Source organism: Streptomyces sp. NPDC088252, assembly GCF_044740965.1.
Lineage (GTDB): Bacteria > Actinomycetota > Actinomycetes > Streptomycetales > Streptomycetaceae > Streptomyces.
This window is the reverse complement of the sequence record NZ_JBIURS010000042.1, coordinates 1-41106: the sequence shown is the minus strand read 5'-3', so window position 1 is coordinate 41106 and position 41106 is coordinate 1. Positions and strand designations below refer to the sequence as shown.

General features: G+C 69.7%; 56 protein-coding genes. 4 read left to right on the top strand and 52 right to left on the bottom strand.

All coding sequences use genetic code 11. The features are described from left to right. The first annotated feature begins 768 nt into the window (after positions 1-768). Positions 769-1005: a helix-turn-helix transcriptional regulator gene (locus ACIOHC_RS41380; RefSeq protein WP_365693595.1), complete on the top strand. Its 237-nt coding sequence runs from the start codon at positions 769-771 to the stop codon at positions 1003-1005. 46 nt (positions 1006-1051) lie between these two features. On the opposite strand, the gene ACIOHC_RS41375 is transcribed toward ACIOHC_RS41380, so the two are convergent. From ACIOHC_RS41375 to ACIOHC_RS41120, 52 genes are all read right to left on the bottom strand, one after another. Continuing rightward, positions 1052-1216: a hypothetical protein gene (locus ACIOHC_RS41375; RefSeq protein WP_365693599.1), complete on the bottom strand. Its 165-nt coding sequence runs from the start codon at positions 1214-1216 to the stop codon at positions 1052-1054. Positions 1217-1289: 73 nt separating this feature from the next. After that, entirely contained in the window at positions 1290-1697 is a 408-nt protein-coding gene (locus ACIOHC_RS41370; protein ID WP_365693601.1) for a hypothetical protein, read from the bottom strand. 123 nt (positions 1698-1820) lie between these two features. Then, the gene (locus tag ACIOHC_RS41365) at positions 1821-2000 is read right to left on the bottom strand and encodes a hypothetical protein (protein WP_351077127.1); all 180 of its coding nucleotides are present in this window, start codon (positions 1998-2000) and stop codon (positions 1821-1823) included. Next, the gene (locus ACIOHC_RS41360; RefSeq protein WP_365693603.1) at positions 1997-2149 is read right to left on the bottom strand and encodes a hypothetical protein; all 153 of its coding nucleotides are present in this window, start codon (positions 2147-2149) and stop codon (positions 1997-1999) included. Before ACIOHC_RS41360 ends, ACIOHC_RS41365 begins: the two co-directional genes overlap by 4 nt. A 296-nt stretch (positions 2150-2445) precedes the next feature. Then, positions 2446-3696: a helix-turn-helix domain-containing protein gene (locus ACIOHC_RS41355; RefSeq protein ID WP_365693670.1), complete on the bottom strand. Its 1251-nt coding sequence runs from the start codon at positions 3694-3696 to the stop codon at positions 2446-2448. A gap of 807 nt (positions 3697-4503) precedes the next feature. Then, positions 4504-4770: a hypothetical protein gene (locus tag ACIOHC_RS41350; RefSeq protein WP_365693605.1), complete on the bottom strand. Its 267-nt coding sequence runs from the start codon at positions 4768-4770 to the stop codon at positions 4504-4506. A gap of 27 nt (positions 4771-4797) precedes the next feature. Beyond that, the gene (locus tag ACIOHC_RS41345; RefSeq protein WP_365693607.1) at positions 4798-5061 is read right to left on the bottom strand and encodes a hypothetical protein; all 264 of its coding nucleotides are present in this window, start codon (positions 5059-5061) and stop codon (positions 4798-4800) included. 160 nt (positions 5062-5221) lie between these two features. Continuing rightward, complete coding sequence (locus tag ACIOHC_RS41340; RefSeq protein WP_365693609.1) at positions 5222-5458, bottom strand: hypothetical protein; 237 nt, start codon at positions 5456-5458, stop codon at positions 5222-5224. Positions 5459-5460: 2 nt separating this feature from the next. Further along, the gene (locus ACIOHC_RS41335; RefSeq protein ID WP_365693611.1) at positions 5461-6339 is read right to left on the bottom strand and encodes an N-acetylmuramoyl-L-alanine amidase; all 879 of its coding nucleotides are present in this window, start codon (positions 6337-6339) and stop codon (positions 5461-5463) included. 63 nt (positions 6340-6402) lie between these two features. Continuing rightward, positions 6403-8214 (bottom strand): glycerophosphodiester phosphodiesterase family protein, encoded by a 1812-nt coding sequence (locus tag ACIOHC_RS41330; RefSeq protein ID WP_365693613.1) that lies wholly within the window; start codon positions 8212-8214, stop codon positions 6403-6405. 13 nt (positions 8215-8227) lie between these two features. After that, entirely contained in the window at positions 8228-8839 is a 612-nt protein-coding gene (locus ACIOHC_RS41325; RefSeq protein WP_365693615.1) for a hypothetical protein, read from the bottom strand. Positions 8840-8847: 8 nt separating this feature from the next. Next, positions 8848-9774, bottom strand: a complete 927-nt coding sequence (locus ACIOHC_RS41320; RefSeq protein ID WP_365693617.1) for a hypothetical protein — start codon at positions 9772-9774, stop codon at positions 8848-8850. Continuing rightward, positions 9771-10922 carry a phage tail protein gene (locus ACIOHC_RS41315; protein WP_365693619.1) on the bottom strand — a complete coding sequence of 384 codons (1152 nt, stop codon included), beginning with the start codon at positions 10920-10922 and terminating at the stop codon, positions 9771-9773. The genes ACIOHC_RS41320 and ACIOHC_RS41315 overlap by 4 nt, the downstream gene beginning before the upstream one ends. Next, on the bottom strand, positions 10923-11816 hold the full coding sequence (locus tag ACIOHC_RS41310) for a hypothetical protein (RefSeq protein ID WP_365693621.1): 894 nt from the start codon (positions 11814-11816) through the stop codon (positions 10923-10925). Between the two features lie 3 nt (positions 11817-11819). Beyond that, positions 11820-16184 (bottom strand): phage tail tape measure protein, encoded by a 4365-nt coding sequence (locus tag ACIOHC_RS41305; protein ID WP_365693623.1) that lies wholly within the window; start codon positions 16182-16184, stop codon positions 11820-11822. A gap of 6 nt (positions 16185-16190) precedes the next feature. Continuing rightward, a complete protein-coding gene (locus ACIOHC_RS41300; RefSeq protein ID WP_365693624.1) occupies positions 16191-16541 on the bottom strand; it encodes a hypothetical protein in 351 nt (116 codons plus the stop codon). Between the two features lie 77 nt (positions 16542-16618). Beyond that, positions 16619-16942 carry a hypothetical protein gene (locus tag ACIOHC_RS41295; RefSeq protein WP_365693625.1) on the bottom strand — a complete coding sequence of 108 codons (324 nt, stop codon included), beginning with the start codon at positions 16940-16942 and terminating at the stop codon, positions 16619-16621. Positions 16943-17043: 101 nt separating this feature from the next. Next, positions 17044-17721 (bottom strand): phage tail protein, encoded by a 678-nt coding sequence (locus ACIOHC_RS41290; protein WP_365693626.1) that lies wholly within the window; start codon positions 17719-17721, stop codon positions 17044-17046. 60 nt (positions 17722-17781) lie between these two features. Continuing rightward, a complete protein-coding gene (locus ACIOHC_RS41285; protein WP_365693627.1) occupies positions 17782-18171 on the bottom strand; it encodes a hypothetical protein in 390 nt (129 codons plus the stop codon). Next, positions 18171-18482 (bottom strand): hypothetical protein, encoded by a 312-nt coding sequence (locus tag ACIOHC_RS41280; protein ID WP_365693628.1) that lies wholly within the window; start codon positions 18480-18482, stop codon positions 18171-18173. The genes ACIOHC_RS41285 and ACIOHC_RS41280 overlap by 1 nt, the downstream gene beginning before the upstream one ends. Beyond that, the gene (locus tag ACIOHC_RS41275) at positions 18482-18820 is read right to left on the bottom strand and encodes a hypothetical protein (RefSeq protein WP_365693629.1); all 339 of its coding nucleotides are present in this window, start codon (positions 18818-18820) and stop codon (positions 18482-18484) included. The genes ACIOHC_RS41280 and ACIOHC_RS41275 overlap by 1 nt, the downstream gene beginning before the upstream one ends. Beyond that, the gene (locus ACIOHC_RS41270) at positions 18820-19362 is read right to left on the bottom strand and encodes a mobile element protein (protein WP_365693630.1); all 543 of its coding nucleotides are present in this window, start codon (positions 19360-19362) and stop codon (positions 18820-18822) included. Before ACIOHC_RS41270 ends, ACIOHC_RS41275 begins: the two co-directional genes overlap by 1 nt. 1 nt (position 19363) lies before the next feature. Beyond that, positions 19364-20167 carry a hypothetical protein gene (locus ACIOHC_RS41265; protein ID WP_365693631.1) on the bottom strand — a complete coding sequence of 268 codons (804 nt, stop codon included), beginning with the start codon at positions 20165-20167 and terminating at the stop codon, positions 19364-19366. After that, positions 20164-20433, bottom strand: coding sequence for a hypothetical protein (locus tag ACIOHC_RS41260; protein WP_365693632.1), 270 nt, complete (start codon positions 20431-20433; stop codon positions 20164-20166). The genes ACIOHC_RS41265 and ACIOHC_RS41260 overlap by 4 nt, the downstream gene beginning before the upstream one ends. Further along, positions 20433-21710 (bottom strand): phage major capsid protein, encoded by a 1278-nt coding sequence (locus tag ACIOHC_RS41255; protein ID WP_365693634.1) that lies wholly within the window; start codon positions 21708-21710, stop codon positions 20433-20435. The genes ACIOHC_RS41260 and ACIOHC_RS41255 overlap by 1 nt, the downstream gene beginning before the upstream one ends. Beyond that, positions 21707-22513 carry an HK97 family phage prohead protease gene (locus tag ACIOHC_RS41250; RefSeq protein ID WP_365693636.1) on the bottom strand — a complete coding sequence of 269 codons (807 nt, stop codon included), beginning with the start codon at positions 22511-22513 and terminating at the stop codon, positions 21707-21709. The genes ACIOHC_RS41255 and ACIOHC_RS41250 overlap by 4 nt, the downstream gene beginning before the upstream one ends. Position 22514: 1 nt before the next feature. After that, positions 22515-23207: a hypothetical protein gene (locus tag ACIOHC_RS41245; protein ID WP_365693638.1), complete on the bottom strand. Its 693-nt coding sequence runs from the start codon at positions 23205-23207 to the stop codon at positions 22515-22517. After that, the gene (locus tag ACIOHC_RS41240; RefSeq protein WP_365693640.1) at positions 23204-24544 is read right to left on the bottom strand and encodes a phage portal protein; all 1341 of its coding nucleotides are present in this window, start codon (positions 24542-24544) and stop codon (positions 23204-23206) included. Before ACIOHC_RS41240 ends, ACIOHC_RS41245 begins: the two co-directional genes overlap by 4 nt. A gap of 13 nt (positions 24545-24557) precedes the next feature. Beyond that, positions 24558-26276, bottom strand: coding sequence for a terminase TerL endonuclease subunit (locus tag ACIOHC_RS41235; protein ID WP_365693642.1), 1719 nt, complete (start codon positions 26274-26276; stop codon positions 24558-24560). Positions 26277-26307: 31 nt separating this feature from the next. Continuing rightward, the gene (locus tag ACIOHC_RS41230; protein ID WP_365693644.1) at positions 26308-26790 is read right to left on the bottom strand and encodes a phage terminase small subunit P27 family; all 483 of its coding nucleotides are present in this window, start codon (positions 26788-26790) and stop codon (positions 26308-26310) included. Between the two features lie 135 nt (positions 26791-26925). Then, on the bottom strand, positions 26926-27156 hold the full coding sequence (locus ACIOHC_RS41225) for a hypothetical protein (protein WP_365693646.1): 231 nt from the start codon (positions 27154-27156) through the stop codon (positions 26926-26928). Positions 27157-27174: 18 nt separating this feature from the next. Continuing rightward, entirely contained in the window at positions 27175-27408 is a 234-nt protein-coding gene (locus tag ACIOHC_RS41220) for an HNH endonuclease (RefSeq protein WP_365693648.1), read from the bottom strand. Between the two features lie 280 nt (positions 27409-27688). Beyond that, complete coding sequence (locus ACIOHC_RS41215) at positions 27689-28078, bottom strand: hypothetical protein (RefSeq protein ID WP_365693650.1); 390 nt, start codon at positions 28076-28078, stop codon at positions 27689-27691. A gap of 42 nt (positions 28079-28120) precedes the next feature. Then, positions 28121-28399, bottom strand: coding sequence for a MerR family transcriptional regulator (locus ACIOHC_RS41210; protein WP_365693651.1), 279 nt, complete (start codon positions 28397-28399; stop codon positions 28121-28123). Positions 28400-28681: 282 nt separating this feature from the next. Continuing rightward, a complete protein-coding gene (locus ACIOHC_RS41205; RefSeq protein ID WP_365693653.1) occupies positions 28682-29407 on the bottom strand; it encodes a site-specific DNA-methyltransferase in 726 nt (241 codons plus the stop codon). A gap of 112 nt (positions 29408-29519) precedes the next feature. Beyond that, entirely contained in the window at positions 29520-30254 is a 735-nt protein-coding gene (locus tag ACIOHC_RS41200; RefSeq protein WP_365693655.1) for a hypothetical protein, read from the bottom strand. A 26-nt stretch (positions 30255-30280) separates the two neighbouring features. Continuing rightward, the gene (locus ACIOHC_RS41195; RefSeq protein WP_365693657.1) at positions 30281-30502 is read right to left on the bottom strand and encodes a hypothetical protein; all 222 of its coding nucleotides are present in this window, start codon (positions 30500-30502) and stop codon (positions 30281-30283) included. After that, entirely contained in the window at positions 30502-30720 is a 219-nt protein-coding gene (locus tag ACIOHC_RS41190) for a hypothetical protein (protein ID WP_365693659.1), read from the bottom strand. Before ACIOHC_RS41190 ends, ACIOHC_RS41195 begins: the two co-directional genes overlap by 1 nt. After that, positions 30720-31046 carry a helix-turn-helix domain-containing protein gene (locus tag ACIOHC_RS41185; RefSeq protein ID WP_365693660.1) on the bottom strand — a complete coding sequence of 109 codons (327 nt, stop codon included), beginning with the start codon at positions 31044-31046 and terminating at the stop codon, positions 30720-30722. Before ACIOHC_RS41185 ends, ACIOHC_RS41190 begins: the two co-directional genes overlap by 1 nt. After that, on the bottom strand, positions 31043-31357 hold the full coding sequence (locus tag ACIOHC_RS41180) for a hypothetical protein (protein WP_365693661.1): 315 nt from the start codon (positions 31355-31357) through the stop codon (positions 31043-31045). Before ACIOHC_RS41180 ends, ACIOHC_RS41185 begins: the two co-directional genes overlap by 4 nt. Then, positions 31354-32934, bottom strand: coding sequence for a hypothetical protein (locus ACIOHC_RS41175; RefSeq protein WP_365693662.1), 1581 nt, complete (start codon positions 32932-32934; stop codon positions 31354-31356). The genes ACIOHC_RS41180 and ACIOHC_RS41175 overlap by 4 nt, the downstream gene beginning before the upstream one ends. A gap of 32 nt (positions 32935-32966) precedes the next feature. After that, a complete protein-coding gene (locus ACIOHC_RS41170) occupies positions 32967-33686 on the bottom strand; it encodes a hypothetical protein (RefSeq protein WP_365693663.1) in 720 nt (239 codons plus the stop codon). After that, positions 33679-34146: a hypothetical protein gene (locus ACIOHC_RS41165; protein WP_365693664.1), complete on the bottom strand. Its 468-nt coding sequence runs from the start codon at positions 34144-34146 to the stop codon at positions 33679-33681. The genes ACIOHC_RS41170 and ACIOHC_RS41165 overlap by 8 nt, the downstream gene beginning before the upstream one ends. Before the next feature lie 207 nt (positions 34147-34353). Continuing rightward, entirely contained in the window at positions 34354-34623 is a 270-nt protein-coding gene (locus ACIOHC_RS41160; protein ID WP_365693665.1) for a hypothetical protein, read from the bottom strand. Continuing rightward, a complete protein-coding gene (locus tag ACIOHC_RS41155; protein WP_365693666.1) occupies positions 34616-34915 on the bottom strand; it encodes a hypothetical protein in 300 nt (99 codons plus the stop codon). Before ACIOHC_RS41155 ends, ACIOHC_RS41160 begins: the two co-directional genes overlap by 8 nt. Positions 34916-35002: 87 nt before the next feature. Next, positions 35003-35491 carry a hypothetical protein gene (locus ACIOHC_RS41150; protein ID WP_365693667.1) on the bottom strand — a complete coding sequence of 163 codons (489 nt, stop codon included), beginning with the start codon at positions 35489-35491 and terminating at the stop codon, positions 35003-35005. After that, positions 35488-35634, bottom strand: coding sequence for a hypothetical protein (locus ACIOHC_RS41145; RefSeq protein WP_365693668.1), 147 nt, complete (start codon positions 35632-35634; stop codon positions 35488-35490). The genes ACIOHC_RS41150 and ACIOHC_RS41145 overlap by 4 nt, the downstream gene beginning before the upstream one ends. Next, positions 35631-36065, bottom strand: coding sequence for a hypothetical protein (locus ACIOHC_RS41140; RefSeq protein WP_365693669.1), 435 nt, complete (start codon positions 36063-36065; stop codon positions 35631-35633). Before ACIOHC_RS41140 ends, ACIOHC_RS41145 begins: the two co-directional genes overlap by 4 nt. Continuing rightward, the gene (locus ACIOHC_RS41135) at positions 36062-36457 is read right to left on the bottom strand and encodes a LuxR C-terminal-related transcriptional regulator (RefSeq protein ID WP_365689423.1); all 396 of its coding nucleotides are present in this window, start codon (positions 36455-36457) and stop codon (positions 36062-36064) included. The genes ACIOHC_RS41140 and ACIOHC_RS41135 overlap by 4 nt, the downstream gene beginning before the upstream one ends. Next, the gene (locus tag ACIOHC_RS41130) at positions 36454-37092 is read right to left on the bottom strand and encodes a hypothetical protein (RefSeq protein WP_365689424.1); all 639 of its coding nucleotides are present in this window, start codon (positions 37090-37092) and stop codon (positions 36454-36456) included. The genes ACIOHC_RS41135 and ACIOHC_RS41130 overlap by 4 nt, the downstream gene beginning before the upstream one ends. Then, positions 37089-37424: a hypothetical protein gene (locus ACIOHC_RS41125; RefSeq protein ID WP_365689425.1), complete on the bottom strand. Its 336-nt coding sequence runs from the start codon at positions 37422-37424 to the stop codon at positions 37089-37091. Before ACIOHC_RS41125 ends, ACIOHC_RS41130 begins: the two co-directional genes overlap by 4 nt. 86 nt (positions 37425-37510) lie before the next feature. Next, positions 37511-37795: a DNA-binding protein gene (locus tag ACIOHC_RS41120; RefSeq protein ID WP_365689426.1), complete on the bottom strand. Its 285-nt coding sequence runs from the start codon at positions 37793-37795 to the stop codon at positions 37511-37513. A gap of 771 nt (positions 37796-38566) precedes the next feature. On the opposite strand from ACIOHC_RS41120, the gene ACIOHC_RS41115 reads away from it, so the two are divergent. The 3 genes from ACIOHC_RS41115 (at position 38567) to ACIOHC_RS41105 (ending at position 40999) form a co-directional block, all read left to right on the top strand. Beyond that, positions 38567-39007: a hypothetical protein gene (locus ACIOHC_RS41115; protein ID WP_365689427.1), complete on the top strand. Its 441-nt coding sequence runs from the start codon at positions 38567-38569 to the stop codon at positions 39005-39007. Between the two features lie 174 nt (positions 39008-39181). Continuing rightward, positions 39182-39358 (top strand): hypothetical protein, encoded by a 177-nt coding sequence (locus ACIOHC_RS41110; protein WP_365689428.1) that lies wholly within the window; start codon positions 39182-39184, stop codon positions 39356-39358. 39 nt (positions 39359-39397) lie between these two features. Beyond that, complete coding sequence (locus ACIOHC_RS41105; protein ID WP_365689429.1) at positions 39398-40999, top strand: LacI family DNA-binding transcriptional regulator; 1602 nt, start codon at positions 39398-39400, stop codon at positions 40997-40999. The last annotated feature ends 107 nt before the right edge of the window (positions 41000-41106 follow it).

The window sequence follows — 41106 nt, the reverse complement described above, 5'->3', positions numbered from 1 at the left end:
TACTTCATGAAGTCCCCGCCGGTCCAGTACTTCGACGACGAGGCCCGCGAGAACGTCGAGAAGTTCATCAGGGGCGACGTCGAGCGCTAAGAGTCACACCTCTGACCTGCACTGATGCCAAAGCTGTGCATCCATGCGAAGTCACAGCAAGGCGCCGCCCGCACTGGTTCAGTGCAGGCGGCGCCTTGGTTTGCGTTGGTATTCGATGGGCTGGGACGGGGTCGCGAGCTTGATCATCTCCCAGATTTCTCCCAGATTCCCCTCTCACTGAGGCGCCCTGCCAATCCGTCCTGGCACATACGGCCCCGCCGCATCAGCGGCTCGGAGCATCCGCTGCTCCTCCTCGCGCAGTACGCAGCTGCCGCACATCAGGAGTTCGACGGACGACCCATCACGGTCCGGGAGGATGGCGATCCTAGTGACGAACCGCTGGTCGTCATGACACCGAAAACAGCGGCCTGGACGCCAGACGTACGCTGCGAGGATGGTGACGGGCGACAGCTCTGCCGGCTCTTCCTCGGTGAGGTCGTTTGCCGCTCGGCGGGAGTGTGGCGTCTCAGGTAGCCACGGAGGCCGCGACGGGTCGGTTGCCCCATCGCGGGACGCTCGCCCGATCCAGTCGGGCCGGTCGTTCACAGCTGGCTCTTTCGGTCGAGATTCGGCCATGTGACCGAACCTCATTATCGAACCTTCATGCGAAGGCGCAAGATCCATATTTTTGCCTGGCCAGGCAATGACAATGGGTGACGATCGGGATTCCTTGGCGTAATGCCGATCAAGCCCCAACCAGACTGGGTGATCGCCCGGCGCCAGGCGGTCGGCGAGCGCATCCGGCACGCGCGTGTGAACGCCAATCTCACGCAAATGAGACTGGCTGAGCACGTCGGAGTGGAACACCGAACCATCCACCGGATCGAGCACGGAACCAGCGATCCGGGGCTCGGCCTGTTGATCATGGTCGCTGCCGCTGTGCAGGTTCCGCTCGCCGACCTCGTACAGGACTAAGCCCCGGCCGGCCGACGGGGGCGGTCGACCGGGGCGGTTTCGGGGACTACAGCGCGGGCTGTCCGCTGCCGGGGCAGGTCTCCGTGCCGGTGCCGTTGACCTGGTGCATGGTGGTCGGCTGTCCCGGCTCGGAGCCGACACCGGCGCCGCAGACGGGACAGGCGCCCGCACACTGGCCGGGGTCGAAGCGGTGGTTGGTCGTGTCGCACATATCAGTTCCTCCTTGATGGGGGTGGTGCTGATAGGTGGTGCACTCCGCCCCGGCCGACGGGCCGGGCGGAGGTCTAGGAGATCTTCCGGACGAACGCCTTGGCTGTGTTGTGGAAGATCACAGTGAGGCCGTAATTGCCGTCTTCGCCTTCGCGGGTCGACCAGCGGGTGATGCTCGCGATCTCAGGGCATTCGGCGTGCGCGATGACGGCGGCCAACCACGCTTCGGGGTGATCTCCGGGTTTCGGGGCCTCACCGGTGGGCGGCGGGGTGTCCTTCACGCCGACGTCGGCCTGGTCGTGCTTCTCGCCCTCCGCGAGTTGGCCGATGATCTGCCAGCGGGCCTCGCCGGAGCTGGTGACGATGGCAAGTCCGTAAGGGTGCGTGTTGTCACCGGCCTCGGTCAGAGTCTGGACGCGGGTGGTGCCGGGGGTGTTCTTGACCAGGTCGAGCACGTAATCCTGAAATCGCGCAGGTCGCATTTGTGATCATTCCTTCCATGGCGGCCGAGCCAGTCTAGGCGGGGCGCGGCCCGCGATTCCGGCGCACCAACGGAGCGGGCCCGCCCGCGGCTGGTCGGCGCGATCAGCAGCCGCGAGCGGGAGTCATGACTGGTGCGGTGCGGCCTCGGCGGGCCACGAGACGCAGGGGCGGTCCCATGACGGGCGGGTGAAACGGTCGTAGTGGTCGCCCGTGTGGCCGGGCTCTAGGGTGCAGCGCGCGTTGGTCTTGGGGTCCATGTCCCAGCAGTAGCAGGGGATGAGGTTGGTCGATTCGGTCTTCATCGGCGGCGGGTCTTCCGCCAGACCCGGCCGAGCCGGACAGCCGTGAGGCACAGGGCCCCGGCGCGACAGGTGGCGCACGCCGTGGTGTGGTCGATCCAAGTGCGGTACGCGGCGTCCGGCGAGGGCGGTCGCTTCGTCTGGGCGGTCATGTGCGGTCCTTCCAGCAGGAGCGGCAGCAGCGGGGGAACCAGCGCGCCGAGCAGCCGTGGGCGTCGACCGGACGCGACCCGAGGTCATGAGCCGCGCCGATGGCCAGAGGAGCGGCGCACCAGACGCAGTTCGCGCCGCGCTGCTGCGCGTCGGACAGTGTCACCGGGTCAGGCAGAGGTAACGCAGCAGCAGATGGGGGCATGGTCGGCTCCATGTCGGTGGCTGGTGACCACACCGTACGAGCGGGAAATGCAAACGAGGGGCAGGAATCCTGCCCCTCGCTCAAGGGTTCGGACTAAGCGGCCAGCAGACCCAGTTGGTCAGCCAGTGCCGCGGCTCGCTGCCGCCGCGCTGGGCTCCGGGCCTCGGTCTCCTCCAGCACGATCCGGCGTGCGTAGCCGTTGTACTTGATCGTTTCAGGGGCGGCTTCGTGCGCCTTCTCCAGCGTGGCGAGTGCGGTTTCCGCCTGGCCGTCGAGCTGGTACGCGCGCGCCTCCTCGATCCGGTGCCGAGCCAGCCGAGGCCGGGACGGAATCGCGAGCGCATCCGCCGCAATGACCTGGCGCACTGACTCCCCGCCGGCACGGAGCTCAACAGCAATGGTGACGGCATGCGCGCCCATGATGGCCTGCGAGAACGACGTCACCGGGTGGTAGTAGCCGGGGGTGAGCTTCTTGGATGTGGCCTTGGCCTTGTCCCACCATCCCAGGGCGTCCCCGGTCGCGCCGCGGCGCGCGGCCGTGTATCCGGCTTCGAACTGAAGGGCTCCAGCGATTGCCATCGTTCGGTCGTCGGCGCCGGGCAGGAACCTCTCCAGGTAGCCGAGCGCCTCCAGAGTCATGGCGTCCGCAGCGTCGAAGTGGCTCGGGCCGGTGTCGCGGTGCGCCTGCGCGGCCAGCCACGCGGCTACCCCGATCGCGTGCGGGTCCTCGGACTCCTGCGCGGCGACCAAGCCGCGCTCGGCCACTCGCCAGAGCAGGGCACTGTCGGGCTGGTAAGCCACGAAGAACTGGCTGAGGCTGTACACCTCGGAGAGTACGGCCTGAGCCGCACGCCGGTCCGCCGCTGAATCGGACTGCCGTACAGCCAGTTGGCCATCGCGGATCAGGCCGGGCAGCAGCTCGCCGATGACCTCGCGGTGGTTCGGTGCCTGGTGCCGGGCGTCCCAAGCCTTCGCGAGCCGGGCCGCCAGGTGCTCCGCCGACGGCGCCTCGCGGTCGCCGCTCAGGGTCAGGGCGTTGACCGCGTCCCGAACAGCCGGCAGTCGGGAATGCCCCGGACCGATGAACAGGTCAACGGGCGCGCTCTGGTCGCCGGTCAGGTCGGAGAGGTCCCGGACCCGCAGCAACTCGGCGATCCGCAGGACCACCGGGAGCTTCGGCATGCCGATCTCTCCTCGCTCCACCTGCTTCACCCACGAGGGGGACATACCCAGCAGCCCAGCCATGATCGGGCGGGACATGCCGCGCTTCGTGCGGAGGATCTGCATGCGTTGCCCGAATCCCAGCGGGTCGGCGTACGGGTCCGGGGTAGCATCAACAGGCATGGCCTTGCCCCTCTCTGAACAGCTCGTCACTGCCAGAGTATGGGCAAGGCCCTTTTTCGTGGGGTGCGTCACTTGATTCCGGACGCACGATGCCGCCCCCTGCACCGACCGTAGCCGGAACAGGGGGCGTGGTTCATGAGCGGCGGCGGTCTGGTGGGAGGCCAGCCATGGTAGGGCTCGGCGGCGGAGCAGGGTCTGGGCTGGATGGTGCGGTGCGGCGGCAGACCAGTGCATCCGGGTCGCCTGGTGGGGGCTGGAGGCTGTACCCGGCCGGGCATGTCTGACCGTCGCGACCAGCCGCGCCGTCCTTCCCGTCACGGCCATCCTTGCCTGCGGCGCCGGGCGGGCCGGCAGGTCCCGCGTCGCCCTTCGGTCCGGCCGGGCCGGGCACGGTGGAGTCAGTGCCGTCACGGCCGGCAGCACCCGACGGGCCAGGAGACGGCGTTGCCGCCGGGCCGGTCGGCCCGGCCGGGCCGCGGTCGCCCTTCACGCCCTGCGGTCCCGGCGGGCCAGGAATTGGTACCGGGACCTCAGCACGGGCCGGGAGGTCGTCGATTGCCTGAGACGGGTCAGGTGCGGCCGGCGTTTCTCCCTTGGCCCTGATCTGGGCTCGCAGCGTCCGTACATCGGTCGCGAGCGTTGTCACGGCGTCGCCGCGGCGGTCCGCCTCCGCGGCAAGATCGGTTGCGCGTGCCTCAGCTTGGTTGATCTGGAGGAAGGCCAGCGCCAGGCCGCCGCCGAGGAAGAGGAGCGCGGCAGCGATCCACAGCAAGTAGCGGCGCCTGTAGAAGAGACGCTCTGCCCGTGTCACGGCGTCCCTCCCAACTGGGTGACGAGCAGCCGAAGCCGCGCGCTCTCCGCCCGCTCCGCCGCCAAGTCACTGCGCAGCGTGGCCAGCTCGGAGCGCAGTTCTTTCCGTTCCTCCTGTAGCTGGTCGGTCAAGCTGTTGAAGCCTGTCAATGCTCCGCCCTCCCGGGTCGCCCTCGATGCGCCCCGGGATCCGTACATGGCCGCTGCCGCTGCTACCGGCGAGGCCAGCAGTGCACCCAGCGCGGTCAGCATGGCAGCGTCCACACGGTCCTCCAGTGCGCTCGTGGCAGCTCAGACGCCCTTGGCGAGCGAAGCCGAGTTCGTGACGTCCCGCCACCGAGCGAGCAGCCCCTTCAGCAGCGACCCGCCGGCGGCGATACCGGCGATCCCGGCGTTGTGCCACATGGACAGGTCGAACGGCTGGGTGAGGACGAGGCCGCCAACGAAGGCCTGGAGGCCCGTAGACAGGACCCGCTCGGCCAAGTCGCGGGCGTAAGTCTTGGCGCCCTTGATGACGGTCTGCGTCGCGGGCAGGGGGAACGGAGTCTCGCCCATGTCAGGCCTTCTTCTTCCAGTTCGGGCCCCGGAATGCCGCCGGGAGGTCGGGGGTTTTGTGAGCGAGCGCGGCAAGGTACCGCCTGATCGTCTTCTGCGCTCTTGGGTCAAGAAGTCGATGATTGAGGCTCGGGTGAACGCCAGCGTCGACCGACATGGATCAGTCCTCCTTGGGGGAATCGGTGTCGTGCCAGACGATGCGGGTGTAGCCGCCGTGCCCGTGGATTGCTTCGGCATCCTCGATGCGGTCCCAGTTGACCGTGGACGCCCGCTCACCCCGCCAGCGCAGTGTTGCGGTTCCGTCGGGCCAGAGAACGCCGTCGGCGACCCGGCCGGTGCCGGAAGCGCCAGTGACGTCGTGGTCACGCTGGAGGTGGAAAAGGCGGGGCTCGGCCATGGTCACTTCCCCTTGGTCAGGGCGGTCAGGGTCTTGTCGATGCGGCGGACCCGGGTCACCAGGTCGGCGAACACCGACCGCCCGGTCCAGTAGTGGCGGGGGCTCTTCGGGTCGTCGCTGTAGTCCGCGGCGTCCTTCGGTGCGTCGAAGCGGTCCGCGGACAGCAGCCGTTCGACGACCGCGTCCGCGACCTTCTTCACGTCGGCATCGGTCAGGGCCATGGGGTCCTCCTTGCTCGGGGTGGTGGAGCCGCCGGGTGACCAACTGGCGGGGTGGGTGAGGCGCTCGGCCACGTCGGCGCGCAGGGTGGCCATCGAAATCCCTCGGGGGTCGACCTTGTCGCTCGACCACTCCAGGTGGCCGATCACAGACTTCGCCGTCCAGCCGTGCGCCCGGCACAGGGCGGCCTGGACGCGGACGATCGCGTCGTACTGAGCGGCCGGCCACGGGTCCTTGCCGTCGCCGAGGTTCTCGCACTCCCAGCCGTAGAAGTGCCGGTTCCCGTCAGTCCCGTTCGCGTTGCCCTTGGTCGGCGGGGTGGGACGGGTGCCGTAGGACTCAGCGATGACCTGCGCGAGGACGGCCGGGTCACCGCCTCCAGCGTGGTTCGTGCGACCCCATCCGACCAGGTGCACCTGGCCGTCCTTCGCGATCATCCCGTGGCACAGCGGGCCCGGCAGGGACGCGTAGCCGTCGCGGACCATGGCGACAGTGGACGAGGTGCCCTTCGTGACTGTGTGGTGGACGATCGACCCGTTGAGCGGGCCCCACGGGCCTTTCTGATTGCGGTTGTGGGTGCGCCAGTTGCCGACTTCGACGACGCGCACGCCCTCGGCGCGCAGAGCCGCTAGTACAGCAGTAGCGGACAGAGGAGCGGCCATTCAGGCCTCCAGACATGCGAGGAGCCCCGGCCGTGGTGGCGCGGGGCTCGGAGTGGGACGGGGTCAGGGGGTACTGATGCTGACGATGTTGATCAGGCCGGTGGCGCTGGCGTTGTAGTTGCGGCCGACGAACACCGACCAGGGCACCCGGTACGTGCTGTCTGTGACCGTGGTGGTCAGCCCGGACACTTCGGGTATCGACACGGTGATCTGCGTCGCTGTGATGACGCACCGCAGGGTGTAGACGGTGTTCGCCGCCAAGTCCGCGCCTGCCGTGGTGTTCGCCAGCTGAGTGGACGTTCCGGCCGCCTTGTCGTCCCGGTAGATGCGCAAGCTGCGGTTGTTGCTGACCTGGACCGTGTAGCCGTTGTGGCGGATGTCCGAGCCGGACAGCACGGTGGCGTCGTCGTCGGCACCGAGGTGGAGCGACAGCAGCGACCAGCCAGCCGAACCGGCTGTCGGCACGCTGAACTTCACGTCGAACGTGCCGGTCGCGGGCGCGGGTGAGACTTCCCCGGCCAGGATGACTTGCGCGTCCGACGCGGCCGAGCTGGCCGGCGGCGGAAGCGGTATCCGGCCGGACGCGTCCAGGACCGGTCGGGCCGCGCCGGACGGCACGTAGCCGGGCCCCCACGTCCCCACCCCAAACGTCGAGGCGGTGCGCCTCGGGACGGCTCCGGAGACGTAGGCCGGGTAGTCGGCGATGATGCCGCGCATCCCCAGTGCGAGAGCGCGGTCGCGCTGGACCCGTCGGGCCAGGGTGTGCGCCCAGACGCCGAGCGGGTAGTTCTGTGCGATCGCCGCGGTGATCTGGGCGTCCGTGCCTGCGATGTCGAGGTCCAGGAGGTCCGCGCCACTGTTCTTGATCGTGGCCGGGTTGTCGGTGGCCATCTGTGCGGCGGACCGCCACAGATGGGCGAGGCATCCGTTGTTCTTGATCGTGGTCATGACGCTCGGCGTGTTGCTGTTGATCAGTACGCTGCGTTCCAGGCGCCGGGCCTTGATCATGGCGGCCAGCACCGGGACCGATGCTGCGTCCTTGGCTTCCACCGTGAGGACGTACCGGCCGCCGAACTCGTTCAGCAGGTCCTCGACGGTCGGCACGACCAGGTCGGGGTATCCGGCCGCGAACCAGGTCGACGGGTCCAGGCGGGCGGAGGCCAGTTGCGCGGCCGTGATTTGTGCGGCGGTGCCGGACTTGTTGGTGACGCGGTCGATCGTTGCGTCGTGCATTGAGACCAGGGTGCCGTCGGCCAGGAGGCGGGCGTCGATGTCGAGGACCTGGGAGTACGCCCGTGCCGTCCTGAGCGCGTCGATGGAGTTCTCGGGGCTTTCGCCTGCGCCGCCTCGGTGGGCGTCGTAGACGATCGCGGGCAGGGTGTCGACGGTGGCGGCCTCGCCGAGTCGGGACTGAACGGCGGTGATTGCCGCGGAGGCATCGGCGGAGGCGGCATCGGCTTTCGTGGACGCGGTGGTGGCAAGGGACGCAGCGTTGGCGGATGCGGTGAGTGCGGTGGCGGCCTGATCGGCGGCGGTCGCGGCCTGGGCGGCGGCGCCGGTCGCGGCCTGGAGCGCTTCGGTGGCTACCTCGCGACCGGAGACGTACCAGCGGACAGTTCGGCCGCCGGACGCGTTGTACTCGTATTCGATCTGCGGCCATTCGCACATCCACTGCCGGATCGCGCCCGGCGCGGTGGAGTTGGCGGGGTTGGAGCGGAGCTGCCCGATCGGGGTGGTGCCGTCCGCCTCGTACAGGGCGGTGATCAGCTCACCGGACCCGGCAATGCGGACGTTGAGCGGGTAGTCGGGGACGACGTCGCCGTGCGGGTCGGTGAGGACTTCAGCGGGGGTACCGCCGTAGGTGTACAGGGGCATGAGGTGTGCCTTCCTAGTCGAGCCAGTAGTAGCCGGACAGGTCCACCCACGGCACGCCGGTGCCGTCCTGGGAGTACCAGATGATGTCGCCGACCGTGCCGGAGCTGGTGGACGATGCGTTGCCGAGGCATTCGAGGCGGCCCAGGCCGACGACAGGATCGCCGGAGAGGCTGGACCCGCCCGCCCAGGAGCCGTACTTGGCGGGGCGGCAGTCGGCGGGGACGGACGCGATCTTGATGCCGGAGATGGGGAAGACGCCGCCGTCGACGCGGACCAGGCGCCCGCGGAGGTGGACTTGCTTGCCGATGATGCGGCACTCGGGCGCGAACTCACCGGACTGGTAACCCGATGCGGGGGTGACTGCGCGCCATGCCGGCAGCGGCTCGGCGATCGTTGCCCAGGTGTTGGCGGTGGCTGATGTCTTCAGCCACACCGATCCGTCGGCCGCCGACACGAGCGTGTGCAGCGGGGCGCCGGAGTACAGGCTGTCGCGCTGGGCTTTGTTGGTGACGTGCTGGACCAGGTGTGGGTCCACGGCTCCGGCGAGCGTGGCGAGCGCGGCCGGGCCGAGAGGGGCGTCGCCGCCGTCGGGCACGGGGAGTTGGGCGTATCCGATGGTCGCCATGTGGCTCCTTACGCAGAGAACTTGATGGTGAGCTGGCCGCCGCTGACGGCCATGTAGTCGGTGCTGCCGCGGGCGTAGATGGCCAGGCCCCGGGCTGTGCCGGTGGCCAGGGCGGTACACCAGGAAGCGGGCAGCGTGGCCGTTCCGCGGGCGCCGACGGACAGGCGCAGCAGCTCTTCCGGGCCGGTGCCGAGGTTGAGCTGTCCGGAGGGTTCGTTCTGGTAGCTGTGCAGGTAGAGATGCATGGGGCGCTTGGCGTTGGTGCCGGAGCCGCGTGCCCGGGTGAATGAGACGGACATCGAGGAGACGGTCTTGCCCGCGCAGGCGTTGGCGATCTTCGCGCCGTAGAACCAGGCGCCGCGGCGGTCGCCGCCGCCGGTCCAGTCGCCTTGCATGGGCCCGGATGCGTAGTCGTCGGGGCGGCCGTTGCGCCAGGACCCGGAACTGTTCGGGGTGACGGTGACGGGGCTCGGCGCGCGTCCGGGTGGTACTGGCGGGGACGGGTCGGTGACCGTAGTGAGCTGTACGTACAACTCCACCTTCCCGGCCGCGTTCTTCCGGGCGTAGACGGTGGTGCCTGCCTGCCAGCCGGTGCCCGTGGGGGCGGCGGTGCCCCAGGTGACCGCGCGCACGACCTGCATGTCGGCGGCGGTGTCGGCGGCGATCTCCCGGATCTCGTCCTCGGTGGCTTCCCCGGGGTCGTCGCCGAGCCGCCACACGACGACGGGGCGGGCGCCCTTGGTGACGGCCACCCAGTCCCCGGCCTGGCGGTTGCGGTAGCCCTCGGAGCACGGGATGTCGAGCAGCAGCTCGTCGCCGATGCGCAGGTTGACGCCGCGGTCGGTGACGCCGTCGACCTGTGCCGAGCGGGTCTGGAGTCCGGCCGGCGCACGTGGTGCGAGGAGCTCGCCGAGTTCGGCGGCGGGGTCGCTCATGTCAGCCTCCTCGTGGTGGTGCGGGTGGTGCAGGACTGGGAGGCGGAGCCGAGGGTGTAAGGGCAGGAGTCGACGATGTGGGCCTGCCACTCACCCGGGCGTACCTCGACCTCGACGACGTCCCCGGGCTCCAACCCCGGATTGCAGGCGGCGGTGAAGGACAGCGATGCCTGGATGCCGAGGGAATCGGCGAGGCGGGCGCGGCCGACGTCGTAGCCCTGGCCGATCGTGGTGATCAGCGGGGAGGCGTAGCGGGCGGACCGGATCCGGACCCCGGTCAGGCCCAGGCGCTGCGGAGCGAGGGGATCGCCGACGGGATCCGGGCCCGCGTAGGTGAGCGACCCGGGGTCGTCGTCCCACACGTACACCGGGCCGATCGCCGGTGAACCGTCCCCGCCGTCCCCGGACACCGACCACAGGTTCACCAGGCCCTCGGCTGATTCCTGCTCGGCGGGCTGCACCAGGGCCTGGCCGTAGGGGATCCGCCAGACCACCGGGTCGTCCAGGGTCGGGACCGGGGCGAACGTCATGATCCCGGCGGCGTCGGCGTACAGCTCGGCGGCGAGGGCGGCTGCGATCCCCGTGTCCGTACCGCTGGTGTCCGTGCCGCCGGACAGGGCGGCCCACCGGTCCTCGTCGACCACCCAGGCCGGCATCGGTGTGTCCGCGACGACTCCGTCCAGCCATGCGACCGGTATCCCGGGCAGGGCCTCCCCGATCAGGGTCTGGGCCAGGGCGCGGGCGGAGTCCGGGCCGACCGTGCGCGGGGTGGGCAGGTGGGCCTCTCGGATCATCTGCTCCCGGCCGAGGAGCTCCACCGAGGCGCCGTGCCGGGTGCGGGTGAGCCGGTCGATGACGTACACCCCGGCGGGGATCCACTCCACGTCCATGCGCGGTGCCTGGATCCCCTGGAACAGCCGCACTTGCGTGACGACGGTGTTGATCCCGGAGACTCCGAGGGGGACGCCGACGAGGTCGGCGGTGCCGGAGTACCGGCATTCCGCGGTACGGTCCGGCCGCACCTCGGCCGAGCCCAGCTTCGGCACCGGGGTCCAGGTGGCGCCGCCGTCGTTGGACCAGTCCGCGCGGATCGGCCGGCGCGCGGCCTGGGTGAGAGCGGCCAGCGCCCGCGCGGAGATCGGCAGCATCTACAGGACTCCGTTCGTCGAGAGCGACGCCCAGCTGCTGTAGCTCGCGGCGACCGCGTCCCAGGTGGCGAAGCGGCGGGCGACCTCGTCCCAGGACCAGCCGGGCATTCGCATCGGCGCGTCGGCCGTGGCCGGGCGGTCCACCGGCTCGACGGTCCACGTGAACTGGTAGCCGCCCGAGGCGCCGAGGCGGCCGGTGGGTGTGGGGCCGGTGATGTCCGCGGGCACGTGGTAGGCGTCCGGCATCGCGACGTAGCCGGGCCGGGTCTGCGCGAGGAGAACCCCGGACCGCAGGAGCGCGCGGACCTGGTCGACCTGCTCGGGCGGTACGTCGACCGTCACCGTGTACGTCTCGGCGGCGTGCTCGTCGAACGCGACCACGCGGTAGGGACTGCCGGGGATGTCGGCGGTGTCCTGCCGCCCGGCGCTGGTCGGCTCCGGACGGCCCACGATCATCGCCCGTAGCGACAGCGACGGCTGGTCGACGGACTTCAGCCACAGGTCCCGCACCTGCCCCGGGACCGGGGCGGGTACCGTCACCGCGAGCGACGAGGAGGGCCCGGTGGTGCCGTCCTCGTACACCGGAACGGCCGTGTACACCACGGGCACGCCGAGCGGGGCTTCGTGGTCGTACGCAGTCCCGACGCCGCCCAGCGCCCACGCCGGGTCAGCGGACCGGACAGGCACCGGCCCGGCCGCCCCTGGATCGGTGCGGGTGATCCGCACACGGCGCACCTGGGACGCGGCCGGCAGGGGCGTGCCCGCCCGATAGTCGAGGGCAAGCACCACCCCTGCCCACTCAGGCTGGACCACGGCGGCCAGCCACCGGTCCGGGCTGGTCACCCGGGCCGGTGGCTCCACCAGCGGTGCGGACGGATCTACGATCAGCGGCATTCCCTACCTCCCTTTCGTGCCCGCCCGCGCGCTGCGGCGGACTGTGGTCAGCCGCGCATCCACGCGGGTATCGAAATGGGCGGCGAGCGCCGTCCCGTCCTCCAGGACCAGGGCGACGCCGAGCCCGTCCAGTGCGGCGAGCGGGTTGTCACCTGTGCGCTGGGACGTCACCGGGACGACCGGAGCGGCCGGCACCGCGCCCTCGCCCAGGCGCTCGGCCTGTGCGGCGACCGCGGGCGCCATGGCCGCCATACCGGCGACGACCCCGGCCCCGACATCTGCACCGGCCTGCGCGCCCTTCCTGCTCGGCGAGTGGGCGTCGATTCCCTTCTTCGACCGAATGGCCTTGATCGCGTTCGCGCCGAGCTTGGCCATCGCGTTCTGGATGTCCTTCTGCTGGCCGAGCAGCCCGGCAAGGAACCCCTTGCTGGCGTCCTTGCCCGCGTCGTACATCAGATCCGCCATCGACCGGCCGTAGGACGTCGACAGCTTCGAGCCGCTGGCAACCAGTGAGTTGAGCTGCTTCATGTCCGCGCCGGTGGCCCGGGACACGAGTCCGGCCAGCTGGCTGTCCGGTCCCATCTCGACGAGCTGCGCGATCAAGTCCTTGGACGCGCCGCGCTTCTGGGCCGTCAGCAGCGCGTTCTGGAACCCGCGCGCGATGTCCTGCCGGTCCTTCATCCCGGCAATCAGATCGCCGACGCTCGTAACGTCGGCGAAGTTGGAGACGCCGAGGAAGTCCGCCATGGACTTGGACTTGTCGGCGCCGTACTCCTTCGCGGCGGTGATCTTCGCGGTGATGGCGTCGCGCTGCTTCGCCATCGTCTGCAGCTTGGCCGCGGCCTTCTCAGTCGACTTGGCCAGCTTCGCCCCGGCCCCGCCCGCCGCCTTCAGGTCCTTCGTCAGCTTCTCGGCCGCCTTGCCGATGGCGGCGGCCGTCCCGGTCAGGCTCTTACGGAACGCGTCGAGATCGTCCGGGATCTTGCTCTTGGGCTTCGCCTTCGCCTTCGCTGTGCCCTTCGCGAACCCGCGCACCGGGCCGAGGCCGGCCGCCATCCGCATGGACTCGGCGTTGGAGTAGATCACCTCCCCACCCCGGAACTCCATGAGCTCCGGGCCGTTCTCCCCGACCCAGGCGATCTCTCCCGGACGGGGCGACCCGCCGTCGGCGAACCCGCGCAGGCCGTACCGGTGGGTGAACAGCGGGTCCATGTAGCTGCGGGCCCGCGAGCCGACCATCACACCGTCGCCGCCGCGCGATTCCACGTTGACGCCGTTGATGGTGCCCGCCGTGTGACCGACACCCGCGTTGGTGATGCCGATCATGTACGGGCTCTTGGCGCCGAGGACCCAGCCGGGCGGGGCCGTGGCACCGGAGAACGCCCCTGTCGCCCACCTGCGGTGCGGCTTCTGGCCCCGGATGACGGACTCGATCGCGGATACGAACCCGCTGCAGTCCCAGCTGGGGTTCCCATTGCCGCCCCACTGGTACGCCTTGCCCGCCTGCGTGCGCGCCCAGGCCAGCGCCCCCTTGAACCCCTTGCCGCCGACTCCGGCCTTCTCCAGCTCCGAATCTGCCTTGCCGGAGTACCCGATGATCTCCTTGATCATCCGTTTCGGGATGCCGGTGATCATGTCCCGGTACAGCGACGCCGAGCCGCTGATCTTCGAGATCAACGGCTTCACGACCGAGTTCAGCCCGGCCTCGGCGGACGCCTTGACGCCGTCCTTCAGCCACGACACACCGGATTTGGCGAGGTCGAACCCCTTGGACGCGGTGTTCTTCACCCAGCCGAAGATCCCGCCCTTTGCGAACCCCTCGCCACGGAACGCCGACAGGGAACGTCCTTGCATGGCGGCCTTGTTGACCGCGTGCAGCCGGGCCCGCTCATACGGGTCGCGCATCGCCTCGGAGACGTAGACGCCTTCACCGCGGCGCATCGGGACGAGCTGGTCGTCACCCTGCCGGTAGGTCGACTGGCCGGGCAGGACACCACCGCGGGCGAAGCCCTTGAACGCGGGCAGCTTCGGGGCACCGAAAGCTCCGGCCACGGTGTTCCAGACGCCCCGAATAGCCTTGTTGTAGACAACGTCGATGACGAATGCGATCGGTTTCTTCGCCAGATCGGCGATCTTGCTGAACTGGTCGCCGATCACGTCCTTCGCCGCGGTGAACGCCTTCCCGAACAGAGCGGCTCCGGCCTTGCCCTTGTCGAACACCGGCTTGAGCGCCTTGGTCCACAGCCACGATGCTTTGTCACCGATGGCCTGGAACGCTGGCTGAACGTAGGCGGACCACAGGGCCCTGATCTGGGCGCCCACGAGACCGATACCGATCTTCATCAGGTCGAACGCTGGCTTGACCTTCGCGGACCACAGCCAGGCGACCTTGCCACCGATCCACCCCATCACTGGGGAGACCACCGATTTCCACAGCCAGGACATGACTGCTGCCACGGCCCGCACCTGAGCGACGATGCTGTTGAACGCGGGCTTGATCCCGTTGTTCCACAGCCACATGGCGCCTGCGGCGATCGCCGAGAACACCGGCTTCAGCGCGACATTCCACAGCCAGGAGGCAGTGGCGGCCAGCAGCTTGAACGTGGCGATGATCGGCAGGAGCGCGACGACGACCACGGCGGTGACGAGGATCCGTGCAGCCATACCGATCGCCGAGAACACCGGGGACAGCACGGTCGACCAGAGCCACAACGCCGCTGCACCCACGGCCTTGAGCCCGGTCATGAACGCGTCCACGCCCGGCTTCAGGAACGACCACAGGGCCTGCCACCCTGCCTGGATCGCCCGCCACGTCCCCTGGACGATGTTCCGGAACGTCTCGCTCTTCTTGTACGCGACGACCAAGGCGGCGCCGAGCGCCACCACACCAATGACGATCAAGGTGATCGGGTTGAGGGCCATGACGCCGTTGAAAATCGCCTGCGCGGCGGCCCAAGCCCGGGTAACAGCGGTGATCCCGCGCACGGCGATCGAGTAGGCACCCAGCACACCGAGGCTGACGCCGGTCGCAATCGCGTTCGCGGACATTGCCAGCGTCACACCGCCAATGGCGACGGCGAGCGGGGCGAACCACAGCCCGTACTCCTTGACCCACCGGGCACCGGCCATGAACGCCTCGCCGAGGGCCCGCACGACCGGCACCACGCGGGTGTCCACGAACCCGGCGAACGACTTGACCTTGGGCAACACGTCGGAGTTCAGGACCTTGCCGAACTGCATCAGACGCGGCAGGACGTACTTGGCCGTCGTGTCGCCGATCACCATCAGCGCCTTGCGCTTGAACTGCTCGAACTTGACCCCGGCGTTGCTCCGCAGGTCGTCCCCGGCCTTCTTTGCCGCGCCCCCTACCTTGCCGAGGTCGGCGACCGCCTTCGACGGGTCCAGGGCGAACAGTGCCTGCCCCATGTCTTCGGCCTTGGTGCCGAACAACTCGACGGCGGCGGCGTTGCGGTCGATCGGGTCCTTCACCTTGCGCAACGCGTCCAGCGTCATGGTGAAGGCGGTGCGGGCGGAATCGCCGCCCTTCCCGATCATTTTGAACATCTTGTCGGCGTCCAGGCCGACCAGCTTGTAGCCGCCCCGGATCTTGTCCGACCCCGCGACAGCCTCGATCGTGAACTCCTTGACCGAGTCCGCGACGACGTCCGTGTCCCGGGCACCGGCCTTCATGCCCTGAGAGATCAGCCCAGTGGCAGTCTTCGCATCCAGGCCCATCGACCGAAAGATGGTGCCGTACTCGTTGAACGTGTCCATCAGGTCATCGGCGCGCGGACCCATGACCTGGAAGCCACGGGTGAACACGTCGAACGCCTCGTCCGCGTTCTTCGCCAGTCCGGTCTTCACCGCCTGCCCGGCCGCGTTGGCGGCCTGCGGCATGTCGACCTCGAACAGCGAGGCGAGATCCTCCGCCTTGGTGGCAATCGCTGCCAGCTGCTTCGTGGTGGCCTTCTCCGGCGCCAGCCCGGCGGACATGACCGCGCGCACCGCTGCGGCCCCGTCCTCCACCGACCCAGTCACCGCGTCCGCGTACAGCTTGCCCGCGGCCTGGCCGGCCTTCTGCGCGTCCTTCGCGGACATGCCCAGCTGGGCCTTGAGCTTGCCGGTGGCCTTCTGCTTCTCCATCGACTGCTCAAGGCCCTTGACGACCAGCGCCCCGGCCCCAACTCCGACGGCCAGGGCGCCGGCCGTCATCTTGGCCTTCATGCCGGACATGAGGCTCTCGCCGCCCTGCGCCCCGGCGCGGTTGCTGGCCCGTGCGACCGGTTCCCCGATCTCACGGTCCAGCTGGCGCCCGAAGCCGCTCATGTTCGGCAGGACGTCGACCCACACAGCACCAGCGCGGGGCATCGGCGATCACCCCTTCTCTGTGTGCTGCGGGGTCGCGATCGCGACGATCCGCTGATATCCCTGCCGGGCCTCACGGGCGGCCTTGGCCTCGGCCTTGGCCTTCTGCGCCGGGGTCGGATCGCCCGGCCGCCACACCGGATCCGGGTACGGCTGCGCGGCCGTCTTCTCGGACCGGTTCGCGTTCCGGAAGTCCGTCTCCAGACGGCCGATCCGGTCGATGAGTTCGGCGAGCAGGTATTCGGTGGTGCCCCACGGCGACCTGGACGCGGCCCGGCCCAGCGCCCCGCCGGGCGGCAGACCTTCCACCAGGACCCGCAGATGCCGCAACGTGATCCGGCCCTGGAAGAAAGCCCGCACGGGGCCGCCCTCGCCGTACTGCGGGTACTGATGACATAGGTCCGCCTCGACGGCCTCGGAGTGGTGCCCGAGGACGTCTAGGACCGTGTAGGGCGCTTCTTCACCTGGTCCTGCATGTCCTGCTGCACAGCCAGGAACAGCAGCCCGATGTCACCGTCACTGTGTCCGGCGGCCCGATACTTCTCGTACTGCTCCTCACCGAGGATCGCGATGGCCTTGTCCTTCGACGACTCGGCGCCGTCGACCTTCTCGGACCAGTCGTCATCCGCGAACAGCGGGTGCGGGAACGTCAGGACGTCGCCCTTGTCGGTCTCGAACTCCACGTCGGTGCCACCGACGGCCTCGGTGAACTGGGCCTTGACCTCGGACAGCTTGTAGCGGCGCTTGTTGGGCTTGCTCATGGTCTTCTGCTCTTTCTGGGTGGGCTGCGGGTGAGCGGGTGAAGGGTGCGGGGCGGCAGGGCTCACCCGTGCCTGCCTCCCCGCACCCGGCTTGCGGGCGGTCACGAACCGGCGCCGCCCGGACCGTCGCCCTGAGCGGCGAAGTCACGCCAGCCGGGGCCGTCGATCCACGTCGCGGAGTCCGTGCCGTACGTCTCGTCCTGGTAGGCCTGGTACGTGACGCCCCGGGAGATCTCAGCGGTGCGGGTCCACTGCTCGTCCTCGCGCCCGGACCGCAGCGCGGACGGGAAGTGGCGGACGATGTACAGCGGCTGACCTGTGATCTTGTTGAGGTCCTCGGCGATGAAGACCAGGCGCCGGTAGCGGGTCGGCGGGACCAGGGGACGCTTCCACGTCCAGGCCGCCGTACCGATGTCCGGGAGCGCCTCGGCCCCGTCCAACGGGAGGTTCTCGTACAGGGCGACCGCCGCGGCGTTCGTCTCCTGCGGCACCCACTGCGCGGTCTGCACGTCCGTCTCGACGTCGGACCGGGTCGGGGAGGCGGACTGTCCGGACTCGACGTCGTTCGTCGACAGATCACCGGAGAAAGTCACGCCGTCCGTGGTCGTGTACCCCACCGGGAGGTACCCGGCGGGCAGGGCCTGGAGCACCCCGGCCTTATCGAAGGGATCACCGACCGCGTCGGCGGTGGTGTCGGCGGCGAAGATCGCGTACCTGAGCGCCTTGCGGATCAGAGACGTCCGCAGATCGGCCATGGCAGTGAAGTCAGCGGCGGGCACGGTGGCCCCCTTTCATGACAAAGCCCCGGCAGGGTGCCGGGGCCGGTGGTGTGTGAGTGGTCAGGTGGTCGCTCGTACGCGCGTGGCGACCGTGTAGGTGGCGACCGCGCGCCGCAACGCGGGGTTTCCGTAAGGGACTTCGGCCGGGCGTGCGGCGGTGGTGACGGTGTCGATCACGGCGGCCTGTCCGGGTACGTGCGTGGCGGCCAGGGCGTGCATTGCGGTGCGGGCCTGCTCGGCCAGCTCCCACATGCGCGCCCGCGTCGAAGCGAACGCCTGCACATCGACGGTGGCGGTGTCGGTCACCTCGTCATCGCCGCCGCCCACGACCCGCACCTGCACAAGCGGCAGGAACTTCTCCAGCTGGTCCGGCAGTTCGTCGGTGACCCGCACCCCGGGAAGGTGCGGACGCAGACCGGTGATGACGGCCAGCTCGGTGTCCGCCCACATCAGGTGATCTCAACTCGGGTATGTGCGGCCCGGCCGAGGATCCGGCGACGTGGTGTGCTCACCGAGCCGTGCTCGTGCGAGGCGGCATCAGCCCGGTCGGCGACCACGGCCGCGGTCGGCCGGCCTCGGGGGCGGATCTCCTCCACGACCTCGATCGAGTCGGCGAACTCCGGCCCGATTTCGGAGCGGGCAAGGCTGCGGGCGATCGGCGCGATACGGTTCGCCTCCGCCTTGAGCGATGCCCGCACCTCGGGCAGCACCATGACCTCGGGCAGGCACCGCGGGTCGAACTCGAAACGAATCCCGGACATCAGCCCGTCACCACCTTCAGGAATGCTTCGGTGTGGTCCATCAGGCCGCCGAACGAGCCGTGTTCGCCGGCCTCGCCGTCGACCTCGAAGCGCTGGCCGCGCCACTCCACGCGGGAGATCGGGGTCAGGCCCATGTGGGGTGGTCCGGCGAGACGCCACCGGGTGACGACCTGCGTGCGGTTGTCGTTCGCCTCGGTGCTGCTGACGGGTTGCATGTTGCAGTGGTCGACGTCGCGGCGCCGGTCCTCGTACACGTCCTGCCCGCGCTCGTCCTGCCCGATCAGCACCCGGTCCACCACGGTCACCGTGTCCCGCCGCAAAGGGTTGGCCAGGACCATCAGGCACCGTCCCCGCGATTGAGGCGGTGGGCTTCGACAGCGGCCTGCCACTGCGACGTGATCCCGACGGCGGCCGTCGCCGCGAAGCTGACGGACTCGGTGCCCGTGGTGATCTGCTGAATCGCCGGGTCGAGCCGGTAGATCGCCCGCGCCTGGTCGATCACGGCTTCCGACACCTCCTCGGGCACTGGGTCCTGGCCGTGGTCGTAGGAAACGGTGACCTCGGCCCAGTCCGGCCACCCCGCGCACCGGTACAACTGTCCGGAGCGGCGCTTTGCCTGGTAGTCAGTGACGGCCTGGCCATCGATGGCGACCTGGTGCAGGACCACGATCGGGGCGGCGGGAAGCTGGAGCAGCTGCCGGCCGGACCCGTCGAGGAACACGGTGTCGCCTTTGACCAGGGATACGGGGTGGCGGACCGCGCCACGAAACCGCCGGGTGGCGGCCCGTAGCGCTGCCAGCAGGCGCGGATCGTCCTCAGGTACCTGGAGCCACACCGCCAGTTCGGCGGGGTCCGCCAGATACGGCGATGCGGCCTCCACGTCAGGCCCCCGTGATGATGCCGCGGGACCGCAGCGCGGCCAGCAGCGCGTTGAGGTCAGCGACGACTCCGGCCGCGTCGGTGGCGGTGGAGTTGTTCACCGCCGTGGCCGAGCCGGTCAGCAGCCCGGTGTGAGTGTGGTTCCCGGCCGCCGCCGATGTTGCAGCGGTGCCCAGGGTGCGGATGGACGCGGTACCGGCTGCGGCGTCGGCGGTCAGACCGGCGTGGGTGTGGTCGCCGGCCGCTGCCGTGGTGGCGGCCGTGCCGAGTGCCCGCACGGTGGCCGTACCGGCGGCGCCGGCCGTCAGCCGGGAGTCGTTGCCCGCGACCGCGGTGGTTGCCGTGGCGCCGATCGTCGGGGCGAACGTCGCGGGCTTGCCGGTGATGGCGGCCCAGTCGACGGACCCGCCACCACCGCCGCTGCCGAGGCCGACCGTGCGCAGCGGTGCGACCCGGATCACGGTGCCGGGCGTGGCTCCGGCCGGGGCGGTCCCGGCGTCCAGGGCCACCGCGACGGCGTAGGGGTCACCGGCCGCCACGGGGACGGCTCGGCCCTCGGCTCCGGCCGCGACGAACACGCCCGGTGCGATCGCGGCCCCGGCTTCCACCTGCCAGGCCGCCCGGTTCCCGACCACGAACCGGATCTCTGCGGCGTCGGCCAGGTCGACGGCGTCCGTGACCCCGACCGGGATCTCTCCGGCCACGGCCAGGCGCACGACCGCCACGCCACCGACCGCGTCATCGGTGGTCAGGAACCGTCGCTTCGGCGCGGCCCCGTCCACCGTCACCATGAACGCGTCGCTCATGCTGCTGCCTCCAGGATCGTCTTGCGGTTCTTCCCGGCAGCTTCGGCGGCCAGGACCCGCGCGGTCTCGTCCTCGTCGGCCTCGGCGAGGTACGCCAGGACCGCGGGTACGTCGTGTTCCGACGGATCGAACACCTCGGCCGGGGTGCGGGGCTCGGCCTGCGCCATGCCGAGCGGTCCGGTGGGAGCCTGGCGGGCGCGTGCCCGCGCGGCGTCCTCGGGCCGGTACCGGATCCCGTCGATCGTGAGCATCTTGTGGGCGGGCATCAGCTACCAGCCCCCGACGGCTTCACCACGATCAGCCGGTTCGGCTTCCAGATGACCTGGGCCGCGCGGAGCTCGGCGCGGACGTAGACCAGGTTCCGCTGGGCGTAGTCCTTGTGCTGGTTGAACGCGAGCACGCTCAGGCCCTCGCGGTCGAGGAGGGCGACCTGGCGCCAGTCACCGAGGATCACCGTGCCGGGGGCGAGGCGCTGCGACAGCGCCCGTGCCCGGCCCCAGGACGTATTGGGGCCCTGCCCGAACGGTCCCTGGCCCATGAACCGGTCCGTGGTGTCCTGCAGGAGGTCCCACGCCTCGTCGTCCTCGGGCGACATCAGGCACGCGGTCACGTTCCCGCCGGGCAGCGTGGTGATCTTCGTGATCGCCTTCCGGATCGCCTTGACCTGCTCCATGGCGTCCGAGCCCGGGGTGTACGTGAGTTCCTGAACCCCGGTGGTGTGCAGGATGCCCTTCGGCTCCCCGTTGGTCCCGGTGCCGTTCAGGATCTTGTCCTCGATCACCCAGTCCAGCGAGTACTCCAGCTCCTGGTTCATGTAGGTGGCGAGCGCCGGGGCGTCGGACAGAAGCGAGTTGGTGACGTCGTAACCGTCCGCGTAGGTGTACGGCTTGGCGTCGGCCAGTGCCGTCTGCATGGTCGAGGTCGGCTTGACGACGGTGTCGTCCGGCAGGATCTCGTCGGGGACGATCGCCGCGTTGCGGGTGACTCCGGTGACCTGCAGGTACTCGAATGCTCCGGCCGTCTCACCGCGGCTGATCAGGTCGAGGATCGTCAGGTTGTCGCGGTCGACCTGGTCGATCATCGGCATCCGGATCGGCTCGACGTGCCCCAGGGCTACCTGGAGCGGCGCCGCAGTGGCCTTGCGACCGCCAAGCCACTCCTTCATCGAGCCGACACGGACCCGGCCGATGTCGACCGGGGACCCCTGGCCGACACCGGACGGGTTGGACTTACGGAACTCGGCGTACAGAGCAGACTTGGTGAAGCGCTCCCCGAACGTGACCGCGTCGCCGTCCTCCTGGCGGTCCTTGACCTGGATACCGGGCGGCTTCGGGGTCTTGGCGGCCTTGCCCGCCATCTCCGCAGCGGCGGCCTGGGCGGCGTCGGCCGCCTTCACCTTCGCGCCAAGGTCGTCGGCCTTCGCCTTCAGCTCGGTGATCTCAGTGATCTCGGCCTCGGTGAACTCGCGGTCCTCGGCCTTGGCCGTGTCGACGATCTCCGTCGCACGGGCCAGCGTCGCCTGGAGCTGCTCGCGCAGCGTCATGATGTCCTCCTGCTGATCATGTCGGTTGTGGTGACCCATGCGGCTACCTGGGCGGGCGACAGGCTGGTCGACTTCGCGGGCGCCTCAGAGGCGGCGGCGGTCGGCTCGGCCGGCGGCTGGCCGGTCTCCGGTACGGGGGTGTTCCGGCCCGCGGGCCGGGTGGACTTCTGGGATTCGGCGGCGGCGAGGACGTCGCCGATCGCGGCATGAGCCGAGACCAGCCGGTCATAGTGCGCCCCGGCGAGGACCCTGCCCTCCTTCACGCCGCGCGTGAGGTCGGCGGCCTTCGCGGCCAGTAGCTCCGTCTGCTGGTTCGCACCGACGAGACACGGCCCAACCTCGAAGAGGGACGAGAACCGCTTGATCTCGTAGTACTCACCCCACGGGTGCTTGGCCGTGTCGTCGGTCTCGACCCACCCGCCCTCGCCGACCTCGTACGCGAAGCTGAACTGCTTGATGCGGCGCCCCTTGAGCAGGCCGTGCACGTGCTTCGCGGTGGGGTTGGTGTCCATGTCCTCGATCTGCGCAAGCACTTCGAGGCCGTCGGCTGTCTCCGTGGCTTCCAGGACCGAGCCGATGTGGGCGAAGGGGTCGGCCCACCTGTGGGCCCAGACGACCGGGATGGGGTCGCCGCTGGCCTTCCACTCGGCGAGGACCTGGGCGAACGCGCCCGGGGCGATGACGTCGCCCATGCTGTCCTCGTTCCCGAACACGCTGACCAGGGCCCGGAACTGCCCGGCGCCGAGCCCGTCATCGGGGCCCGCGGCCTTGATCCGGGCCTTGCATTCCTTCGTGCGGGGCACGTCAGACCCCCCTCTCATAGTCGAGTCGGCAGTTACAGTTCGCGGTCTCAGCCGCACGCCCACGCATGTCACCGGGCCACCTCAGCCCGTTCGCGAACGTCTCGCCCAGGGCGACGCTGTCACCGTCCAGGCGGGCGTGCTCGGGACGAGGACTTGACCCGGTCCGCCACACCTTGCGCGTCAACCCCGAGGCGCCAGCCGCGTCGTGGCTGCCGAAGCTGCGGGCCTCGGTCGCCGAGGTGACTGCCCGGACCGCTGCGGCAGTCACCCAGGACGCCAGCCCCGCTCGGAGGTTGTCGCGCCAGTCGCCCTCGTCCGTCACCGCCGACGTCGCCGCTGCGTAGGCGGCCTGCTCGTACTCGACCGCGTGCGACTCGGCCGCTTTCGCCAGCCACGCCTCCATCACGGCCGCGTCCCACCCGTCCGCCTCCGGATTCCAGACGTCCAGCACCGACCAGGCACCGATCTGCGCCAGGCGGAAGCCGTACCCCTGGATCAGCGCGGCCAGTTGGGCCTGCCGCTCAGGCGAAGATGCGGCCCACAGGTCGTAGAAGTCCGGCGGACCGTCCGACTTCGCGTCAGCTGCGGACAGCAGCCCGTCGGCCTGGCGCTGGGCCCAGTCCGTGAGCGCCTCGGTATACGCGTCCCGCTCGACAGCGAACGTCCCCAGATCCTCCGGCCGCCCGGCCTTCACGCGGGGCGGCCCTGACCTTTTGGGAGCGACGGCGGCGGGGCGGTGTCCGTCGGCGACGCAAGACCACCGACCAGGACATTGAGCGGGGTGATCAGCTCGTCCGTACCGTCCACGCGCGGCAGGTTCTGCACCGCACGGGCCTCACTGCGAAGCATGTACGGGGCTCCGACGGCGGTCTGCAGCAGCGTCGCCTGCTCCGTGAACGAGCCCCGCAGCTTGGCCTCCACGTTCGCTTCCACGTACAGGTTCGAGCCCGGGGCCACCAGCGGCACCAGCATCGTGTTGATGACGTCCTGGAGCATCGTGATGTCCGGGCCCACCGAGTGGGTGTAGAGCATCTGCCGGAACGCGTCGATGTTGGAGAACGTCCCCTCGCGGGCGCCGACCAGCTCGGGCGGGATGTGGTACGCCGAGGCGACCTCGGCGTCCGTCAGTCGACGCCCCTCGATGTCCTGCGTCTCCATCGGCTTGAACGCGCCGACCGTGACCAGCTTCATGCCGTCTTCGAGAATCGGTGTCCCGCCGGCCGCCGAGCCGCGGCCAATGAACGCGTTGAACGCGGCGGTGAACCGGTCCTTCGCCGCCGGCGACCATGCCGGAGCATCGACGGGACGTTCAATGACGGCTGGCACCCGGGCGCCGTTCTTCCACACGGAGCGCCGCCACTCAACAGCCTCGGCCTGCTCGGCGAGGATCTGCCGCAGCGTGTCCATCGGCGACGTGCCGTCCGCACCGACCTGCGCGTACCCGTGATCAAACAGGTACGGCGCGGGCAGCGGCACGGTCTGCGCCGGGCCCTCGGAAGAGATCAGGTACAGGGCGCGCGGCTGGTCGTCGTCGTCCGACAGGATGTGAAACCTGCGGGACGGCTTCCGTCGCATCTCAAACCCGCTGGTCGTGTCGGCCGAGGGGAGGATCTGAATGCACCACCGGTCGTAGATCAGCCAGTCGACAATCACCGAGTGCCACAGCCGGGAAGGGCTCTGTCCCGGTCCTGGGCTGCTGAGTAGCTGCGCGAGTGGGTGATCCGTCACCCGGCGCCGGTCAGTGTCTGAGACCCGCTCGTACACGTGCCACGGGATCGTGGCGAGCGCGCGGGCGATGTAGTCGACCACCTTCCGCACGCTGGGCTGTGTCCGCCACACGTCAAGCGCCGATGCACTGTCGGCGTACTCCGACAGCGGGATGCCCGGGTCAACGACCCTGATCCCGTTCTGCGCCACGTAGGCGCTGAGCCCTGCCAGATCATCGAACTGGGTGGACTTGATGGGAATGAGCGCACCGGACTGGTCAATGACCTGACCGGAGGCCCCCTTACTGCGGCGCCACCACGGCATACCGCACCTCCTCTCAGATCGCTTCGAAATCGCCGTCCTCGTACGCGGACCGGCGTACAGGCGCGCGGGCCAGCACCTCGGACATCGCGTCACAGAGCGCGGAAACGCCGTCGATCTTGTCGGCGGCCGATGCTTTGTCCGGCTTCACGTTCCCGGCCGTGTCCATCGCTACGGCAAGGTTGTCGACCATCCACGTCATGACCGGGTTGCCGTCGTGCCGCAGCATCGGCCGGCCCTTTGCCCCGAGCAACAGCAGCCGCTTGACGGCCTTCAGCGCGGGCGACATCGTCTTGTAGCCCTGGCCCACCCCGACCATGGGCGCGCGTTCGCCCTCGAGGTCGTTCGTGAGAGACGTGCTGCTCCACCGGTCGAACCCGAGCGCCTTCACGTCGAAGGCATCCAGGTCCTTGCGGATGACGTCGCCGATCGCGGTGTAGTCGGTGACATTGCCCGAGGTGGTGCGTAGCCACCCTTCCTTGACCCACCGGGAGGCGGCGTCTGCTGTGCGCTTGTCCAGGGAGGCCAGGTTGTCCTCCGGAGTCCAGAACCGGAGCACCAGGTCGAGGCTGCCGTCCGTGTCGTCGGGGAGCAGCCACGCCAGCGCGTTCAGGTCGCTGACAGATCCGAGGTCCAGGCCGCCGTATGCCTCGCGGCCGCGGAGTTTCGCTTCATCGACCAGGGCCTGATTGGCACGCCAGGCGTCCAGGTCCAGGTACTTGGTGACCTGCTTGGTCCGGATGCCCAGGTGCAGGCGCTGGAACGCGGCCAGCTCTGCCGGTGACTGCTGGGCAGCCCGCGCCTTGCGGGCCAGGTACGCCCGGGTCGGGGACACGCCGAACCCCGGGTTCGCTGCCCGCCACGTCTCCTCGACGAACGGGTCGGCGTCTTTCGGCACGGCGAAAATGACGCCGTACACCGATGGGTCCTCGAGGACGCCGCGGGCCAGCTGCTCGATGCGCGTGCGCTTGCGGCTGTAGATCGTCTCTGGCTTCCCGGAGTCCGCCGTGGTGATGATGACGATCAGAGGCTGGCGCCTAGAGCCGGTACCGGACTCGATGACTTCCACCATGTCCGGGCTCTTGTGAACGTGCAGCTCATCGATCACGCCACCGTGCAGGTTCGCCCCGTGCTGGGCGTCTGCCACGCTGGCGATGACCTCGAAGTAGCTGCCGGTCTTGGGGTGGAGGATCTTCCCCTGGTACGCCTTGACGTGCCCCTTGAGTGCCGGGGCTCGCTCGGCCAGCTGCTTGATCGGCGTGAAAACGAACCCGGCCTGCGTCTTGGTGGTCGCCGCGGCGATGACCTGCGCGCCCGGTTCGCCGTCCGCGCACGTCAGGTAGATCGCGATGCCGCCCGACAGCGTGGACTTGCCGTTCTTCCTGGGAACGTCGACGTACAGCTCGGAGATGATCCGGACGTACATGTCCGCGTCTTCGTCCCAGCGCACCCACCCGAAGACGGGGGCGAGGATCCAAGCGACCTGCCACGGGTCGGGCACCAGCGGCTGCCCGGCCCACTGGCCCTGCGTGTGACGCAGCAGGCTGAATGAGCGGATGACCTTGTCGACACGCTCGGGGTCGAACCGTGCGCCAGGGACGTTCCGAGGCTCCGGAGTTTTGATCAGTGGCGGGCTGTCCGGAAGCGCGATGCCGCGCGAGACGAGGTACCAGCCGACCTCGGGCGAGAGCTTGAGCCGCTCGAGCTCGTCATCGTCCAGGAAGGCGCCAGGCACGGGCGCCGTCTCGTCCGGCTCGGCAGCCTTCCTACGCGAACGGGTTGTCGTCCTCGGGGTCATCATCGGCCCCTCTCGACAGGGCCTGCTCGGTCGACGGGGACAGGCCGAACTGGGCGGCGAAGCCGCGGAGCTCACGGCCGGCGTTGCGGGCGATCGCGACGGCCGGGTTCGGCACGGTCTTCTCGGTGGACGACCCGTCCGGCCGGTTCGTGATCTGCAGAACGGTCAGGCCGTCCAGGGTCACCGACCGGGTCGCGGTGACGAACACGGACCAGGTCTCGCAGTACGCGGCGAGCATCGCCCGATCCTCCTCCTTCAAGAGGTCCAGGCGCTGCAGCCCGGGCGTGACACGGCGCCACTCGGCCGCAGCCTCCCGCGACAGCCACGTCGGAGGCTTCGGAGCGATCCGCCGGAACGCTGGCCCCGGGGCCACCTTCCGGCCGCCGGAGTCCCGCCCCTCACCCCTACCGGTCAGCAACTTCAGCGCTGCAGGCTGCGCGGTGCGCCCCATGCCAACCCCCTGACCTGCGCAATCACTGGTGACACTGCGTCATTTCCCCAGTTTCGAGTTCACAATTCTGAGCGTGTATGTGCCGAGCTGACGGCGCCGGGGCCCCAGAAAAAGATCCTGGAAATCTGGACTCCCCTACCCGGGGGAGGGCTGGGAAAGCTGGCCTCCGGCCTTGAGGTACTGGCCTGCGGCTTCCAGGAGTTCGCCGAGGCGAACGCGGAGCTCGGTCTCATCGATGTGCTTGCCGTCCCAGGGCACGGTGAGTGTGCCGATCTGGCCCGTGACGGGCTCGTGCGGGGTGGGCACGGTGAGCAGCACAGCGGTGGTCAGTTCGGCCGTCGGCGGAGCGGTGATCGGTTTGGCCATGGGTGAGCCTCCTGGTGGTCAGTGTGGTTTGCGTCGGGCTCTGTTGGCGCGTGTGGCCTCGGCCTTGGACTTGGCTTCGTGGCACTCGGCACAGATCAAGCCGAGGTTGTCCATGTCCTCGACTGCTCCGCCTTCGAAGATCGGCGTGATGTGGTCAAGTTGCAGGGCGTGCTCGCCGTCCGGATCGTCGGCCGCCTCGGGCTGTTCGATGCCGCAGCGGTAGCAGCACCAGTTGTCGCGCTGGCCGGCCATGCGCTTGAGGGTTCGCCATCGTCCCGAGCTGATGCCGTATCGCCGGGCTTTGTCGTCCCGGCCTGCCCATGGGATGGGCTGGTGATCGGGGCAGCGACCTTTCTTCGTGGCGAACTCGGCGCACTGTGGATCGGCGCAGCGTGTGGGGGGACGGGTGGGCATGGGGGCCTCCCGGGGGAGGTGGGGATGGGGGTGCCCGGGGGTCTGGGGCTGGGGGTGCCCGGGGGGTCTGGGTATGCGGAAGGCCCCGACCGGGGACGGGGCCTTGGGTACGGCTGGGTCAGTCTGTGGGCACCTCGGCGGGATACCTGGCGTGCACGAGCATGGCGAACTTGCGGGCACCTGCTTCTCTCTTGGCCGGACATTCGAGGAGCATCGCGGACCCGTCGGCGCCTTCGATGGTGACGAACAACTTAGTGGAGTCCTTCTTCAACGCGAGCGCGAAGATCCCTGTGAGCGCGACTCTGGTTGCGGTGATGCGCTTCGCTGCTTCGCCGCGGTCGATGGTGATGGTGGCGCCAGCCACTGGTACGTCCATCTGGCCGGGCGACGTGAAACGCAGTGGGTCCTTACGGACGAGGATGCTGCCAACTGCGGATGTGGCGAGCCGGAGTTCGCGGAGCGCTTTGGAAGCGGCCTTCTCGTCGTCGGTCTTCTTGCTGCCGAACATGGGATCCCCCCAAGGGATGAGCGTGACGAAGGGGGAATGGTGTCATGCGTGTGGGGGAATCGTGAAGGCCTCGGCCTGGTGCATGCCGATGCCGACCAGACGTAGGGCGCGGGCGCGGGTGGTGGCCTCGGCGCGGGCGACGTCGGCGAGGCGGTAGAGAGCGTGGTTGTTCTCGGAGAGCCCAGCGGGCTGCAGGTGACCACGCCGCGCCCACTGCCGAATGGTGGCGGGTTTGATGCTGGCCGCGCCTGCGGTGACGAACTGGCGTGCACGGTCGGCGTGGGCGGCCGCCTCGGCGGCTGTGAGCCAGGTGGTTGCCATGGTGCCTCCCCGGACACAAAAGAACCCCTGCCGGTGAGGTCAGGGGTTCGTTGGACACACGTGTGGTGGTGTCAGAAGTGTGACGCTAAATCGTGATCATGTCCAGCAGGATCGATTCGCGGGGGTGGTGTGCCCCGTCAGGCGCTGTCCTGACGGGGCACAGGCTCCCGTGTAGCGGCGCAGCAGCCAGCAGCGCGTATGGGATGTCCTGACGGTACGGCGGGGGTGTGACAGCGGGCCTCTGCCGGAGCTGGGCGGGGGCGCAGTGCTGTGCGATGCAGGTTATGCCGCGGTGGTCAGGCGGTCCCGGGCGCTGCGGGCGTAGGTGGCGGACTGCTCGATGCCGATGAAGCGTCGGCCCTCTTTGAGGGCGGCGACGCCGGTGGTGCCGGAGCCGGTGAAGGGGTCGAGGATGGTTCCGTCGGGCGGGACGATGCGGACCAGTTGGCGCATGACGTCTTCTGGTTTCTGAGTGATGTGGGTGCGGGCGTTGCCTCGGGGCTGGCTGCCGGTGAAGTGTCCGGGGAGGTAGACGGGTTCGTTGCCCGGGATCATGGCGCCGTTGCTGCCCCAGATGATGAACTCGCAGTCCTGCTTGAGGCGTCCGGGCTGGGGTCTGGCGATGGGCTTCTGCCAGACGGCGATGCCGCGCCAGGTGTACCCGGCGGCCTGGAGGGCGTCGGTCGTGACGGGGAGCTGTCTCCAGTCGCTGAAGACGAGGGCTGCGCCGCCCGGGCGGGTCAGGCGGTAGCACTGGGCGAGGACGAGGGATAGCCAGGCGAGGTAGCTGCGCTGGTCGCGGTTGTCGCCGGTGAAGTCGCCGAGGTCGTGGCCGTGGTTGCGGCCTGCCTCGGTGAGGTACTTCTCGCGGGCGGTGCGGCTGGTGCGTTCGGTCATGGTGCGGCCGCCCGAGTTGTACGGGGGGTCGCAGATGACGGCGTCGACGGGGGTGTCGAGGGTGGGGAGGAGCGTGAGGGCGTCGCCGTGATGCAGGGTCCAATCGGGCATGTGTGTCTCCTATGCGGGTCGCGTACGCCTGGCGGCGAGCGAGTCAGTGCATATGCCATCGACAGTTACCGTACACACGTTCGAATTCGATGCTGGGGAACGCGCCGGGGCATCAGGCCGCCTTCTGGCCGGCCGCAGCCATTCGTACGGCCAGAGCAGCCAGCGCGGGCATGACGCGGGTCCGATGCTCGGTGTACTCGTCGGGGGTGAGGCGCACGGCGCAGGCCTCGCACACGATGTACCACTCGTCATCCGCGCCGACCAGCGCGAATGCCTGGCAGCCGGGGCAGGGGGCGTCTTTGACGTGGCGGCGCGGGGTCGTCCGGGTGATGCCGCGGATCCTGTGCATCAGGTCGTCGATCTGTTCGTACATGTCGGCCGCCCACGACCGGGTCGCGGCGTAGGGGAGATAGGCGGTCAGCCACGAGCACCAGGCCGGAATCCCTGCCCCACCGCGGGGCACTGCTCCGTCGCACGGCTCGATGCGCTGCGTACCGTGCCGGTCGTGACGCACGGCCGGGTACTCGCTGGCGATGTAGCGGGCCCACCCGGCCAGCAGGGCGGTAATGGGAACGCCGGCGGACTGGTCGCCGTGCGGGTCCTCGAGCGGCACGGCGTGCCCGGGCCCGAGGAGGTCCAGGACGTCCGCGCGTACGGGGAGCGGCGAGTGGGCGCGGCCGCTGCTCCCGCGTCGGGCCGGGCCGGTGTCGGGCTGCAGGCTGTCCTGCAGGAGTGGCAGGGTGCGTGGGATCTCCTGCAGCCAGGTGTGCAGCCGGTACTGGCAGGCGTCGCACAGGTAGCGGCCCTCGGGCAGATGACCGTGGCAGATCAGGCAGGTGGTGTCCATGGGCGTGCTCCGGGTGGTGCGGTGGGTCAGAGGATGGGGTGGGTGGGCAGGGGCTGCGCCTGGTCGGCCCACTCGATGCGGGCGTCGTGGTACCCACCGCGCAGCAGCTCCTCGATGGACGTGGCGGCGGTGACCAAGCCGTGCTCCGGGTCGTCCAGGACGAAGACCTGGCCGGAGGGGAAGGCGGCGCCGTCCAAGGCAGGTCCGGAGCGGGGGTGGAGGCGGAACCCTCGGGTGAACTCGGGCATCAGGTGCTCCTCGTGGGGCGTAGCCGGGTTGGCGGCGCCGGTGGTTGAGTGCGGGGGGCGTGGACTGGGCAGAGATCCGGGGTGCCGTTGACGTCCCATCCGGCGCGCTCGGCGGCCGCGTAGGCGTCGGCCTCCGTGCTGGCCCCGGTGTGCAGCTGCGCTGCGCAGGTGCCGTACTGGCCTGAGCGGTCGCAGTGGACGACGATGCCGATGCTCATCAGGAAGCCTCCTGGGCGGCACGTCGGGCACGGCGCCAACGGGTGACCGTGCGGGGCGTGACATGGGTGATGCGGGCGACCTCGGCGGCCGGCAGGCCCCGGTCGGTCAGCGCCAGGCCGAGCAGGATCCGCTCGCGGCGGGTCATGCCAGGCAGCAGCGCCCGAACCGAGGCCGCAGTCTCCACGTCGCCCAGGTCCGCGGTGGTCCACTCGTTGTGGTCGAAGTCGCCGTGGTGGCGCCAGCGTTCGCGGTGGGTCCAGCACAGCCGGCCCCGGCCGACCGGCCGGGAGCAGCGGAGAACGCGGCACCGCGCGGCCGCGGTCACAGCCGGACCTGCCAGGGCGCCGGCCGAACTCCGGAGCTCCGACGCTGCGTGCTGCTGCGCCTGGGCGGCGGTGCGGTGCAGGTGGCGTGGTGCGGCATGGCTTGCCACTCACCCGGTCGCGGCTCCGGGTGGGTCTTGGTCAGGCTCCGCACGTACAGCAGGCCGTCCACGCCGGAGGTGACGGCGAGGTTGCCCTTCTCGTCCGGGGCCGCGTCGATCGGCTGGCGCCGCCCGTTGGCGGTCGTCAAGGCCCAGCAGATCAGGGCGCGGCAGCGCTTGCAGGCGGTGATGTGGTGGCTGGCTGGCTTCATGCCGGATTCCCTTCGTGGGTGGCGAGGTGGGGCAGGACCAGGGCGTGGCCGTACAGGTAGAGGGCCCCGGCCCGCCCGTACCGGCCGATTGCCTCACGCACGGACCCAGGCGTCGCGGCCGCGCGGAGCTCCTGCAGCTGCTCGCGGGTCAGGCCCGGGCGCTGTTCCTGGACGTCGCTGGCAGGGGCTGCGGGCGGCCACGGCACCGTCGGCACCTTCACTGGCTCCACCGCCCGTAGCGGCCGGACCGGCTGCTCCTCGGACACCGGCCGCTGCTGCTGCGCCCTGGTGGCTTCCTGGAGGCGGTGCATGGCGTTGTCGTGGCAGACGGGGCAGGACTGGCCGGTGTGCCAGGTGATGCCGGACTCGCAGGCATTGAGACCGCAGCCGCGCCGCACGAGTCCGGAGCCGAGGATCCACCGGCCCACGTCGCCTCGGCGGGGCGCCTCGGTGGACGCCCAGCGGGCTGTCAGCCGGGCCGTCAGGCGCTCAGTGCCGACCCCGGCGGCCAGTTGGCGGCCGATCTCGTGGGCGATGCGGCGCAGCACGTACGTCCGGATCCCGGGCAGTTCGTGGCGTACGGGCTCGAGGACCTGCCACACCCGGGGCGAGAGCTGCAGCCCGGGACCGGTGTAACCCCGGTCCGCGGCCCCGTCGTTGTTGCTGCGCTTTTCGTCTTGACCCGCACGTCGGAACGCAGCCGGTGCCGGGTTTTCCACAGGGCGAGCGGCCTTACTACCTGTATCTCGCCTACGGCGGATCCCACCACCAACCCCCGTCCTCGTCACCGGTCGGTCAGTCCTGTGGTCTTCCCTAGACGCGAGGGATCCGTCATGGTCGTCCGGACCGGATCCGTCATGAATGTCAGGGGCGGCGGCTTCGAGCTGGACGGCCTGCAGCGGGTGGCGGTGCGCCTCGTAGGCGTGGCGGCCCTGCAGCCCTGCCCGCTGGTGCACGGTGATCCAGCCGGTGACGGCCAGCTCCTCGAGGAGCCGGGCGGCCTGCCGCTCGCCGAGGTGCTGGCCGGCCCTCTGCCCGGTGTGGTGATAGAGCATGGCGCCGAGGTCCCCGACGGCCAGCGGCACGGTGCGGGCGCCCGCGTAAGCGATCAGGGCGTACAGGCGCAGCAGGCGCGGGGACAGGGCGTCAGCGGCCCGCACGGGTATCCATATGAAGTGCTCGCCCAGGGCGGCCTGGCGGACGATGCGGTGGGCGGACTGGCCGCGGCCGCCGGGCAGGGTGCGCCGGGTCGTGACGACCTCCACCAGGCCGTCCACATCGTCCGGGGTGGTGAGGTCGCGGAGACCGCGCTCCGTCTCGGACTTGGACAGGCCGAGGTACTCGGCGATCACGGCGACCTTGGCGGTGCAGCCGTCGGCGCGCATGGCGAGCGCTGCGACCTTGACGTAGGTGCTCAGGGCCGAGTCTCGGTACTGAGCACCTACGACGATGCGCAGAGGCACACGAACGCGGAGACCACCGCCGGACCGCGGCCGTGCCTCGGCGGCCGCGCGGGGCGGCTGCGGGCACGGCGCAGCAGCAGCCGGGGCTGCTGCGTACGCGGCGGCGGTGGTCACCGGGGAATCTCCAGAGGTGGGGCAGGGGTGGGTCAGGGCGTGGGCTGGATGCTCTGCTGCGCGGTGGCCCGGGCGGCGGCGAGCTCGCTGTGCCAGGCACGGCGCGGCTCCAGGAGCACGAAGTTCACGGCGCGTTGGGCGAGGAGGCCGTAAGCGAACGCGGCATCGGCCAGGCCCAGGGCGGCGTTGCCCGCACGGAACATCTCTCCGGCCTCGTGATCGGTGACGTAGTCCCGGCCGGCCAAGTCCTCGGCGTACTCGGCGGCGCCCATGCAGTCCCGGACCGCGTTGTACGCCGCGTCCAGGGCGGGCCCCTCGGCGTAGGTGTCGAGGCCGGGGATGTGCAGGCGGTGCGGCACAGCGTCGCCGTTGTCGTCGGTGTTGAACTCGACCACGGCCGGGGTGTGGCCGTCCTGGACCGTCGCTATCGACCATGCCGCGCCGGACGCGTACAGGAGAGCCGCTTCCTCGTAGCAGCGGTGCAGTTTGGACTCGGCCTGGCGGTACAGAGTGCCGAGGTCGTAGATCGCCTTCTCGTGGGGCTCCCGGGTGCGAGTGCGGCCGTAGGCGTTGACCCGCCCTTGCAGGGCGATGCGGCCCTCGTGGATCTGTCGGCGGTCCATGCCCACCATCTGCTCGGCGACCTGGGCGGCGCGGTGGGCGGTCCGGTACTCGTGGGCCGTCTCGTAGAGGGCGTACACGCTGTCGAACAGCGACTCAGTCCAATGCTGCTGGGCGGGCTTCTCAGGCATCGGTGGGACCTTCCGTGATCGTGGCGGTGGTGGTGAGGGTGAGGGTCCGCAGGCGGGGCATGACGTGGGCGGGGATGCTGGGCTGCAGCACGGCGTCCTCGTACCGGGCGGGGCCGGTGTGCTGGACCCAGCCGCGGGTCTCGAGGGCCCGCAGCGCGACGACGACCTGACCGACCGCCAGTCCGGTGCCGGCCGCGAGGCGGTGCAGGCCCGGCTGCTCGGCCACACGGCCGGTGCGGGAGTTGCCGTACGTGGCCAGGACCAAGGCGACGAGCCGGGTGTTGGGGTTCATCCCGGACTCACGGATCGCCGCGTTGTACAGCGGACGGAAACGCTCGCCCCGGTTGAGGACGGCCGGGGCCAGGAGCTCGGCGAGCCGGGCGGCTGCCCGGCGACGGGCGGGCGCGTTCGCTGCGAGGTCGGCCGGGGACGGGCGGCGGTGCTCGGCGGTGGTGGTCATGACGACGGCTCCTGTCCTGCAGGTGGTTCGGGTGTGTCAGGGGACTGATGGATGTAGGCGCCGGGCGGCCAGCCGGGCCCCGGTACGGGTTCTGGCCGGCCTGCCCAGGCGGCGGGGGTATGGCGGTCGCATTTCCAGCCGGTCAGGTACCGGCGGGCGTACGTGAGGCCATGTGCCGGGTCGATGTCCGAGCACGGCCACGGCCTCTTACGACTGGACGACATGGCCGCAGCGGCAGCAGACGAGCCCGCGGTCCGTCACGTCGTGGCACCGCTCGAGGTGACCGCAGACAGGCGTGTGACACGGGATCCGGACGAACGTCTCCAACGGCACCTGTTCGGCGGCCGCCGAACGGCGCTGCACGAGACGGGCCGCGCGGTGGGCGGCCCGGGCGGCCAGGACGACCACGGTGTCCGCCCAGACCAGGAGACCCGCAACCGCGGCAACGCCCAGGGCGCCGAGCGCCCACTCACGCACGGGTGCTCACCTGCCGTTCGACACGGAGCTCGGCCAGTGCGATGCCGTACGTGGCGCACAGGCCGGAGCACCACACGCGGTCCGGGTCCGTGGATCCGTACACGCCGGCCCGCACCCACCCCTTCTGCAGGTCTGCCTCGTCCTGCAGGTCTGCGACGGCGCCGCACCGGGGCGACGTGCACGTGCCGGGTATCTCCGGGTGCAGGCCGGGCCGCGGCATGCCGTACGCCGTATCGCTCTCGTCCTTCTTCTTTGTGGCCCGTTTCTTCGGCGGGACATTGAATTGCGTCATGGTTCCCCTCTTGCGGGTGGGTACGGGTGGTGACGCGGTGGTCGGCCAGGCGGCGGCGAAGATGCCGACGGCCTGGCCGACGACCGGTCAGGGCGAGGGGTGGGTGGCCGTCAGGTCGGGGTTCAGCCACATGGCGGCCACGTCGAACGCCTGACCGTCGTGCAACAGGCCCCGGGCCCGGGCGTGGCGGTAGGCGCAGGCCAGCCGGTCAACCGCGAAGTTCACGACGTCCTGTGCAGTGGCCCCTCCGGTGCACCGCAACAGATCGAGGTCCTCGGCCAGCCCCGGATAGCGGTCGAGGTCGATCACCAGCAGCGACCCGGGCAGCCCTCCATCGGCCACCTGGTCGGCCACGGCGGTCGGCCGGACGGCCACCAGAGCAGCCGCATGGTCGGCCGGTTCAGCCACCGGCCGCGCCTGGTCGGCCACCGGCCCGGCCACCGGCCGCGCCTGGTCGGCCAGCAGCCGGCCGACCCTGTACCGGCTGACGCCAAGCCGCTTTGCGATCTGCCGCTGGCTCAGGCCGTCCTCGTCGGCCAGGCGGCGCGCCTCGGCCCCTTCGTCGACGGCGCTCACTCGGCAGCGCCCTCGGCGGTCGCCCGCTCCCCGGCAACCGCTGGCCGGGACCGGCGAGAGGCGCACGCATCGGTGATGCCGACGACGGCCCACAGCACGGCTACAGCTGCGGCGAGGATGAACAGCAGCTCGATGGCGGTCACTCGGCCACCTCCGCGTACTCAGTGGCCACGTCCAGCTGGGTCACGGTGTACCCGGTCGTGAACTCGTCGCCGGTCAGCGCGATGTGGATGTGCTCGGCCAGGTACTGGCGGATCTGCGCGTTGCCCAGGCCGGTCAGCTGCGCCGTGCCTTGAAAACGAGTGATCGCCTCGTACAGCAGCCCCTGCAGCTCAAGGGCGCTGCGCTCAGCAGTGAACGCCGCCCCGGCCGGAGCCAGGGTGTCCTTCTGCTGCTCGGCGGCCGTGTCCTTCTCCTCGGCGTACGCGGCCTGTTCGTCGCTGGCGTGCTCCGCGAGTACCCGACGAACCTCGCCCATGTCGCCGTGCTTCGCGACGACCTGCATCACTCCGAGGAGTCCACGCAGCATGGAGAGCTCGCCGGGGTACGTCTCGGCGTGGTGGTGAGTGGTCATGACGTCCTCCGGTCACGCTGGCCCGGCAGAGAGAAGAGGCCGGATCGGCTGGGGTGCAGCAGCCCGTACGACATGGCGATGGCGACCGCTTCGGCGGCGGTACCGGCGCCGAGGGCGCGGTACACGCGGCGGCGGTGCGTCTTCACGGTCGATTCCGTGATGCACATGCGCCGGGCTGTCGCGCGCTCGGTGTCGCCGAGCGCCATGGCGACGAGGACGCCGAGCATCTGGTTCGTGAGCTTGACCGGTGCGTCGGGCACCGGGGCCTCGAGCGCGGCCGTGACTGCGGCCTCGGTCAGCGCGTCAACGTCCGGCACACTGATCTCGATGTCGCGTTCCTCGGCGACGGCCAGGAGCCGCGCACGGATCACGGCCTGCAGGGGGTGCGTCATGACGGCCCCTCACCGGTCGAAGCGGCCGATGCGGCGATCCACTTCGCGGCCGCGGCCACCGTCTTGAACCCCTCCTGCACCCGGTTCCACCGGATGCGGCCGAGGCCGTGGCCGTAGGGGCCGTGGGGGTCGGGCAACGCGGACGCCGTCCAGATCACACCGCCGCGCTTGCCGTGCCACTGGGTGATCTGACCGACCACCGCACCCTGAGTGACCCGGTCGACGCGGGTGGCGGTGACGAGGAAGTCGTGCGGCTCGTCGCTGCCGGCGCGGCCCACAGTCAGGTAGGGCTCCCCCGCCCACAGGAACAGGCCGGCCACCTTCCGGGGCGCCAGGCCGTAGCCGAGCTGCGTGGTGCTGGTGATGCTGTGGCCTGTGTCCGTGGTGTGCTCACCGGTGACGAGCTCGGCCACCCCGCAGGAGCGGCACACGATCCTCACCGTGACCCGCGTGAACGAGTTGGCGTGGTCGCAGCACTCCTCCGGGCACGAGTGGGCCAGCCGAGGCTCGCTGTGCCCGTGGTAGCGGTAGGCGCCGTCCTCCCGGCGGACGTCGATGTCCCACACCGGGCGCTTGCAGCCCGTCCGGTGGAGCGGCTGCTCCCACCCCAGGTAGGTGCTCTGCACAGTGGTCATGCCAGGTCACCCGCCTCGGCGGACGGCACGAACGCCCAGGCGATCACGGGGATGTTGTCGACGAGCGCGGTGGCCTGGTACCGGATCCCGCCGCTGGCCGACGGGCCGGAGTCCAGCTCGGCCCCGAACTCGGCCGCGAACGCCTTCACCGACTTCAGCTCCAGGTAGTGGAGCTGGCCGATGTAGCCGCCGTCCCGTTTGTCCTGCGTAACGGAGAACGGCGCGGCGGAAATACGTCCGGAGGCCTGCCACGTCGCGTTGGTCGCCAACTGCAGCGCGGTGCGCCAGGTCGGCGTCTCGGCCTGCTGGCCGAGCTCAGTAGTCTGGGTCACGGTGACCTCGATTTCTGTCAGTAGTTGAGGTGTGCCGAGGGGCTGTCACGGACCGGGCGTGGTCCGGGCGGCCCCGCTTGCTGTGGTCAGGAGTTGGCGACGCGTCGCGGGAGCTTCGCGACCAGTTGGAGTGGGGCGGCGGTGCCGTTCGATCGGCTGCGCCGGGGGATGGTGGTTGCGGCCTGGTCGACCGCTGGCATGGTGTGGAGCTGCACGAGCTGGGCGTACTGCTCGTCGGTGAACCGCCATGCGCCCCCGACTTTCACCGCGTCGACGCGGCTTTTCCGGGCCTGTTCTTTGACCCACCAGGTCGAAACCTGGAGCGAGTCAGCTACGGCCTTGGGCGTGTGCAGGGTCGGCAGTGAGCTCATCGGACGGCCCGCCCGGGCTCCCCCTGCTCCAGGGCCCTGAGGTACTCATCGACGGCTTCAATGCGCGCAGCCACTCGGCCGGCGAGCATGAACGTCCTGGGCCCTCGCTGCTTCATGCGCCATTTCCGGACAGTTCCCGGGGTGATGCCGAGGCGTGAGGCGATTCCAGGTCCGGACGGGCTGTCTGCGATATAGATCAGACCGGCTGGCGGGCACGGGCGTGTTCGCACGGCTCCTCCACGTGATTTGTCAGGATGGCATGGCGCACATCTGAATCCGATTCGTTCGTTTCCGGAGACGCAGGAGGCGCGAAAAGGACGAGCACGGCGACGCCGAGCGCCTCCGACAGCGCATGAGCGGTGGCCATCTCGCAGGCGGTTGCGCGCCCGCTGACCAGGTGCCCCACGGTCGACGGGGCTACACCGGCAGCCTCTGCCAGCGCGCGGACGCTGTACGGGGCGCCTCGACCAGGGTGTTCCATGATCCAGCGGAGCACCTGCAGGCTCCGGAGGCGATAGCGGACTCTCACGGCGTCTTCCAATCCGAACGACCTAGCTACGTTCGGGAACAGTGAAGCACAGGCATATTCGATTCGTCTACGAATCCGAACGGCCGGTTGTGGGGTTTCCGTGAAACTTGGCGCGGCGGTACCGTGGGCTGTAGACGATTCGTCTGCGGATTGGAATGGTTGTACGCCGTGACCAGCCAGTTTCCGAAGAAGCGGCGGTTAAACGTGAGACGCAGGACGCCGAGAGGCGGAGAGAGGCAGCCATGGCAGCGGAGCCAACGCGGCGGCGCGACGAGACCGAGATCCCTGCACGGCTAGCACGAGAGATGGACGCCGACGACCTGAGCCAGTTGGTACGAGACATCAACGACGAAGGGGTTTCGTACCAGGACATGGCCGACCGGTCAGCCGCAGCGGGCCACCCGGTCTCGAAGCCGTACTTCCAGAAGATCGCGACCAACTCTGTCACTACAGCCCCGAACCCGGAGCGCCTAGCTGGAATCGCGGCAGGTCTGCAGCGGCCGCTGCAGCTGGTGAAGCGCGCAGCTGCCCGCCAGTTCCTGAACTACGAGGCGCGGGAACTGTCCGGTTTCAGCGACGAGGTACGGATCATCGTTTCGCACCTGGCCGGGATGAACGACGACGATGCGCGCAGGTGGCGGGCCATGATCGAAGCGGATGAGCGCGCGCGCCACCAGGAATGACTTTGCATTCCCTATACACGATCACGCCCAGTGTCTGTATCGTTACCGAACGCGTGTACGAATAGTGCGCGTGGCATTTGCGTCAACGCGAGGACAGGCGAGGCAGTGATCAGCTTCAGGCTTGCAGAAAGTGATATCCCGGGACCGGCCTTCATCAAGGTCCATCGGGGCGGCATGACGTACGTGCTCAACCGGGGGCTGTTCCTGCCCGAGCAGGCGACGGCTCTCACCACAGCAAGCACGGCGGCGCTCGAATCGGTCGCGATGTTCCAGATGTGGAACGGCGAGATAGTCGAGCTCGGTCCCCACATCGAGGAGCCGTCGGCGCTGCGCGGGGTAAGACAGCGCTAAGGGTCCACCTGGCGCTGCGGGGGCGCCAAGGAGGGCGATGTGGGGTACGCAGAGAATCGCGGCACGTACTACCGCGGGCGGTACAAGCTCGAGGACGGGACGTACGGCACCGTCAAGGACAGCCAGGGCCGGACCATCCGTTTTCAGAAGAAGCGGGACGCCAAGCAGGCCGCTGACGCCGCCGAGGTGGAGGTACGGGCCGGCACACACGTCGACCCGACCGCCATCCCCACGTTCGCCGAGTACGTCAACAAGCAGTGGTGGCCCGCGCAGGACCTGGCCGCGTCCACCATGCAGAACTACCCCAGCCACATTCAGGGGCACCTGCTGCCGTACTTCGGTGCCTCGCTGATCACGTCCATCACCCGGACTGACGTCGAGGCATGGGAGAAGTCGCAGCGCACGCTGTATGCCGCGTCCAGCGTGACCACGTATCGCAGCGTCCTGCATCTGATCCTGCAGGACGCTGTCGAGGACGTGCCCGCCATGCTGGTCAATCCGGCAGCGCGCCGTCGTGGGCGGGGGAAGCGCGCGGGAAGGTCGAAGAACCGCGGGCCCGAGAAGGTCGTGACCACACCCATGGGGGCCCTTTTGGTTGCCGAGCGGGCAGCAATCCTGTCCGGCCGAGACGACGAGTTCATAGAGACCATCAGCACCGCGTACACCGGTATGCGGTGGGGCGAAACCGTCGGCCTGGACCGCGACCACGTCAAAAAACAGAGCATCCAGATCGAGTGGCAGCTGTACGAGCTCAATGATGGGACGTTCGTCAAGTGCCCACCTAAGGACGACAGTTACCGAGAGATCGACACTCCCGAGTTCCTGTCTGCCCTCCTCTCTGAACAGAAGCGCCGGCAGGTAGCGACCTGCCCCTGCCACCGCCTGCAAACGATCTTCCGCGCCGCTTCCCTACGCCAAGAGCTACGGGTGCCCCGAGCCCGGATCGCGGAACTCGCCGGTGTCTCCCCGGCCACCGTGTCCCGCGTCCGGAATCGGCCGGACACCGTTACCCAGCTCACAGCGGAACGCGTACTGGCGGCCATGGCGCAGCTGGGGGTGATCGAGCAGGCCGGCGCCGAGGACCTGGTGCCGCACTGGGGGCGGGACGACCACCGATCCCAGGTGATTGAACCCGCCTCGTCAGGCTGGTACCCGAAGCGAGGATCTGCTGACCCTGCCCGCCCTGTGTGCGTGGTGGCAGGAGAGCACTGGCCCGGGACGGTCATCCGCGGCCGATGGTCGGCCACACAGGCTGACGCATGTTGGGCGCCGGTGGCCCCCGGGCTCACCAACCACGGGCTGCGGCACTGCCACTCAACATGGTTGGAGGACCTCGGCACTCCGTCGGTGCTCATCGATGAGCGGATGGGGCACATCGACGGATCGGTCTCGGCCCGCTACAAGCACGTCACCGACGGCATGCGCGACCGGATGCTGGCCGGGCTGACGGGGCTGTGGGTAGAGTCCTTGACCGCGCGTGCGGCGCTGTCTCCCAGCTCCCCTGTTGGGGTGCTCAACCGCCTTCTGCAGGAGCACGCCGGGCACTTGCTCTCCCAGAATTCTCCCCAGCGAGTGATCTCCCAGGCCATTCGCAGCATGGATAGCGCACCTGACCTGCACGTTTCCAAGTGGGTCGCATAGTTCCCGACTTACTACTTCATGAAGTCCCCGCCGGTCCAGTACTTCGACGACGAGGCCCGCGAGAACGTCGAGAAGTTCATCAGGGGCGACGTCGAGCGCTAAGAGTC

Excerpts from the sequence above, each read along its gene's own strand:
- ACIOHC_RS41380 (WP_365693595.1), top strand. The coding sequence starts at position 769 with ATGCCGATCAAGCCCCAACCAGACTGGGTGATCGCCCGGCGCCAGGCG.
- ACIOHC_RS41375 (WP_365693599.1), bottom strand. The coding sequence starts at position 1,216 with ATGTGCGACACGACCAACCACCGCTTCGACCCCGGCCAGTGTGCGGGC.
- ACIOHC_RS41370 (WP_365693601.1), bottom strand. The coding sequence starts at position 1,697 with ATGCGACCTGCGCGATTTCAGGATTACGTGCTCGACCTGGTCAAGAAC.
- ACIOHC_RS41365 (WP_351077127.1), bottom strand. The coding sequence starts at position 2,000 with ATGAAGACCGAATCGACCAACCTCATCCCCTGCTACTGCTGGGACATG.
- ACIOHC_RS41360 (WP_365693603.1), bottom strand. The coding sequence starts at position 2,149 with ATGACCGCCCAGACGAAGCGACCGCCCTCGCCGGACGCCGCGTACCGC.
- ACIOHC_RS41355 (WP_365693670.1), bottom strand. The coding sequence starts at position 3,696 with ATGCCTGTTGATGCTACCCCGGACCCGTACGCCGACCCGCTGGGATTC.
- ACIOHC_RS41345 (WP_365693607.1), bottom strand. The coding sequence starts at position 5,061 with ATGGGCGAGACTCCGTTCCCCCTGCCCGCGACGCAGACCGTCATCAAG.
- ACIOHC_RS41340 (WP_365693609.1), bottom strand. The coding sequence starts at position 5,458 with ATGGCCGAGCCCCGCCTTTTCCACCTCCAGCGTGACCACGACGTCACT.
- ACIOHC_RS41335 (WP_365693611.1), bottom strand. The coding sequence starts at position 6,339 with ATGGCCGCTCCTCTGTCCGCTACTGCTGTACTAGCGGCTCTGCGCGCC.
- ACIOHC_RS41330 (WP_365693613.1), bottom strand. The coding sequence starts at position 8,214 with ATGCCCCTGTACACCTACGGCGGTACCCCCGCTGAAGTCCTCACCGAC.
- ACIOHC_RS41325 (WP_365693615.1), bottom strand. The coding sequence starts at position 8,839 with ATGGCGACCATCGGATACGCCCAACTCCCCGTGCCCGACGGCGGCGAC.
- ACIOHC_RS41320 (WP_365693617.1), bottom strand. The coding sequence starts at position 9,774 with ATGAGCGACCCCGCCGCCGAACTCGGCGAGCTCCTCGCACCACGTGCG.
- ACIOHC_RS41315 (WP_365693619.1), bottom strand. The coding sequence starts at position 10,922 with ATGCTGCCGATCTCCGCGCGGGCGCTGGCCGCTCTCACCCAGGCCGCG.
- ACIOHC_RS41310 (WP_365693621.1), bottom strand. The coding sequence starts at position 11,816 with ATGCCGCTGATCGTAGATCCGTCCGCACCGCTGGTGGAGCCACCGGCC.
- ACIOHC_RS41305 (WP_365693623.1), bottom strand. The coding sequence starts at position 16,184 with ATGCCCCGCGCTGGTGCTGTGTGGGTCGACGTCCTGCCGAACATGAGC.
- ACIOHC_RS41295 (WP_365693625.1), bottom strand. The coding sequence starts at position 16,942 with ATGAGCAAGCCCAACAAGCGCCGCTACAAGCTGTCCGAGGTCAAGGCC.
- ACIOHC_RS41285 (WP_365693627.1), bottom strand. The coding sequence starts at position 18,171 with ATGTGGGCGGACACCGAGCTGGCCGTCATCACCGGTCTGCGTCCGCAC.
- ACIOHC_RS41280 (WP_365693628.1), bottom strand. The coding sequence starts at position 18,482 with ATGTCCGGGATTCGTTTCGAGTTCGACCCGCGGTGCCTGCCCGAGGTC.
- ACIOHC_RS41275 (WP_365693629.1), bottom strand. The coding sequence starts at position 18,820 with ATGGTCCTGGCCAACCCTTTGCGGCGGGACACGGTGACCGTGGTGGAC.
- ACIOHC_RS41265 (WP_365693631.1), bottom strand. The coding sequence starts at position 20,167 with ATGAGCGACGCGTTCATGGTGACGGTGGACGGGGCCGCGCCGAAGCGA.
- ACIOHC_RS41260 (WP_365693632.1), bottom strand. The coding sequence starts at position 20,433 with ATGCCCGCCCACAAGATGCTCACGATCGACGGGATCCGGTACCGGCCC.
- ACIOHC_RS41255 (WP_365693634.1), bottom strand. The coding sequence starts at position 21,710 with ATGACGCTGCGCGAGCAGCTCCAGGCGACGCTGGCCCGTGCGACGGAG.
- ACIOHC_RS41240 (WP_365693640.1), bottom strand. The coding sequence starts at position 24,544 with ATGCCGTGGTGGCGCCGCAGTAAGGGGGCCTCCGGTCAGGTCATTGAC.
- ACIOHC_RS41230 (WP_365693644.1), bottom strand. The coding sequence starts at position 26,790 with ATGGGGCGCACCGCGCAGCCTGCAGCGCTGAAGTTGCTGACCGGTAGG.
- ACIOHC_RS41225 (WP_365693646.1), bottom strand. The coding sequence starts at position 27,156 with ATGGCCAAACCGATCACCGCTCCGCCGACGGCCGAACTGACCACCGCT.
- ACIOHC_RS41220 (WP_365693648.1), bottom strand. The coding sequence starts at position 27,408 with ATGGCCGGCCAGCGCGACAACTGGTGCTGCTACCGCTGCGGCATCGAA.
- ACIOHC_RS41215 (WP_365693650.1), bottom strand. The coding sequence starts at position 28,078 with ATGTTCGGCAGCAAGAAGACCGACGACGAGAAGGCCGCTTCCAAAGCG.
- ACIOHC_RS41210 (WP_365693651.1), bottom strand. The coding sequence starts at position 28,399 with ATGGCAACCACCTGGCTCACAGCCGCCGAGGCGGCCGCCCACGCCGAC.
- ACIOHC_RS41205 (WP_365693653.1), bottom strand. The coding sequence starts at position 29,407 with ATGCCCGATTGGACCCTGCATCACGGCGACGCCCTCACGCTCCTCCCC.
- ACIOHC_RS41200 (WP_365693655.1), bottom strand. The coding sequence starts at position 30,254 with ATGGACACCACCTGCCTGATCTGCCACGGTCATCTGCCCGAGGGCCGC.
- ACIOHC_RS41195 (WP_365693657.1), bottom strand. The coding sequence starts at position 30,502 with ATGCCCGAGTTCACCCGAGGGTTCCGCCTCCACCCCCGCTCCGGACCT.
- ACIOHC_RS41190 (WP_365693659.1), bottom strand. The coding sequence starts at position 30,720 with ATGAGCATCGGCATCGTCGTCCACTGCGACCGCTCAGGCCAGTACGGC.
- ACIOHC_RS41180 (WP_365693661.1), bottom strand. The coding sequence starts at position 31,357 with ATGAAGCCAGCCAGCCACCACATCACCGCCTGCAAGCGCTGCCGCGCC.
- ACIOHC_RS41170 (WP_365693663.1), bottom strand. The coding sequence starts at position 33,686 with ATGCCTGAGAAGCCCGCCCAGCAGCATTGGACTGAGTCGCTGTTCGAC.
- ACIOHC_RS41165 (WP_365693664.1), bottom strand. The coding sequence starts at position 34,146 with ATGACCACCACCGCCGAGCACCGCCGCCCGTCCCCGGCCGACCTCGCA.
- ACIOHC_RS41155 (WP_365693666.1), bottom strand. The coding sequence starts at position 34,915 with ATGACGCAATTCAATGTCCCGCCGAAGAAACGGGCCACAAAGAAGAAG.
- ACIOHC_RS41140 (WP_365693669.1), bottom strand. The coding sequence starts at position 36,065 with ATGACCACTCACCACCACGCCGAGACGTACCCCGGCGAGCTCTCCATG.
- ACIOHC_RS41135 (WP_365689423.1), bottom strand. The coding sequence starts at position 36,457 with ATGACGCACCCCCTGCAGGCCGTGATCCGTGCGCGGCTCCTGGCCGTC.
- ACIOHC_RS41130 (WP_365689424.1), bottom strand. The coding sequence starts at position 37,092 with ATGACCACTGTGCAGAGCACCTACCTGGGGTGGGAGCAGCCGCTCCAC.
- ACIOHC_RS41120 (WP_365689426.1), bottom strand. The coding sequence starts at position 37,795 with ATGAGCTCACTGCCGACCCTGCACACGCCCAAGGCCGTAGCTGACTCG.
- ACIOHC_RS41115 (WP_365689427.1), top strand. The coding sequence starts at position 38,567 with ATGGCAGCGGAGCCAACGCGGCGGCGCGACGAGACCGAGATCCCTGCA.
- ACIOHC_RS41110 (WP_365689428.1), top strand. The coding sequence starts at position 39,182 with ATGACGTACGTGCTCAACCGGGGGCTGTTCCTGCCCGAGCAGGCGACG.